The sequence below is a fragment of the Streptomyces sp. NPDC041968 genome (assembly GCF_055589025.1).
In genome coordinates, this window is the sequence record NZ_JBVJCB010000010.1 from 1 (window position 1) to 44,324 (window position 44,324).

Consider the following 44,324-nt stretch of genomic DNA (forward strand, 5'->3'; position numbering starts at 1 on the left):
TCCGCCCCCGGCAGCTCGACCAGCTCCAGCCCCTCGACCGCCTCCAGCAGCCGCCGCGGCCGGTCGCCCAGGCCCAGGCTCCGCAGCCCGTGGCACGAGGGGTGGTAGGTGACGGTGTGCGGGAAGTACGCCCCCACGTCCGTCACCCCGAGCACGTCGACGAGGAACTCCGTCAGCTCGTACGTCTTCGGCACGAGGGAGGCGGCGGCGTCCGAGAGGTCCCGGCCCCGGCCCTCGGCCAGCGCCTTGGCGCCGATCCTGGGGTAGTGGTCGCGGACCATGGCGACGCAGGAGCCGGAGGGGGTGACGACGTGGTCGTAGCCCTCGAAGGCGCGGGCCGTGCGGCGTACCAGGGGTTCGGTGGCGCGCCGGTACCCGGTGTTGTACTGCGGCTGCCCGCAGCAGGTCTGGGCGGCCGGGAAGTCCACCTCGACCCCGAGGCGTTCGAGCACCTTGACGGTCGCGATGGCGGTGGACGGGTGGAGGGCGTCGTTGACGCAGGTGGCGAAGAGGGCTACGCGCATGGCGGTTCCGTTCGGGCGGGGGTGAGCCTGGCGGCTGCCGCGTCCCAGGCGGCGCCGTCGCCCCGCGGGCTGTAGCGCCTGAGGTGCTGGGTGGCGGCCACGAGCCGGCGCAGGGCGGCCAGGTCGGCCACCAGTCCGGCGGCCCGGGCCTGGACGAGGATGTTGCCCAGGGCGGTGGCCTCGGTGGGCCCCGCGATGACGGGCAGTCCGGTGGCGTCGGCCGTGAGCTGGCAGAGCAGGTCGTTGCGCGAGCCACCGCCTACCAGGTGGACGTGGGTGAGGTCGCGGCCGGCGAGTTCGGCCGCCTGCCGCAGGGTGCGGCGATGGGCCAGGGCCAGGCTCTCCAGGATGCAGCGGACGACGGCACCCTGACTGTCGGGGACCTGCTGGCCGGTGCGGCGGCAGTACTCCCGGACGCGTTCCGGCATGTCGCCCGGGGCGAGGAACGCCGGATCGTCCGGGTCGACGAGCGCGGCGAACGCCGTGGACCGGGCGGCCTCGGCGAGGAGCATGGGGATGCGGGTGGGCAGGCCCTGCGCCTCCCAGGTGCGCCGGCACTCCTCCAGCAGCCACATGCCCATGATGTTGCGGAGGTAGCGGACGGTGCCGTCCACGCCCAGTTCGTTGGTGAAGTTCGCGGCCCGGGACGCCTCGGTCAGCACCGGGGCGTCCAGTTCGAGTCCGGCCAGCGACCAGGTGCCGCACGAGATGTAGGCGAAGTGCGGTGCGGTGGCCGGGACCGCGGCGACGGCGGAGGCGGTGTCGTGCGAGGCGACGGTGACCACCGGCGTGCTCGCGTCGAGACCGGTGTGGGCGGCGACGTGGGGCAGGAGGGTGCCGGCCGGGTCGCCGGGGTGGCGCAGGGGCGGGAGCAGCCCGGGGTCGAGGGACAGCCGGTCGACGAGCTCCGCGGACCAGGTGCGGGTGCGGGCGTCGAAGAGGCCGGTGGTGGAGGCGTTGGTCGCTTCCGCGCCGATGGTTCCGGTGAGCCAGTGGACCAGCAGGTCCGGTATGAGCAGCAGGGTGCGGGCGGTGCTCAGCTGACAGGTACCGGCGGCCGAGGCGAGCTGGAAGACGGTGTTGAACGGCAGGTGTTGAAGCCCGGTGGTGCGGTACAGCTCTTCCGGCCCGACGCGGGGCCAGACCCGCCGCGCCGCGTCGTCGGTGCGGCTGTCCCGGTAGTGGTAGGGGGTCCCGAGCAGGACGCCGTCGGCGTCGAGGAGCCCGTAGTCCACGGCCCATGTGTCCACTCCGACAGAGGCGACCGAGCCGGCCCGGGCGGCCTCCCGCAGCCCGTCGAGGGTGCCCTGGAAGAGCGCGAGCACGTTCCAGTGCAGTCCGTCGGGCAGGCGGACCGGCGTGTTCGGGAACCGGTGGACCTCGGTCAGGTCGAGGTTGTCCGGCCCGACCCGGCCGAGGATCACCCGTCCGCTGGTGGCCCCGAGGTCGACCGCGGCGAACGCCGAGGGGAAGGCCGAGGAGGCCGGGGTGGTGGTCACGTGCTGGTACCTCCGCTGTGCGCGGCGAGGAAGGGAGGGGCGCCGGGGGCGGCGACGGGTCGGGGGTGCGCAGGGGTGCCGAAGGGTGACAGGCACCTGCGCCGGGGCGCACGCGCTACAGAGCGCAGCGCGCGCCGACGGCTTGGGGGTTGCCTTCCGGTGAGGCGCCCCGGTGCCGCCGCGTGCGTCGCGCCGGCATCGGGGCGGGCCCTTCGGCTCAGCGCAGGAAGGCCGCGGCGACACCCGCGTCCACCGGGACGTGCAGCCCGGTGGTGTGCGTGAGGTCGCCCCCGGTGAGGGCGAACACCGCGTTCGCCACGTGCTCGGGCAGTACCTCGCGCTTGAGCAGGGTGCGCCGGGCGTAGAACTCGCCCAGCTTCTCCTCCTCCACGCCGTACACGGCGGCCCGCTCGGCGCCCCAGCCGCCGGCGAAGATGCCGGAGCCGCGGACGACCCCGTCGGGGTTGACACCGTTGACGCGGATGCCGTGCTCGCCGAGTTCGGCCGCCAGCAGCCGCACCTGGTGGGCCTGGTCGGCCTTGGTCGCCCCGTAGGCGATGTTGTTGGGGCCCGCGAAGACACCGTTCTTGGAAGCGATGTAGACGATGTCGCCGCCGAGCCGCTGGGCGGTCATCACCCGGGCGGCCTCCCGGGAGACGAGGAAGGAGCCGCGGGCCATGATGGCGTGCTGGAGGTCCCAGTCCGCGGCCGTGGTCTCCAGCAGCGGCTTGGAGATGGAGATGCCGGCGTTGTTGACGACCAGGTCGACGCCGCCGAAGGCGAGCACGGCCTCGGCGAAGGCGGTGGCGATCTGCTCCTCGCTGGTGACGTCCACCGTCACGGCGACGGCTCGGTCCGGCCCGCCGAGTTCCTCGGCGACGGCGGCGGCGCTGGGGCCGTCGAGGTCGGCGACCACGACGCAGGCGCCCTCGGCGACGAGCCGGTGGGCGATGGCCTTGCCGATGCCCGAGCCGGCGCCGGTGACCAGCGCGACCCGGGTGGCGAGCGGCTTGGGCGCCGGCATCCGGCGCAGCTTGGCCTCCTCCAGCTCCCAGTACTCGATGCGGAACTTCTCCGACTCCTCGATGGGGCTGTAGGTGGAGACGGCCTCGGCGCCCCGCATCACGTTGATCGCGTTGACGTAGAACTCCCCGGCGACGCGGGCCGTCTGCTTGTCCTTGCCGAAGGAGAACATGCCCACGCCCGGCACCAGGACGATCGCGGGGTCGGCGCCGCGCATCGCGGGCGAGCCGGGGACGGCGTGCCGCTCGTAGTAGGCCCGGTACTCCGCCCGGTACTCGGTGTGCAGCTCCGCCAGCCGGGCGATCGCCTGCTCCAGCGGAGCGCCCGCGGGCAGGTCCAGGACCAGCGGGCGGACCTTGGTGCGCAGGAAGTGGTCCGGGCAGGACGTGCCCAGTGCCGCGAGGCGCGGGTGCTCGGCGCGGGAGAGGAAGTCCAGCACCGCCTCCGAGTCCGTGAAGTGCCCGACCTGCGGCAGGTCGGCGGAGGCGAGGGCGCGGACGTACGGGGCGAGGGCGGCGGCACGGGCGCGCCGTTCCTCGTCGGGCAGCGGCTCGTAGCCCTCCCGCACCGGCCCGAACGGCTCGGGGCGGCCCTTTTCGGTGAGGAACGCCTCGGCGGTGCGGATGATGTGCAGCGAGTTGGCCTCGCACTCCTCGGAGGTGGCGCCCCAGGCGGTGACGCCGTGACCGCCGAGGACGCAGCCGACGGCCTGCGGGTTGGCTGCCTTGATCGCGGCGATGTCCAGGCCCAGCTGGAAGCCGGGGCGCCGCCACGGGACCCACACGACCTGGTCGCCGAAGCACTCCGCGGTCAGTTTCTCGCCGTCGGCCGCGCAGGCCAGCGCGATCCCGGAGTCGGGGTGCAGGTGGTCGACGTGGGCCGCGTCGACCAGGCCGTGCATGGCGGTGTCGATGGAGGGCGCGGCGCCGCCCTTGCCGTGCAGGCAGTAGTCGAACGCGGCGACCATCTCGTCCTCGCGCTCGACGCCCGGGTAGACGTCCTTCAGGGCGTGCAGCCGGTCGAGCCGCAGCGCGGCCAGTCCTTCCGCCCTGAGCGTGCCCAGATCACCGCCGGAGCCCTTCACCCACAGCAGTTCCAGCTCTCCGCCGGTGACGGGGTCGGTGGCGGTGCCCTTGGCGGAGGTGTTGCCGCCCGCGTAGTTGGTGTTGCGCGGGTCCGCGCCGAGCCGGTGCGAGCGCGCCAGGAGCCCGGCGACTTCGGGATGGATGGCGGAGGCCATGATGATCTTTCCTTCGGGAGGGGTTGACGACGGAGGTGCCCGGGACCGCGCGCGGCGCCCGCGGCGGCGGCTACGCGCCCCAGCCGGCCTGCTCGCCGCCGACGCGGTCGGCGACGATCCGCTCCTGCCAGCCGCTGGCGCGGTAGGCGGCGATCGGGTCGGGGTGCAGGCCCTTCTCCTCGCGGATCTCCGCCAGCAGCGGCCGGACGTCGGTGTCGTACGCGTCCATGAGTACGGCGTTGGAGGCCAGGACGTCACCGTCCGCCTGGGCCGCGGCCAGTGCCTCGGCGTCGATCAGCAGGGCTTTGGCGGTCGCCTCCTGCACGTTCATCACGGAGCGGATGATCGCCGGGATCTTGGCCTCGATGTTGTGGCACTGGTCGAGCATGAAGGCCACGCCGGCGGCGGGGGCCAGGCCGCCGTTCTTGATCACCTCGTGCAGGATGCGGAACAGCTGGAAGGGGTCCGCGGCGCCGACCATCAGGTCGTCGTCGGCGTAGAAGCGGGAGTTGAAGTCGAACCCGCCGAGCTTGCCCTCGCGCAGCAGCACCGCCACGATGAACTCGATGTTGGTGCCGGGCGCGTGATGCCCGGTGTCCACGACGACCTGTGCCTTCTCACCGAGCTTCAGGCAGTGCGCGTAGGCCGTGCCCCAGTCGGGGACGTCGGTCGTGTAGAAGGCGGGCTCGAAGAACTTGTACTCCAGGAGCATCCGCTGGTCCTCGCCGAGCCGCTCGTAGACGGCCTGGAGGGCCTCCGCGAGCCGGTCCTGGCGGGCTGTGATGTCGTCCTGGCCGGGGTAGTTGGTGCCGTCGGCGAACCACAGTTTGAGGTCGCGGGAGCCGGTGGCGTCCATGATGTCGACGCACTCCACGAGGTGGGCGAGCGCCTTGCGCCGCACCGCGGCGTCCGGGTGGCAGACACTGCCGAGCTTGTAGGAGTCGTCCTGGAAGACGTTGGCGTTGATGGCGCCCAGTTCCAGACCACGGTCCTTGGCGTGCGCGGCCAGGGCGGCGTAGTCGTCCACCTTGTCCCAGGGGATGTGGAGGGCCACCCGGGGGGTGATGCCGGTGAACTCGTGCACCTTGGCCGCGTCGTCCAGCTTCTCGCGTGGCGTCCGCGGCACACCGGGCTGCGCGAAGACCTTGAAACGCGTTCCGGAGTTGCCGTAGCCCCAGGAAGGCGTCTCGACCCGCTGATCGGCGAGTGCGGTTCTCACGGCAGTGATGTCAGGCATGTCCACCTCTGGATGCGCAACCTGCCCCGTCGCGGGACTTGGACGGCCCGTCGAATGAATCGATTCAGGCTGACGCCGAAGCTAGCCCGTACCCCACCTCCCGTCAAGGGCTCCCGCACCGCTCAGCCCGTCTGCCGCCTGCCCTCTCCCGCACGCACCGGACGACCGCACGGGCTCCGGACCCTTGACGTCCCGAACGGGCTGAAGCTAGCTTCCCGGCAACCCTGTTGAAACATTTCACAACGGGGCCTCCGCTCGGCACACGTACGGGAGACCACCCATGACCCCATCCGAACCGGAGACCCCTCCGGTGCTCGCACTGGAGGGAGTGAGCAAGTCCTTCGGTGCCGTCCGAGCCCTGCGTGACGTGTCACTGCGCCTGTACGCAGGCGAGGCCCACGCCCTCGCGGGCGAGAACGGCGCCGGCAAGTCCACCCTGATCAAGACTCTCGCGGGCGTGCACCGTCCGGACGCCGGCACGGTCCTCCTCGACGGCCGGCCGGTGGAGTTCCACGGTCCGGCGGACGCCCGCGACGCGGGGATCGCCGTGATCTACCAGGAGCCGACGCTCTTCCCCGACCTGTCCGTCGCGGAGAACATCTTCATCGGACGGCAACCCCGCCGTTCCCTGGGCAGGGTGGACCACCGCGCCGTCAAGGCGGCCGCGGCCGGGCTGTTCGCCCGCCTCGGGGTGGCCCTCGACCCGGACCGGCCGGCCCGCGGCCTGTCCATCGCCGACCAGCAACTGGTGGAGATCGCCAAGGCGTTGTCCTTCGACGCCCGTGTGCTGATCATGGACGAGCCGACGGCGGCGCTCACGGGCAGCGAGGTGGCCCGGCTGTTCGGCGTGGTCGAGGCGCTGCGCGAGCAGGGTTCGGCGGTGCTGTTCATCTCGCACCGCCTGGAGGAGATCTTCGAGCTGTGCGGGCGGGTCACCACCCTGCGGGACGGTGCCCGGATCGCCAGTGAGCCCCTCTCCGACCTCGACGAGGACGCTCTGGTGCGCCGGATGGTCGGCCGCGATCTCGAGGAGCTGTACCCCAAGCAGGAGACCCGGGTCGGCGAGGTCGCCCTCGGCGTGCGCCGGCTGACGCGTGAGGGAGTGTTCACCGACGTCTCCTTCGACGTGCGGCGCGGAGAGATCGTCGGTCTCGCCGGGCTGGTCGGGGCGGGCCGCAGCGAAGTGGCCCGGGCCGTGTTCGGAGTCGACGGGTTCGACGGCGGCGAGGTCGAGGTGCTCGGCCGGAAGCTGCCTCCGGGGGCTCCGAGCCTGGCCATGGCCGCCGGTGTGGCCCTGGTGCCCGAGGACCGCCGCGCCCAGGGCCTGGTGATGGACATGTCCATCGAGCGGAACATCGGGCTCACCGGCTTCGCCGCCACCTCCAGGGCCGGGCTGATGGACCGGCGGGCCGAGCGGAGCCGCGCCGTCGACTGGGCGACGAGGCTCCAGGTGAAGTACGCCCGCCTGGCCGACGTGGTGGGCACCCTGTCGGGCGGCAACCAGCAGAAGGTCGTCCTGGCCAAGTGGCTCGCCACGGCTCCTCAGGTGCTCATCGTGGACGAGCCGACCCGCGGCATCGACGTGGGGACCAAGGCGGAGGTGCACCGTCTGCTGTCCTCGCTCGCCGCCGACGGCGTGGCCGTGCTGATGATCTCGTCCGACCTGCCGGAGATCCTCGGCATGGCCGACCGGGTCCTGGTGATGCACGAGGGCCGCCTGACCGCGGAGATCCCCAGGGCGGAAGCGACCGAGGAGACCGTGATGGCAGCCGCGACCGGTCGCACCGACCGAGGGAGGGATGCGGCATGACCACCACCGTCGAAACGGTGCGGCAGGAGGCCGCGCCGGAGTCCGCCGCCGCACGGCGGCTCGTGGACCGGATGTTCAAGGTCCGTGAACTGGCCGTGATCGCCGTGCTGGTGGTGATGCTCGGCGCCACCCAGCTGTCCAATTCCGCGTTCCTCTCGGAGCAGGGCATCAGGGACCTGCTGCTGAACGCGACCATCCTCGTGCTGGTCGCGATCGGCCAGGCGATGGTCGTCATCACCCGCAACGTCGACCTTTCGGTCGGCTCGGTGCTGGGCATCTCCGCGTTCGCCGCGGGCCTCTGTCTCGAGGACGGCGGACACCCGCTCGTCGCCGTCCTGCTGGCCGTCGCGCTGGGCGCGCTGTTCGGTGTGGTCAACGGGGCGCTGGTGAGCCTCGGCAAGGTGCCCGCCCTGGTGGTGACCCTGGGCACCCTGTACGTCATCCGCGGCATCGACTCCCTCTGGGTCGGCTCCCGGCAGATCACCGCGAGCGCCCTGCCCGACGGGTTCGTGGACTTCGGCAGCGACGGCATCTCCGTGGTGCCCTACCTCGCGCTGCTCACGCTGGCCGTCCTGGTCGTCGTGGCCTACTACCTCCGCAGCTACCGCAGCGGCCGGGACATGTACGCCCTGGGGTCCAACCCGGAGGCGGCCCGCCTCGCCGGCATCCCGATCCGGGCCCGCGTCATGACGGCCTACGTGGTCTGCGGGGCACTCGCCGGACTCGCCGGTGCCCTCTACCTCGCCCGGTTCGGCAACGTGGACTCCAACACCGGCAACGGGTACGAACTCGTCGTGGTGAGCGCCGTGGTCGTCGGCGGCGTCGCCTTCACCGGCGGCTCGGGCACCGTGTACGGCGCCGCGCTCGGCGCGGTACTGCTCACCTCCGTCAACGGTGTGCTCCCCGCCCTCGGGGTGAGTTCGGTCTGGGTCACCGCCATCAACGGCTGCCTGCTGCTGCTCGCCATCGCCGTCGACCGGATCCTGGCGCTCCGGGTCTCCGGAGCCCTGCGCAAGAAGGCCGCACAGTCGAGGAGTGCCCGCCATGCCTGACACCACCGCCACGTCGCCCGCGCTCTCCCGCCTCGGTGGCGCGGTGCGCTGGGACACCTCGGTCGGCGCTCTGCTGGTCGTCCTGCTGATCTGCTCGTTCTCCTTCGTCGAGAACTTCGGCAACGCCCTGAACCTGTCGTTCCTCATCGGCAACACCCTGCCCATCGCCCTCATCGCCCTGCCGATGGCGATGCTCGTGGTCTCCGGCGAGGTGGACCTCTCGGTGGCCTCCACCGCCGGTCTCTCCAGTGCGGTGATGGGCGCGCTGTGGAACGCCGGGATGGCGATCGAGACGATCATCCCGCTCTGCGTTCTGCTGGGCCTGGTCTGCGGCCTCGTCAACGGCCTGCTGGTCACCCGGCTCGGGCTGCCCTCGCTGGCGGTCACGATCGGCACGCTCGGCGCCTACCGGGGCATCGCGCAGATCGTCCTCGGCTCCGACTCCGTGACCGACTTCCCCGCGCAGTACCTGGACTTCGGTGCGGGCCGCTTCGGGGACACGTTCCTCCCGTACGCGGTGGTGCCCTTCGTCGTCCTGCTGGCGATCGCGGTCGTCGTGCTGCACGCCACGCGCTTCGGGCGCTCGCTGTTCGCCATCGGCTCCTCCGAGGAGGCCGCCCGCTTCGCCGGTGTCCGGGTCAAGCGGCTCAAGCTGGCCATGTTCGTCACCACGGGCGTCGTCTCGGCACTCACCGGCGTCTTCTGGACCCTGCACTACGCCAGTGCCCGCTACGACAACGCCACCGGTCTCGAACTGTCCGTGATCGCCGCGGTGCTGCTGGGCGGCATCGACTTCGACGGCGGCAAGGGCACGCTCGGCGGCGCCGTCGCCGGTGTGTTCCTGCTCGGCACGATGCAGAACGTGATGAGCCTTTCGAACGTCACCGCCCAGTCCCAGACCGTGGCGACCGGGGTCCTGCTGGTGGTCTCCGTCCTGGCTCCGCGGATCGGACGCCGGATCTCCGAGGCCCGGGCCCGGGCGAGAGGGACCGCTCCCCCGCCGGTGGCGGCCCCGAGCCCGTAGGGCCCGTGTCCCCGGTTCACCCCGGGACCGGCCGACAGCGCGGCCGGTCCCCCCGCCCCTCCCCCCTTCCGCCCAGGCAAAGGAACGTCACATGTTCGGCACCACCACCGGATCGCGCCGCCTGACCCTCGCCCTGGCCACCGTCACCGCCCTCGCCCTGGGTGCCACCGCCTGCGGCGGCACCACCAAGGACGACGCCGCCGAGGAGAGCGGCAGCGCGGCCGCGGGCAAGGCCGACCCCCAGGCCGAGACCAAGAAGGGCCTCACGGTCGCCTTCCTGCCCAAGCAGGTCAACAACCCCTACTTCACCACCGCAGACAAGGGCGGCGAGAAGGCGCTGCGGGGCCTGGGCTCCGAGTACAAGGAGGTCGGCACCAGCAGCGGCACCGACACCGCCGGCCAGGTCAGCTACGTCAACACGCTGACCCAGCAGCAGGTCGACGCCATGGCCGTCTCCGCGCAGGACCCCGGCGCCCTGTGCACCGCCCTCAAGCAGGCCATGCGCAACGGTGTCAGCGTCGTCACCTACGACTCCGACACCAACAAGGACTGCCGCCAGGTCTTCGTCTCCCCCGCCTCGGCCGAGGACCTCGGGCGCACCCAGGTGGAGCTGCTGGCCGAGCAGATCGGTGGCAAGGGCGAGATCGCGATCCTGTCCGCGGCGCAGACCGCGACGAACCAGAACGCCTGGATCGACGTCATGAAGGAGGAGTTGAAGAAGCCCGCCCACAAGGACATCAAGCTCGTCAAGGTCGCCTACGGGGACGACGACGCGCAGAAGTCCTTCCAGCAGACCCAGGGCCTGCTGCAGGAGTACCCGGACCTGAAGGGCATCATCTCCCCCACCACCGTGGGCATCAAGGCCGCCGCCCAGTACCTGTCCGGGTCCAAGTACAAGGGCAAGGTGAAGCTCACCGGGCTCGGCACCCCCAACGACATGCGCGCCTACGTCAAGAACGGCACCGTCGAGCAGTTCGAGCTGTGGGAGCCGGCCAAGCTCGGTGCTCTCGCCGCCCGCGCCGCCGTCGCGCTCGAGTCCGGCCAGATCACCGGCAAGGAGGGCGAGACCTTCGCCGCCGGCGACCTCGGCACGATGACCATCGGCGCGGACGGAGTGATCTCACCGGGTGAGCCGACCGTCTTCGACGAGGCCAACGTCGACGAGTACGACTTCTGATCCGCAGGACAGCCGTGGGGCCCCGGCAGCCGCCGGGGCCCCACGCCCGGCACCAGGGTGGTCCGATGCAACGCGTCTGTTTTCTTCTGAAGGTCCGCGCCGGAATGGTCGCCGAGTACCGCGAACGCCACCGGGACGTGTGGGCCGACATGCGTGCCGCGCTCTCCGGGGCCGGCTGGCACAACTACTCCCTCTTCCTGCGGGAGGACGGCCTGCTCGTGGGCTACCTGGAGACCGAGGACTTCGAGGCGGCCCGGGCCGCCATGGCCGCGACCGAGGTGAACGCGCGCTGGCAGGCCGAGATGGCGCACTTCTTCGAGGATCTCGACGGGGAGGCCCCCGACGCCGCCATGCGTCCCCTCACCGAGGTCTTCCATCTGGCGTGAAGGAGCGCCGCCTTCGTACGACGCACGCTCCCCCGGCCCCGCCACAGGACGCGGACGGGGTCCGGGGACGGAACAGCAGGGGGCCCACGCATGTCGCACTCCACGCCGGCCGTCGGCATCAAGGACGTGGCCCGGGAGGCGGGCGTCTCGGTGGGCACCGTCTCCAACGTGCTCAACCGGCCCGGCCGCGTCTCGCCGCGGACGCGGCGCCATGTGGAGCAGGTGATCGCGCGCCTCGGCTACGTGCGCAGCGAGTCCGCGCGGCAGCTGCGGGCGGGGCGCAGCCGTGTCGTGGCCGTGCTCGTCCTCGACATGGGCAACCCCTTCTTCGTCGACCTGGCCCAGGGGGCCGAGCGCACGGCCCGGCAGGCGGGCCTCGCCGTCACGCTGTGCAACAGCGCGCAGAGCGCGCGGAAGGAGGCGGAGTACCTCGCACTCTTCGCCGAACAGCGGGTCCGCGGGGTGCTGGTCACCCCCGCCGACCCCAGTGGGCGCAGCCTGGCCGGCTTCCGCCGGCACGGCATCCCCTTCGTTCTCGTGGACCGGGTGGCCGAGGACACGGCGGGCTGTTCCGTCTCGGTGGACGACGTCACCGGCGGCGCCCTGGCCGTCCGCCACCTCACCGATGCGGGCCACCGCTGCCTCGCCTACGTCAGCGGGCCGCCCCACCTCAGGCAGGTGCAGGACCGCCGGACGGGAGCACGGGAAGCCGTCGCCCAGGCCGGCCTGCCCCCCGCGGCCCTGCGGGAGATCCCCACCGAGCGCCTGGACGTGGCCGCGGGACGGGACGCGGGGGCCAGACTGCTGGGTCTGGCGGAACGGCCCACCGCCGTCTTCTGCGCCAACGACCTGCTGGCCCTCGGGGTGCTCCAGTTCATGTACACGGCCGGGGTCAAGGTCCCCGACCACCTGGCCATCGTCGGGTACGACGACATCGAGTTCGCCGCCGCGGCGACCGTACCGCTGACCTCGGTCCGCCAGCCCGCGCGGGCGATGGGGGCCATGGCCGCCGACCTGCTGCTCCAGGAGGCCGGGGACCGGGCGGCCGGACACCGTCACGAGCACGTGGTGCTCCAGCCCGAGCTGGTCGTCCGCGGTTCGAGCCTCCCGGGGCGGTGAGGGCACCGGACGGGCGCCGGTCACGGGCCGGGCGGCATCCCGGACGACGGGGTCTGCTCCGACCAGATGACCTTTCCGGTCTCGGTGTAGCGGGTCCCCCAGCGGTCGGCCATCTGGGCCACGAGGAAGAGGCCGCGCCCTCCCTCGTCGGTCGTGGCCGCGTAGCGCAGGTGCGGGGCGGTGCTGCTGCCGTCGCAGACCTCGCAGACCAGGGTCCGGTCGTACAGCAGGCGCACCCGGACCGGGTCGGTGCCGTGGCGCACCGCGTTGGTCAGCAGCTCGCTGAGGATCAGCTCGGTGACGAAGGCCTCCTCGTCCAGACCCCACTCGGCGAGCCGGTCGGTGACCTCGCGGCGGACGCGGGAGACGACCGCCGGGTCGCGTTCGACGTCCCAGACGGCCACCCGGGACGGGTCGAGGACGCGGGTGCCGGCCACCAGGAGCACCACGTCGTCGGCGCTCCGGTCGGTCGGCAGGCGGGCCAGCACCTCGGCACACGTCTCCTCGGGGGTGCGGCCGGCCCGGGTGAGCCCCCGCCGCAGCAGCTCGACGCCCTCGTCGACGTCCCGGCCGCCGCTCTCCAGCAGTCCGTCGGTGTACAGCACCAGCCGGCTGCCTTCGGGCACGTCGAGGTCGACCGCCTCGAAGGGCAGGCCGCTGCCGACGCCGAGCGGCAGTCCGACGGGGCTGTCGGGGAAGCGGACCGATCCGTCGGGCAGCACCAGTGCAGGGCCGGGATGCCCCGCCCGGCTCAGGGAGCACCGGCCCGCCACCGCGTCGTAGATCGCGTAGAGGCAGGTCGCGCCGGCGATCTCGGCCCGGTCCGGGCCGGCCTCGTGATCGAGCCGGGAGACCAGCTCGTCGAGGCGTGCGAGGAGTTCGTCGGCCGGCAGGTCGAGGGCGGCGAAGTTGTGCACGGCGGTCCGCAACCGCCCCATGGTGGCGGCGGCGTGCAGACCGTGCCCCACCACGTCGCCGACCACCAGGGCGACCCGGGCGCCCGGCAGTGCGATGACGTCGAACCAGTCCCCGCCCACCCCGGCTTCGGCCGGCACGTACCGGTAGGCGACGTCGAGGGCGTTCTGCTCGGGCAGTCCACTCGGCAGGAGGCTGCGCTGGAGGGCCACGGCCGTCTCGTGCTCGCGGGTGTAGCGGCGGGCGTTGTCGATGCACGTCGCCGCTCTGGCGGCCAGTTCCCGGGCGAAGGCCTCGTCGTCCTCGACGAACGGGTCCGGGTTCTCCGAACGCCAGAAGTTGACCATGCCGAGGACCACGCTGCGCGCGTGCAGGGGAACGGTCAGGACACTGTGGAAGCCGTACGCGATGACGCGCTCGGCGTGCTCAGGGTCGCTGCCGTACCAGCCGAGCGCCACGTTCACGTCCGCTTCGGGCAGGGAGTGCCGCGCGGTGCCGCCCAGGGAGCCGGGGCTGGTGGGCACCGTGCCGGTCACCCGGCCCGTCGGGTGCAAGGGGTGGTCCTCGTGCAGGCCGGCGACGGCGGCCCGCCGCATCCGGACGAGCGGCCCCTGCGACTCCCGCGGCTCGTCCCCGCGGAACACCGACTCGACCAGGTCCACGGTGGTGAAGTCCGAGAACCGCGGCGTGGCCACCCGGGTCAGTTCCTCCGCGGTCGTGGTGACGTCCAGGGTGCTGCCGATGCGCGCGCCGGCCTCGTAGAGGAGCAGGAGGCGCTCCCGCACCGCCTCCACCCGGCCGAGGACCGCGCGCAGCTCCGTCGTGTCCCGCAGGGTGGCGACGGCACCGGGCGGCCCGCTGTGGTCGCCGGTGATCCGCACGTTGACGGCGAGGAGCCGGTCCTCCACCGGCACCACCTCGTCGGTGACGGGCCGGCCGGACGCCAGGAGTTCGGCGATCCGCGGGTGCAGTCCCGACTCGGCGAGCGGGCGCTCCTCGGCGTCCGCCTGGAGTCCGAGCAGCCTGCGGGCCTCGTCGTTGGCCAGCACCAGCCGCTGCCCGCCGTCGGCGATCACGACGCCCTCCCGCACGGCGTGCAGCACCGCGTCGTGGTGCTCGTACATCCGGGTCATCTCGCCGGGACCCAGACCGCGGGTCTGCCGGGACAGGCGCCGGTTCACCAGCGCCGAGCCGCCGACGGCCAGGAGGAGGGCGGCGGCGGTGCCGGCGAGGATGACCGGCATCTGGCGTTCGGCGGACTCGTTGACGTCGCTGACGGTGATCTCGACGGCCACGAGCCCGGCGACCGAGCCGTCACCCCGGAAGACGGGCACGACCGAGTCGACGGCCGGACCGACGCTGGCGCTCAGCTCCCTGGTCACGGGAACGCCCTGGGCCGCCTCCTCGTACGGGCCCAGCACGCGCTTGCCGATCAGGCCCGGATCGGGGTGCGTGTACCGGATTCCCCGGGTGTTCGACACGACGACGAAGGCGACGTCGGCCGCCTCGCGGACCGCTTCGGCGCGGGGCTGGAGCACGGCCGTGGGGTCGGGGCCGTCCAGCGCCTCGGCGGTTCCCGGGGCGTTGGCGAAGGTCTGCGCGACCGACAGCGTCCGGTCCCGGGCCGCCTGGGTGCTGTCCCGCCGGACCTGGAGCACCAGGGCCACGACGGCCGCTGCCGCGAGCAGGACGACGAGCACCAGTTGCAGCAGGAACACCTGTCCGGCGACGGTCCGCACCTTCGGCCCGCGTGCTGACACTCGCCGTGCGCGAATAACGGACATATGCCTCATTATGGGCGCGGCTGGACGGCCCGAGTCCGCGACACCGCGGGGGTTCGGCCCGCCGTCCCGGCGAGGGGCACCTGCGGACCGCCGTGGGCGGTCCCGCCTCCCGCGGCACGGGCGGGGCAGCCTACGCCGTCCGCGTTCCCCGAGGAGGGACGCCCCAGCGCCTCGTCACACGGCCCGTTCCGGGATCGCGGGAAGGACCTTCTCCGCGATGTCGAGCAGCGCGCTGTCGTCCGGGAGGGTTCCGGACTCGCTCCACACGGTGATGTCGTAGTAGCCGCCCCGGTCCTTCCCGTCGAAGGCCACGGAGAGCGTCCTGGCCAGGGGGCCCTGTTCGACCGGTCCGCCGGTTCCGCCGCTCCCGAGGTCGAACTCGATCCTCATGGTGTGGTCCGAGGCGAGGACCGCGGGCCGGCCGAGGACCGTGAGCGTCCTGACGTCCGTCTCCTGACCGAACTCCATCAGCTTGACGTACTGGGCGATCGACAGCTCGTTGTACGTGGCCGAGACGTTCACGGTGTAGGTGTCGAATCGGACCTCGGCCTCCGGCTGGGCGACCTTGCCGTCGGTCAGCGGGGCGGTGTCGCTGGTGCCGGACGCCACGGTGGCGGTCTCCGCGGGCGTTCCGAGGAGCTGGGCCAGGTCGGGTCGGTTGAGCGCCTCGCACAGTTCCTCGCCGGTGGCGGCCCCGGGTGTCTTCGCGTAGGCGCTCGGCAGTTCCTCGTCCTCGCCGCTCGCACACGTGGCGGCCCGCGGCGCGCCGGTGTCCTCGGAGGGGAGCAGCTCCCCCAGCCACAGCGCGGCCCCGAGCGCCGCGAACACGGCCACGGCCGCGACGGCCTGGCCCCAGGCGTTGGGCTCCTTCTCCCGGGCGACCGGGGCGGGCCGCGGTGCGGCCGGAACCGGGGCCGGCGCCTGGGACGGGGGCTGCGGCTGCGGGGCGGCGTCGGTCGCCGTCCCGTCTGCGGGGGCCACCGGGGCGGCGTTCCGGCGGGCGCGGAAGGCCCGGACCACCGTGCGGACGCGGACCGCCGTGAAGACCAGGAACACCGTCCCGATCCCGGCCGCCGGCCATGAGCCGTCCTGCACGGCGAGATACATGATGCGCACGCCGAAGACGGACCCGACCAGGATGAGCAGCGGCTCACGGACCCAGAAAGGCAGGAGCCGGAGGAGGAAACCGAGCATCCGGCGATCTCACCAGCACAAGATCGCGTTGGCTGTGGTGGAGGCCACAGTTCCGGCCCGGGACCGAACTGTGATGGAACAGGGCCTCGGGCGCACCCGCCCCTGACCTCAGACCACCGTCACGGGGTGCCGCACCACGGCGTCGAAGAGGTACCCCTGGGTGTTGAAGGCGGTGGTGTCCGGCTGGGTGCGGCCTGCCGCGTCGGTGGCGCGGGCGAGCAGGTGCGTGGGGCCGGGTGCGGTGGGCGTCCAGGGAAGGGACCAGCGGGACCACGTGCCGGATCGCGGCCGGTCGTGCAGGCGGGCCCGCCGCCAGCCCGACCCGCCGTCGGTGCTGACGTCGACCCGTACGACGCCTCCCGCACCCGACCAGGACCGGCCGTGCAGCACCTGCTCCTCCCCCACCGGGAAGCTCGCTCCGCTCGCCAGCTCGAAGGCGCTCTTGATCGTCTGCCGGGTGAGCGGCGCGCTGCCCTCCTCCGGGTGGGCGGGGCCGAACAGCCGGTAGAAGGTGGTGTTCCACGGCGAGTACAGCGGTTGCGCCGACACCTGGATGTCACCGACCCATTTCACCGACGCGATCCCCACCCACGCGGGCACCAGCACCCGCACCGGGTATCCGTGGTCGTACGGCAGCGGCTCGCCGTTCATCTCGTAGGCGAGGAGTACGTCGTCCAGGGCCTTGCCCAGCGGCAGGGGGCGACGCACCCGGCCGAGGTTCTCCCCGCCGCTGACGTACTCGGCGTCCAGGCCCCGGGGTTGGACGTCCACCGCGTGCGCGGACAGTCCGGCCCTGCGCAGCACGTGGGACAGGCGCACCCCGCGCCAGCGGGCCACGCCCACCGCGCCCAGCGTCCAGGCGGTGCCGGTGGGCGTCTCGCCCTGCTGCGTCGCGTAGTGGCTGCGGCCGTTTCCGGCGCACTCGACGAAGGCGGTGCGGGTCGTGGAGGGCAGGGCCAGCAGGTCGTCGTAGCCGAACTCCACCGGCCGCCCCTCGGCCGGCTTGCCGCGCAGCCCGTCGCCCCACAGTCTCAGCCGCCAGTCGGCGGCGTCCAGGACGGGCGTCGCCGTGTGGTTGCGGACGAAGAACAGTTCGTTCGGGGTGTGGTGGCCGGTCCCGCGCAGCGCCTCCCAGCGGGTCTCGGCGTTGGTGCCGCGCCGGACGAACCATGCGGGCGGCAGGGGCTTGACGACGGGCGACTCGGCGGCGCGGGCCGGTTCCGTCGCGGGGAGCCCGCCCACGACGGCGGTCGCGGCGAGCAGGGTGAGCAGCCGACGGCGCGTGACCCCGTCCGCTCGGGCCTCTCCGGCGAGCCACTGGCGCAGTCTGCGCTGGTCGTAGGCGGTCTCGTGGTGGGCGGCGGAACCGGCAGCAGACATGGCAGTCCTCGGCATGTGTGGGGGAGGGGGCCCGGCCATGGCGCGGCCGACGCCGGCGCTCCGGCGCGCACGCGGAGTCAGCGGGCAGGCCTGGGAGCCCGGCGGCGCACGCGTCGCGCGACCGACGGAAGAGGGGGCGAACCCGAGAAGTCGATCAGCCGTGGAGCCGACACAGCGCGGCGGCCACGCGGACGAGGTCCACGGCGCGGCGACGGGTCAGAGGCTCCGAAGGAGGCATGACGGGATGCAATCACCCGGCACGGCGGGTGTCAATGGGCCTCTCGGGCACGGTGGTTGGGGCTGCCCGGGCGGCGGGACGGACTCGGGGGCCCGGTGGCGGGGCGGCGTTCCCCGGCCTTCGCGTGACGCGCGCGAGGCGGTCAGCGCCCTTCGGCCTCTTCCCGCCCGTCGAAGGCTCCGCGTGCGCGCTCGACCGCGGGCATGTTCCGCGAGGCCCAGGCCAGCAGCACGTCGACGGGGTGCCGAAGGGTCTTGCCGAGCGGCGTGATCCGGTACAGGACCGCCACCGGGCGGGTGGAGACGACCTCGCGTTCGATCACGCCGTTGCGTTCCAGTCGCCGGAGCGTCGCGGTCAGCGACTTCTGCGTGACCTGGGGGATGGCCCGGCGCAGTTCGTTGAAGCGACACGGACGTTCGCAGAGTTCGTTGAGGATGCTGAGCGACCACTTGTCGAGGATCTGGTCGAGCAGTTCGCGGTGCGGGGCCTCGATGACGAGTTCCTCGTCGGTATCCATGACGAAACCTGGTCTCGTTGAAGTGTCCTTCTTCCACTAAGTAGCTTACCGATACCTACTCCGTCGCTCGTGAGGAAGAAGCCCATGACTGTTCAGCACTTCACCCCGGACGGCATGCTGCAGCCGACCCCCTACCACCATGTCGCCGTGGGCACCGGGACGAGACACGTCCACGTCAGCGGGCAGATCGCGCGCCGGGCCGACGGAACCCCCGTGGCGCCCGACGATCTGGCCGGGCAGGTCGCCCAGGCGCTGCGCAACACCTCGATCGGCCTGGCGGGCGCGGGAGCGTCCTTCGCCGACGTGCTGCGCCTGACGTTCTACGTGACGCGGTGGAGCCCGGAGAAGATCGGTGCGTTCATGGACGGCGTGGAGGCGGTCGCCGACGAACTCGGACTCCGCTCCCCCATGCCGCCGTCCTCCCTCATCGGCGTCGAGTACCTCTTCGAGCCGGACGTCCTCGTCGAGGTCGAGGCAACGGCACTCCTCGACTGATCCGTGCGGGTCAGAGCCGCCGGGCGACCGCGCTGGGTGCGGATCGCACGGAACGCCCGCCGGAGCACGAGTGGGGCGGGCGTTCCCCTGCGGGCCGCTCAGCGGTCCGTCGGGCGGGACCGGTCAGTGACCGGCCACCGTCCCGGACAGCTCGTTGGTGCCCTTCGGCAGTGTCACGGACGTCAGCTTCTCGCCCGAGTCCAGGTCGAAGGCGTGCAGTTGGCGCTTGCCCGGTTCGGAGACGTAGGCCGTGTGGTCACGGACGAACAGGGTGGGCCTGGGCTGCTGCCAGTCCAGGGGCTCGGTCCAGTCGCCGACGGCGTCGATCTTCTTCTCGACCTTGCCGGTCTCCGGGTCGATGACGTGCAGCACGCCGTTGGTGCCGAGCACGAGGGCTTCACCGTGCGGGCCGCGGGCGAGGGAGCGGAAGGAGTAGCTGGTGCCGAGGTCGACGAGCTTCATCTTCGCGGTGCGGGTGTCGATCAGCGATATGCGGGTCGGCCGCTCCAGCTCCGCCTCGGGGTCGGTCTTGTAGTCGCCCAGGAGGATCGGGGAGGCGTCGCTGCCGGCCTGGTTGCCGGTGCGGGCGTAGTCGTCGGGGGCGTCCACCTTGGTGAACTTGCCGTCCTTGTAGAGCAGGACGCCGTCCTCGCAGCCGAGTCCGACCACGTCGCCCTGGGCGGCGGCCTCACCGTGCACACCGGGGCAGTCCTCGGAGCGCGCGATCTCCTTGTCGTCCTTGTCCAGGACGAGGGCGCCGGTGCGCTTCTCCTCGGTTCCCAGCGTGGTGACGAGTTCGCCGCCCGTCAGTTCGATGGCGACACCGTGGTGGGGCTCGGCGGAGGTGTAGGTGCGGCCCTCCGGCTGCTTCCCGCCGGCCAGGTCGGCGGGGTCGAAGACGTTCACCTCGCCCGTGCCGTCGGTGAAGAGCACCGTCCTGCCGCCGTGCCGCACGACGTGGCCCGGCTTGGCGCCCTTGAACTCGGCGTCGGTGAACTCCTGCCGGGCGGCGTCGAACACGCGGAAGCCGGTGTCGGTGGAGACGATGACGTGGTCCTCGTCGCCCGCCGGGTTGACCCGGTTGAAACCGGGCAGCTCGACGCTCTTCGCCAGCTTCAAGGTCTCGCCGTCGAGGACGTAGAGACCCCCGTCGTACGAGGCGACGACCGGGTTCTTGACGGCAGCGGCCTCGCTGCTCTTCGTCTGCTTCTTCGGCTCGGCGTCGGAGGAGGCGTCGCCGCCGCCGCAGGCGGTCAGCGCCATGGCCGCCGCCAGGGCGAGTGCCGTGCCGGTGAGCGTTCTGGCGCGAGTCGACCTGTTCATCGTGTGTCTTTTCCTTTCCGGCCCACGGGGGCGCGGGTTCATGTGGTGGAACGGCCGGCGTGTTCGGTTCGCCGGGCCGCGGGGAAGCGCGTTCAGTCGCCGGTGAGGCCGCCGGCCACGGCCGAGGTGTTGGCGCGCATCATCTCCAGGTAGGTGCCGGCGCCCTTGCCCTTCTCGGTCAGCGACTCGGAGTACAGCGGGACGACGTCGACGTCGCCGCCCATCTCCTGGCGCAGCACCTCGGCGAGCCGGGTGGGCTGGGAGGAGTCGGCGAAGACGGTGCGCACGCCGGCCTCCTCCATGGCCTTGGTGAGGGAGCGCAGGTCGGAGGAGCTGGGGGAGGCGAGGGTGGTGCCGCTGGGGATGACGGCGCCGATCACGCGGAAGCCGAAGCGGTCGGCGAGGTAACCGAAGACGTGGTGGTTGGTCACCAGGGCGCGCCGGTCCTCGGGGACGGCGTCGAAGGACTTCTCCATCCAGGTGGTGAGGTCGGCGAGTTGTCCGTCGTAGCGTGCCGCGTTGGCCCGGACGGCCTTCTCGTCCACGCCGTCCACGTGTTCGGCGACCTGGTCGGCGATCAGGCCGGCGGCCTTGCGCACCCGGTCGGGATCGGTCCAGAAGTGCGGGTCGGGTTCGCCGGCCTCCTCCTCGGGGCCGCCCTCCTGCCCGGTGTGGAAGGTGAGCGGGTCGGCCGCCTCGCCTGCCGCGAAGGTGGCCACGCCGGAGTCGCGGGCCGCTTCGACGTGCCGCAGTACGTTCTCCTCGAGACCGAGCCCGTTGTAGACGACCAGGTCCGCGTTCTCCAGCTCCGCGGCCTGCACGGCCGACAGCCCGAAGGAGTGCGGGTCGGCGTTGGGCTTCATCAGGACACTGACGTCCGCCTCGTCCCCGACGATCTCCCGGGTGATGTCGCCGAGGATGTTGGTGGTCACCACGACCCGGGGCCGTTCGCCGCCACCGCCCGCGCAGCCGGTCGCCGTACCGGCGAGGACGGAGAAGCTGACCAGGGCCACCAGCAGGGCACGGACCCGTGCCGCACCCACACGCACGCTCATCGGCCCGTCTCCACCATCAGGGACGGCCTGACGTCCAGGTCGAAGGTGCGGGCCACGCGGAGGCTGTCGTTGTAGTCGATCTCGTACACGCGCCTGCCCTCGGGGTCGTTGAGGTAGGCGCGGCTGCGGTCCACCTCGATCGCCGGAGTGGTGGTGCTCCCGGCCCCGGCTTCGGGGAGGTCCTTCAGCAGGGGGTCGGTGACCGTGGTCTCCGCGCCGTCGGATATGTCGTAGCCGTGCAGGGCTCCGTCGGTCTCCAGGACCAGCAGCGGCGCGCCTTCACCGGCGGTGTTCGCGGCGACCACGGGGCCGGTCTCCACCCGGGTCCAGGCACCCTTGGTGACGTCCAGGACCCAGACGGCGCCCTTGCCCGCAGGTGCCGTGAGGGTGCTGCTGCCGGGGCGGTGCCGGAACTCGGTGGCGCGCTCGTGCCGCGGCACGTCCTGGCCGTAGGGGATCTTCTCGGCGGTGAAGGTGCCGTCGTCCTCGTGGACGAGCAGGGCTCCGTCGGCGCAGCCGAGGACGATCCCGCGCCGGGTGACCGCGTCGCCCCGCGGGTCCTCGCACTCCTCCCCCTCCGGGGTGGCGACCCGCTTGCCGGACCGGTCGAGCACGGCGACCCTCGCGGGGCTCTCGCCGGTGAGGGTGATCAGGTGTTCCGCGTACGGCACGACGGCGCCGGCGTAGGTGTCCGGGAGCCGGGTGGGGGTGCCGAGGGCGCCCTGTTCCAGCTCGGCGCGGGGGTACACGCTCGCTTTCCCGTCCGCCGCCGTGACCGCGGTGACACCCGCGTCACCGCGGACGCGCGTACCGGTGCCTCCCGGGAACTCGCCGACCTCCCGGATCCTCGCGCGGTAGTAGTGCACGTGGTCGCCGTGGTCGACCATCCACGCGCCGCTGTCGAGGACTTGGGTGCCGTCCGCACCGTGGAAGTAGCCGAAGCGGCCGTCCGTGGTGAGTGCGGTGACACCGGGTCTGCGGGCGGTGTCGTGCACCTTGCCGGTGATCAGGTCCAGCACCCGGGTGTCGCCGCTGCCGGTGTCTGCGAGCAGGAGCCGGGACTGCTGCTCGGCCGCCTCGGTGGCACCCTCGACGTAGCCGTGCGGGGTGGTGGAGGAAGCGGGCTTCTCGGAGTCGGACTTGACGTCGTCCTGGCCTCCGCACCCGGCGGTCAGGAGGACCACGGCCGCCAGAGCCGGGGCCAGCGATGTGACGTTTCTTCGGACGAACAAGGAGATCGCCTCAGGTTTCGTTCGGTCGGGACATGGGAGCGCTCGGAGCCGAGGCGACCGCCGGAGCCGGGAGGCCGGCCCGGCGCGCACTGCGGCGGTGCCGGAGTCCGGACGCCAGGTGGGACAGGAAGAACAGGCCGACCGCGAGGGCCGAGACGGTCGCACCGGCCGCGGTGCTCACGTGCCAGGACAGGAGCAGGCCGCCGAAGGTGGCGGCGGCGCCGAGGACCGCGGCCAGGACCATGACCCCGCGCACGCTGCGCGCCCAGGGCAGCGCCGCCGCGGGCGGCGCGATGAGCAGGCCGAGGACGAGGAGCGTGCCCACGATGTGGAACGAGGCGACGATGGCCAGCGCCAGCAGTCCCAGCAGCACGGCGTGGGCGAGCCGGGGGCGCAGCCCGAGCGTGCGGGCCTTGCGCTCGTCGAACGCCAGGGCCAGGAAGGCACGGTGGCCGAGCACCGAGACGGCCAGCGCCAGCAGCAGGGCCGCCCCGAGGAGCGTCAGGTCGCTCTCCCGCACGGCGAGGACGTCACCGAAGAGGAAGCCGGTGAGGTCCACCGCGAAGGACTGCGAGCGGGACACGATGATGACGCCGAGCGACAGCATGCCGACGAACAGCAGGCCGATGCCGGTGTCCTGGGACAGTCTCGGAGTGCGTCCGAGCGCCGTGACGCCCGCCGTCATGACGGCCGCGCTCACCACCGCCCCCACCAGCAGGTTGCCGCCGAGCAGCGAGGCGACCGCGACACCGGGCAGCAGCCCGTGGGACATGGCGTCACCGAGGAAGGCCATCCCCCTCAGCACCACCCACGTACCCGCGAGGGCGCATATCGCCGACACCAGGATCCCGGCCCACAGGGCCCGCTGCACAAAGGCCACCTCGAAAGGGGCCGTCAACCACTCCATACGAGGACCCTACAATGACAACCATGTTCAAAAACAACCCGCTGTCACCGCCGGACGACGAAGCCAGGAGCGAGCGCGTCCGGTTCCACGAGCTGAACGCCGGCTACCCCGGCCGCTCCGTTCTCCGTCAACTCAGCGCGGGAATAACGGCTTTGACCATGACCGCACTCGTCGGACCGAACGGCAGCGGCAAGTCCACGCTGCTGGGCGTCCTCGCCGGCGTGATCACTGCCACATCCGGGCAGCTCAGGTACGCGGAGGGCTCGCCCCCGGCGTTCGTCCCGCAGCGCGGCGCCGTCGGCGACACGCTTCCCCTCACGGCGCGGCAGGCCGTGGAGATGGGCCGCTGGGGCGAGCGTGGACTGTGGCGGCGGCCGACCCGGCAGGACCGGGCCGTGGTCGACTCCGCCATGGAACGGCTGGGCGTCGCCGACCTCGGCGCCCGCCAGCTCGGCGAGTTGTCGGGTGGCCAGCGCCAGCGCGTCCTGATCGCCCAGGGCCTTGCCCAGCAGTCCGACCTCCTGCTGCTGGACGAGCCGACCACCGGCCTCGACCCCGAAGCCCGGGAGCGCATCACGGCCCTGCTGACCGACCTGGTGGCCGACGGCACGACCGTCGTCCAGGCCACGCACGATCTCGAGGCCGCCCGCTCGGCCGACGCCTGTCTGCTCCTCAGCGACGGACGGCTGGTCGGACACGGCCCGCCCGAGCGGGTACTCACCCCTCAGACACTGACCCGGATCTGGCAGCCGGCGTGAGGCCCGGGCCGCACAGGCCCGCTCCCTCGGCACCTGCGGCGGATGCCACCGGGGGTGGTGCTGCCCGGCGCGACGGCGCGTCCGTGCCGGTGGCCGCGGTCTCGTACGGCGCGAGGCGGCGCGGCACCGGCGTGCGGCCGCAGCCGCGCGGTTCCCGACGGACCGGGGCGCGCCCATGCGGCTCTCGCGCGTGACCTTCGCTCCCGCAAGGTCGATACTGCCGACAGCGGCATCCCGACCCATCCGCGTCCGACCGTCCGACGACCTGACGACCCGTCACCGAAGCCGGCATCCAGTCGGCACCGGTACCGCCGAAACCGCTCCGAGCCGTCATGGATGCCGCGATCGAGAAAAGGCTCCCACCCACACCGACCAGCCAGGACGCAGGTCCCCGACCGGCCTGCCGGGCTCCCCAGGAGGTACCCGTGAAGATGCTCATCAACGTCTCCGAGACCGTCGTCGCGGACGCGCTGCGCGGGATGGCGGCGGCCCATCCCGAGTTGACGGTCGATGTCGAGAACAGGGTGATCGTGCGGCGGGACGCCCCCGTGGCCGGGAAGGTCGCCCTGGTGTCGGGGGGCGGCTCGGGGCACGAGCCCCTGCACGGCGGGTTCGTGGGTCCCGGGATGCTGTCCGCGGCATGTCCCGGTGAGGTGTTCACCTCGCCGGTGCCGGACCAGATGGTGCGGGCTGCGGCGGCCGTGGACAGCGGCGCGGGCGTGCTGTTCGTCGTCAAGAACTACACCGGCGACGTGCTCAACTTCGACATGGCCGCAGAGCTGGCCGAGGACGAGGGCATCCAGGTGGCGAAGGTGCTGGTGAACGACGATGTGGCGGTGACGGACAGCCTCTACACCGCCGGGCGGCGCGGCACGGGGGCGACGCTGTTCGTGGAGAAGATCGCCGGCGCCGCGGCCGAGGAGGGGCGGTCGCTGGAGCGGGTGGAGGCGATCGCCCGTCAGGTCAACGACCGCTCCCGCAGTTTCGGCGTCGCGCTCAGCGCGTGCACCACACCGGCCAAGGGCAGTCCCACCTTCGACCTGCCGGCCGGTGAACTGGAACTGGGCATCGGCATCCACGGGGAACCCGGCCGGGAGCGGCGTCCGATGATGACCTCCGGTGAGATCGCCGAGGCCGCCGTGGACGCGGTACTGACGGACCTCGCTCCGCGCAGTCCCGTACTCGTGCTGGTCAACGGCATGGGTGCGACGCCGTTGCTGGAGCTGTACGGCTTCAACGCCGAGGTGCAGCGGGTGCTCGGCGAGCGCGGTGTCGCCGTCGCCCGCACCCTCGTCGGCAACTACGTCACCTCGCTGGACATGGCGGGCGCCTCGGTCACCCTGTGCGAGATCGACGAGGAGCTGCTCGCCCTGTGGGACGCGCCGGTGCGGACAGCGGGTCTGAGGTGGGGCATGTGACGGTGGACGGGGAAGGGATCACACCGTACCTACCAGGCAAGGAGAACCAGTGCTCGACGCCGACTTCTTCCGCCGTTGGATGACGGCGACCGCCGCGATGGTCGACCGCGAGGCGGAACGGCTCACCGCCCTCGACTCGCCGATCGGCGACGCCGACCACGGCAGCAACCTCCAGCGCGGCTTCCACGCAGTGACGGCCACGCTGGAGAAGGAGGCACCCGACACCCCCGGCGCGGTGCTGACCCTCGCCGGACGGCAGCTCATCTCGACGGTCGGCGGCGCGTCGGGGCCGCTGTACGGGACGCTGCTGCGCCGTACCGGAAAGGCCCTCGGGGACGCCGCCGAGGTGAGCGCCGGGCAGCTGGCCGACGCGCTGCGCACCGGGGTGGACGCCGTGCGGACCCTCGGGGGCGCCGCGCCGGGCGACAAGACCATGATCGACGCCCTGGTACCGGCCGTGGACGCCCTCAACGAGTCGTTCGCGGCGGCCCGTGCCGCGGCCGAGGAGGGGGCCGGGGCGACCGTGCCGTTGCGGGCCCGCAAGGGCAGGGCGAGCTATCTCGGCGAGCGCAGCGTCGGCCACCAGGACCCCGGGGCCACCTCGGCGGCGCTGCTGGTGGCCGCGCTGGAGGAGGCCTCCGGTGAGTGAGAAGAAGCTGGTCGGGATCGTACTGGTGTCGCACAGCGCGGAGGTCGCCGCGTCGGTGGCCGAGCTGGCGAAGGCCCTGTCGGGCGGTGGCCCGGCGGTGCCGGTCGCGGCGGCGGGCGGTACCGCGTCCGGCGGGTTCGGCACCAGCTCCGAGCTGGTGTCCGCCGCGGCCGCGTCCGTGGACCGGGGCGCGGGGGTCGCGGTCCTCACCGACCTCGGCAGCGCCGTACTCACGGTCAAGGCGCTGCTCGCCGAGGGTGACGAACTGCCCGAGGACACCCGTCTGGTGGACGCCCCGTTCGTCGAGGGTGCGGTGGCCGCGGTCGTCACGGCAGCGACGGGCGCCGACCTCTCGGCTGTAGAGGCGGCGGCCGCGGAGGCGTATTCCTACCGGAAGGAGTGACCGGGAGCCGGGGTCGGCTGCTCCCACCCAGCCGACCCCGGCCCCACCCCTCTCTCCCCCGGCCTGCGTAGGGCCCGGCAGATCGGCTGAAGTCGGCCGCCGCGGTTCTCAGGGCGGTGCGCAGCGTCGTCGTCAGACCCGCGGGTCACCCGCCGTCCACGAACTCCCGCGCCAGCCGCTTCCCCGCCTTCTCGGCGGCGGCCTCGTCGTCGATGGGCTCGACCTCGCTGCCCTTGAAGACGATGTACGTCACGCCGGAGTCGGTACCGCCCCCGTGCGGGTCGGCCGGGATGCCGAGGGTCTTCGCGGCGGCGTAGGAGGCCTCGCCGATGATGTCGCGCGGACCCACGTCGCCGACGACCGCGTACCGCACCCGGTCCCCGTGGACGAGGGCCGCCACCGACCCGCCGCGGACGTCGTCCTCCCGGTGATCCCAGATGTCGCTCGGCTGGGGGACGACGACGTAGGGCAGGCGTTCGGCGTCCAGGGGCGTGCCGTCCGGCCGGGTGTACGCGGTTGCGGGGGTGAAGTGCGGGTCGGTGCGGGCGTTGCAGCGGTCCCCGGGCCGGCCGTCGCAGTCGACGTCCAGGTCCGCCTTCCAGTACACGGCGTCCCGCGTGCCGCAGACCGGGATGTCCGCCGGCGCTCCGGCGTCGCTGCGGTAGCGGCCCTCCGAGACGGGTTCGCAGTCCCGCATCCGGGCCAGCAGGTCGGCCGCGCGGACGGGCCCCTCGCCGGCCACCTCCCGCGCCCCTCTCCCGGCCTCGGACCGCGGCCGGTCCCGGTACGGTCCCATGAGTCCGCGCCGCACGGGCGCGAGAGGTCCGATCCGGGGGCCGGACCGGTCCGCGCGGACGGGCCCGGCCTGGAGCTGGTGACCGGAGCCGAGGTGGGCCCGGGGACCCGGCCGGTGGGCGGCCGGCGCGTCGGGGAGCGTGGTGGGGGCGAGCAGGGCGGCGCTGGCCGCGACCAGTGTCAGCGACTGGACACGCACGATGGGCCTCTCCTCGGGACTGGGACGATCACTCGGCCACATCTGTCCCCGAATCGGCCGCGCGGCCACCTTTTGTGGGCCAGACGGGCCAGACGGTGCATCCCCGGCGGCGGAACCGGGCGGTGGGCTCCCGTGCGCCCGGGGCGCCGCGGTGGGAGCGCGCGAGCGGGTCGGGCGGGCCGGGCCCGTGCCGGCTCCGGTCCGCCCGGCCGCTCGCGCCGGCGCGGGATCAGCGACGACAGCGGCCCGCACCGTGGCCCGAACGTCCCGGACATGAAAGGGACTTCGGCCGTGAGACCTCAGCATACGTAACCCTTCCGGGCGGCCACCGCCACCACCCTCTTGATGTGATCGCGTCACCCCGTCATATTGGTCCGGACCATTGCCGTCACGTCGAGGCCGTCCCGGACCCCGGGCCGTCGTCGAGCCGGAACCGCCCTGGAGGCCGAGCCGTGCGAGAGGTTCCCGTTCCCACCGTTCCCGCCGCCTCCCTGCTGCGCCGTTGCGCCCTGTTCTGCGGGACGCTCGCCCTGGTCACGTCCTGCGCCTGGGGCACGGGCGGTGACGGCGACGAGGGCGGCGCACTGCCCGGCGCGCCGACGGGCGTCACCGCCGAGGCGGGCAGCGCGACGACCGTGCACGTGATGTGGAACGCGGTCGACGACGTCGAGGCCTACGAGGTGTACCGCGGCGGCACGCTGGTGAAGGAGGTGCCGGCGTCCGAGCGCATGGTGGACGTCACCCGGTTGCGCCCCTCGACGGCCTACGCCTTCACCGTGCGGGCGCGCGCCGACGGACGGCTCGGGCCGCGCAGCCAGGAGGTGCGGGCGACCACCCCCGCCACCGTGGCCGACGACTCCGCCCCGACCCGCCCCGGCGGGGTCCGGGGCCGGGTGGTGGGCAGCCGTGCGGTCCAGCTCAGCTGGACCGCGGCCACCGACGACCGCGGAGTGGTGTCGTACGACGTCCACCAGGGCGGCACCAAGGTCCACAGCGTCGGGGGTGGTCAGACGGCGGCCGTGGTCACGGGGCTGCGCCCGGGAACCCGCTACGCCTTCACCGTCAGGGCGCGGGACGCCGCCGACAACGTCTCCGCCGCCGGCGACGCCGTCCGGCTCACCACCCCGGGGACCGACGACGGCCGGGCCACCGCGCCCACCGCGCTGCGGGCCGTCTCCCGTCACGCCGACGGGGGTTACCACATCGACCTGACCTGGGTGCCGCCACGCACGGACGGCGTGGTCACCGAGTACCAGATCCACCTGGACGGCCGCCCGGCCACCTCCCTCGTGTTCGGCGGCGACGCACCGCGCGACCGGGCCGAGTACAGCTTCTACGCCGGACGCGAGGCCGGGGTCACGCACCGGGTGCGCGTCCGGGCGAGGCTGTCGGACGGCACCTGGGGAGGCCTCTCGGCGGAGCGGAAGGTGACCACGGGCGAGAGCGGCTGACGTCCCGCCGCCGTGCGCCGGGCGGGGGCGCGTCACCTGGGCGGTCGCGCTCGGCATGCGGGGGCCGCCGCCGCGCTGTTGGCTGCCCCTGAGGCAGCACGGGCGTTTCCGTTTCGGCGGCGCAAGGGACGTACCGTCGACCGTGCCGCCGGAGGGCAGTCCACATGCGCATCTCATCGCCATTCCTCCGCTCCGGCCTGACCGTGGCAGCCGCCGCGCTGCCCGTCACCCTGGCCGCCGGGCCGGCCTCGGCCGGCCCGGGGATCTCCGTGAGCACCACGGGGACCACGGTGTCCGTCACCACCACCGCCTGCGCCCAGCTCAACGGCAGTTGGGGCACCGCCTCGCTGCTCACCGGCAGTCAGGGGGACTTCGCCCAGGGGCGGCAGGTGGCCCTGTCCGGGACGAGTTCCGGTCAGTCCGCCGGCTGGACGGGGATCAGCCCGGGCACCTACACCGTCATCGTCCTGTGCTCCAACAACAGCACCGCGGGCAGCCAGACCGTCATCGTCTCCGCGGCGCCCACCCCCTCGCCCAGCCGCCCGGCCTCCCCCTCGCCGTCCGCGTCGCCGCGCGGCGTCATGGGCGGTCTCGGCGGTGCCGTCGAGGACTACGGCACGGCCACCCTCGTGGCGGGCGGCGCGCTGGTCGGCGCCGGCGTCATCGCCGCCACCTGGTTCCTGCGCCGCCGCGCGAAGCCGTACCGGTTCTGAGCCGCTCCGGCGGCACCCGCACGGTGGTCAGGCGGACTCCTCGCCGGGCAGCTCGGCGAACTCCGCCAGCGCGTGCCTCAGCCACCGGGTCCAGAACGTCTCCAGGTCGATGCCGGCGCGCAGCACCAGGTGCCGCAGCCGGTCCTCGGTACCGTCCTTCCCCGGCGGGAAGTCCCGCTCCTCGATCTCCTCGTACTCGGCCAACTGCCGTTCGTGCAGCTCCAGGTGGCGCCGCAGGTCGGCCTCGACCCCCGTGGTGCCGACCACGGCCGCGGCCCGCAGCCGCAGCAGCATCGTGTCGCGCAGGGGCTTGGGGTCCTGCGCGGCGGCCGTCCAGCGGGCCAGTTCGGCGCGGCCCTCCGGCAACACCTCGTAGGACTTCTTCTGTCCGCGCGCCGGCTGCTGTCCGGGCAGCGCGCGGATCAGACCGTCCGTCTCCAGCCTCCCCAGCTCGCGGTAGATCTGCTGGTGCGTCGCCGACCAGAAGTAGCCGATCGACCGGTCGAACCGGCGGGTCAGCTCCAGCCCCGACGACGGCTTTTCGACCAGGGCGGTGAGGATCGCGTGCGGGAGTGACATGGGCTCATCCTAGGGACGGCCGGTACCTCCCCGAGGCCCCCTAGAGCGCCGCCGCCAGCTCGGTGCCCTGCTTGATGGCGCGCTTGGCGTCCAGTTCGGCGGCCACGTCGGCGCCGCCGATGAGGTGGGCGCCGCGCCCGGCGGCGACCAGTTCCTCGTAGAGGCCGCGGTTCGGTTCCTGGCCCGTGCACAGGACCACCGTGTCGACCTCCAGCACCGTGGACTCGCCGCCGACGGTGACATGGAGCCCGGCGTCGTCGATCCGGTCGTAGCGGACGCCCGGGACCATGGTGACGCCGCGGTGCTTCAGCTCGGTGCGGTGGATCCAGCCGGTGGTCTTGCCGAGCCCGGCGCCGACCTTCGAGGTCCTGCGCTGGAGCAGGTGGACGGTGCGCGGCGGCGCGGGGCGCTCGGGTGCGGCGAGACCGCCGGGCGAGCGGTAGTCCATGTCGACGCCCCAGAGGCGGAAGTACGTGCCGGGGTCCTCGTGCGCCTTGTCGCCGCCGTCGGTGAGGTACTCGGCGACGTCGAAGCCGATGCCCCCGGCGCCGAGGATCGCGACCCGGTCGCCCACGTGCGCTCCGTCGCGGAGCACGTCGAGGTAGCCGACGACGCTCGGGTGGTCGACGCCGGGGATGTCCGGGGTGCGCGGGGTGACTCCGGTGGCGACGACGACCTCGTCGTGGCCGGCGAGGTCGCCGGCCACGACCCGGGTGTTCAGCCGTACGTCGACGCCGTGCGTCTCCAGCTGAATGCGGAAGTAGCGCAGCGTCTCGTCGAACTCCTGCTTGCCGGGGACCTTGCGGGCCACGTTGAGCTGCCCGCCGATCTCGCCGGCGGCGTCGAACAGGGTGACCTCGTGGCCGCGTTCGGCGGCACTGACCGCGCAGGCCAGCCCGGCGGGGCCCGCGCCGACGACCGCGACGCGCTTGCGGCGCCGGGTCGGGGCGAGGACCAGCTCGGTCTCGTGGCAGGCGCGCGGGTTGACCAGGCACGAGGTGATCCGGCCGCTGAAGGTGTGGTCGAGGCAGGCCTGGTTGCAGCCGATGCAGGTGTTGATCGCCTCGGGGCGGCCGGCCGCGGCCTTGGCGACGAAGTCGGGGTCGGCGAGCATCGGACGGGCCATCGACACCATGTCGGCCGCGCCCTCGGCGAGCAGCCGCTCGGCCACCTCGGGGGTGTTGATGCGGTTGGTGGTGACCAGCGGCACCGACACCTCGCCCATGAGGCGCTCGGTCACCCACGTGTAGGCGCCGCGCGGCACGGAGGTGGCGATGGTGGGGATGCGGGCCTCGTGCCAGCCGATGCCGGTGTTGATGAGGGTCGCTCCGGCGGCCTCGACCGCCTTGGCAAGGGTGATCACCTCGTCCAGCGTGGAGCCGCCCGGCACCAGGTCGAGCATGGACAGGCGGTAGACGACGATGAAGTCCTCGCCGACCGCCTCGCGCACCCGGCGCACGATCTCGACGGGGAAGCGCATGCGGTTCTCGTACGAGCCGCCCCAGCGGTCGGTGCGGTGGTTGGTCCGCGCGGCGATGAACTCGTTGATCAGGTAGCCCTCGGAGCCCATGATCTCGACGCCGTCGTACCCGGCCTCGCGGGCGAGGCGGGCGGTGCGGACGTAGTCGTCGACGGTGCGCTCGACGTCCGCGTCGGTCAGCTCCCGGGGCACGTGCGGGCTGATCGGCGCCTGGAGGGGGCTCGGTGCGACCAGGTCGGCGTGGTAGGCGTACCGGCCGAAGTGCAGGATCTGGAGGGCGATCCGGCCGCCCTCGCGGTGCACGGCGTCGGTGACGGTCCGGTGCTGCGCGGCCTCCGCGTCGGTGGTGAGCCTGGCGCCGCCCTCGTAGGGCCGGCCCTCGTCGTTGGGGGCGATGCCGCCGGTGACGATCAGGCCCACTCCCCCGCGGGCGCGGGCGGCGTAGAAGGCGGCCATGCGCTCGAAGCCGTGCTCGGCCTCCTCCAGGCCTACGTGCATGGAACCCATCAGGACCCTGTTGGGCAGCGTGGTGAAGCCCAGGTCCAGGGGGCTCAGCAGGTGGGGGTACGGGCTCATCGGGGCCTCCGTGCGCGGTGTCGTGCCTCTGTTGTAGAGGACGGCCGCCCCTTTGTGCAACTAGTTGCACAAAGGGGCGGCGCACACCACACCGGCCGTCGGCACGGAAACTGTGCCCCCGGTCAGTGACTCTCCAGCCGGACGTGCAGTTCCCGCTCCTGGTCGCCGGAGGCCCCGCTCAGGTCGTGCACGGTGAACAGGGAGTCCAGCGTGGTGCGGAAGCGCTCGATCGCCCAGTAGCCGCCCTGCACGTCCGCCTCGACGGAGGCCGCGAGCCGGGCGGGGTCGCACCCGCCGTGGGCGTCGGCCACGTCGAAGGTGCCCAGCCACACCGTGGGCCGCACCTCGTGGTGGTCCCGGGGCACCTCGTCCGCGCGCCGGTCGGACGAGAAGCACGCGCCCAGGGCGTCGAACACGGTCCGGGCGTCCTCCTTGCTGCACCCGCTCAGCTCCACGGAGACGGACTCCGGGTGCAGTCGCTCACCGTCCATCGCGATCGCTCCTCTCATCGCCCACCCCGCTTCACCCCTACCACCAGAAAAGCACCACCTGGGGTGCGGCGCGAAGGGGGCGGCTCAGCCCTGTGTGAAGCGGTACGTCTTGCTGTCCGTCAGCACGCAGAAGCCCGGCGAGACGACGATCACGCGCAGGGTGCCGGTACGCCGGTCGTAGTCGACGCCCTCCGTCTCGAAGCCGCCCGAGCAGGCGCTGCGCAGGGGCAGCTGACGCAGGGCCGTGACGTGGCCGGTGACGTCGGCGGTGCCGTTCGGCGCGGCGGACAGGTCGACGCGCAGCAGTGGCTTGGTGATGCCGAAGAGGGTGCCCTCCGGGTCGTCGGAGGAGCACAGGAGGGTGGTGGCGTCGAGGAAGTCACAGCCCTGGACGTCACGCACCGCGCGGTCCAGGCGGACGGTGGCCGCCTGCGGGAGGTTCGCCGAGGGCGAGGTGGCCGGGTTGACGCCGGGCGTCGGGAAGACCAGCAGCCGGGTCATGGTGCCCCACTCGCCGGCCAGCATCCACTGGCCGTCCGGTGAGACGGCGGACCAGGAGTTGTTCCGGGCCTCACCCGGGCTCAGCGTGTGCACGTACTCCGACCAGCGGCCGTCCGGCGACTGGACGCGGAACATCTTCGTGTTCCCGTCGTCGCGCTGGTACGGCTCGATGTAGTGGCCGTCGTAGGAGGCGTCGGGGTCGCCGACGTGGTTCCAGCCGCGGATGCCGAGCCCCAGGGGGATGGTGCCGATGCCGGTGTAGCGGTTGGGGCTCCCGGCCGGGACCTCGACCGACGCCAGGCCCTGGCTCTCGGTCAGCGGGTCGGCACGGTCGGAGCCCACCTCGGTCCAGGTACCGGCGGCCGGGGAGGCCGCGGTCACCCCGCTCGGCGTACCGGCGGGCGGGGAGGCCGCGGCGGCCGGGCCGGCGAGGCCCGGGCCGAACGCCAGGACGGCGAGTCCGATGAGGGCGGAGCGACGACGCTGCCGGGTGTGCGGGGACATGGGCGGGCTCCTCGGCGGGGGGGTGGTCGGGCCACGAGGGTGCGCGTTCGGCGCACAGTCTGACGCGGGCCTTGCAGTCATGTACAGACCAACCTCGGCCGTGCTCCGTCGTGCTCCGTGCGGCGGTCGCCGTCGTGCCGGGTGATGCTGGAAGGGCACCACTCAGGCCGCGGAGAAGCGGCCCTGTACGCGGTGGAACGCGGTAGAACAAAGGAGTCGGCAGCAAAAGGGCGTGCCGCGGCGAACGGCGAAGGCGGGGCTTGGGATGAGTGCAGCCGGGTCTGCCGGGTTCGAGGGCGACGCGTCGCCCCACGGGCCCGTGGGGCCGAGCGGGCTGCTCGACGTGCTGAACGTGGCCTCGGTGGTACTGGACACCGAAGGCCGGATCGTGCTGTGGAGCCCGCAGGCCGAGGAGCTGTTCGGATACTCCGCCGCGGAGGCGCTGGGACACTACGCGGCGCGCATCATGGTGGACGAACGCCACCTGGACCTGGCCGTGCAGCTGTTCGCCGACGTCATGAAGACCGGCCGGAGCTGGGCCGGCGCGTTCCCCGTCCGCCGCAAGGACGGCGGCACCCGACTGGTGGAGTTCCGCAACATGCGGCTCCTGGACGACCGGGGGGACGTCTACGCACTGGGACTCGCGGTCGACCGGTCGACGGTGCGTGAGCTGGAGCGCGAGGTGGCGCTGTCCAGCCGGGTGATCCGGCAGTCCCCGATCGGGCTGGCCGTCCTGGACACCGGGCTGCGGTACGTGTCGGTCAACCCCGCCCTGGAGCGGATGAACGGCCTGTCCGCCGAGGACCACTTCGGGCGGACGGTCCGCGAGGTGCTGCCGCAGGTGGAGGCGGGCCCGCTGGAGGCGACGGCGCGCCGGGTGCTGGAGACCGGGCGCCCGGTCGTCGACCTGTCCGCGACCGGACGGACACCCGCCGACCCGGACGAGGAACACGCCTGGTCGTTCTCGCTGTACCGGCTGGAGGACGCCGCCGGAGCCGTGCTGGGCGTGGCCGTCTCCGTCGTGGACGTCACGGAGCAGTACCGCGCGGGGGTCGAGGCGGAGGCCGCGCGACACCGGCTGGCCGCCGTCGCGGATGCCTCGGCCCGGATCGGCACCACGCTGGAGCTGGACCGCACCGCGCACGAACTGGCCGAGGTGGCCGTGCCCGGCCTCGCCGACATCGCGGCCGTGGACCTGCTGGAGGCCGTGGTGAAGGGCCGGCGCAGCAGCCTGGGTCCGGCCGAGCCCGCCGTGATCCGCGCGCTGGCCGTGGAGGCCGACGGCGCCCCGCTGGCCCTGCGCGCGGCCGACCCGCCCGGACAGGTCGCCCGGTACGGGCCCGAGCGCCTGGTCACCGAGTGCGTGCGCACCGGCCGGCCGGTGATGGTGGCGCAGGTGACGGGCGAGGACCTGCCGCGCATCGCCCGCTCCCCTGAAGCCGCCGAGCTGCTGCGCCGGGCGGGCGTGCACTCCTACCTGGCCGTACCGCTGATCGCGCGGGGCGAGGTGCTGGGCGCCCTGGACCTCAAACGGACCCGCAACCCGCAGTCGTTCGACGAGGACGACCTGCTGCTGGCCCGGGAACTCGCCGCCCGCGCCGCGGTGCAGATCGACAACGCGCGCTGGTACCAGAACGCCCGCGACGCGGCCCTCACCCTCCAGCGCAGCCTGCTGCCGCGCCATCCGCCGGTGACGGGCGGCCTGGAGGTCGCCTCCCGCTACCAGCCCGCCGAGGCCACCAGCGAGGTCGGCGGCGACTGGTTCGACGTGATCGAACTGGAGGGCTGCAAGACCGCGCTCGTGGTGGGCGACGTGATGGGCAGCGGCATCGCGGCGGCGGCCTCCATGGGACGCCTGCGCACCGCGACCAACACCCTGGCCGCGCTCGACCTCGACCCGGCGTTCCTGCTCGAACACCTCGACCGGACCACCGCCGGCCTGGACCAGGCCATCGCGACCTGCGTCTACGCCGTCCACGACCCGCACCGGCGGGAGTGCCGGATCGCCAACGCAGGGCACCTGCCGCCCGTCCGCCTGCGCGCCGGTCGTCCGCCGGAGCTGCTGGACCTGCCGACCGGGGTGCCGCTCGGGGTGGGCGGCGTCGCCTTCGCCACCACGACGGTCGACCTGGAGCCGGGCGACCGGCTGGTGTTCTACACCGACGGCCTCGTGGAGACGCGCCGGCAGCCGCTGGACGAGCGGCTGGACGCCCTCCTCGCCCTCCTGGAGGGCCCGGACCGCCCCCTGGAGGAGGTCTGCGAGCTGCTGCTGCGCACCCTCCACGAGCCGGAGAACTCCGACGACGTGGCCCTGCTGATCGCCCGGGCCACGCATCCCGCGTAGTGGCCGGCGGCCCCGCTCCGTGGACGCGGGGAGCCCCCGCAGCCCCGCGCGCGGCGGCCCCCGTCAACGCCGTGCGGCGCAGCTACCGTGCGGCGCCGCTACCGTGCGACGCCGGTCACCACGTGGGCGTACAGCTCCTCGCTGACCGCCAGTCGGGTCCTCAGGCCGGCCCGGGCGAAGGCCTCGACGGCCGCCTGCGCCTGGCGTTCACTCGTCTCGACCAGCAGGCAACCGCCGGGCGCGAGCCAGCGGGGCGCCTCGGCGGCGACCCTGCGCAGGACGTCGAGGCCGTCGGCGCCACCGTCGAGGGCGGCCAGCGGTTCGTGGTCGCGGGCCTCGGCCGGCAGCAGGGCGACCTCGCCGGTGGGGACGTACGGCACGTTGGCCGCGAGGATGTCCACCCGGCCCCGCAGGGCGTCGGGCAGCGCGTCGAAGAGGTCACCGGTGTACACCCGGCCGCCGACGCCGGCGAGGTTGCCGAGGGCGCAGCGTACGGCGGCCGGGTCGACGTCGGCGGCGTGCACCTCGGGCCGGTCGAGCGCGGCGGCCAGGGCCGCGCCGACGGCGCCCGAGCCGCAGCACAGGTCCACGACGACGGCCGCGTCCGGCGCCTGGGCGACGGCCTCGGCCACGAGGAACTCGGTTCGGCGCCGGGGGACGAAGACACCGGGGGCGACGGCGATGCGCAGGCCGTGGAACTCGGCCCACCCCAGGACGAGTTCGAGCGGCAGCCCGCTGACGCGGCGATCCACCAGGGAGGTCAGTTCCCCGGCGGTGCGGGCCGCCGCCGAGATCAGCTCCGCCTCGTCCTCGGCGAAGACGCAGCCGGCGGCGCGCAGTGCGGCCACGACCCAATCCCGCGAGGGCGCGGAGAGGGGGGAGGCGGAGGAGGAGGGAGAAGCGGGGGACGAGGGAGGCATGAAGGGCGAGAGCCTTTCGAGAACCGAAGGGCGCTCCCACGGTCACCCGTTGCCGGTGACCGCGCCGTCGTGGGGGAAGAGCACCCGGGCCGACACAGCGGTAATGGGTCCCACCTCCCAGGCGTCCGGTGGCCGGGGCGGTCCGCGGCCGTCGGTCACCCTACCCCAGCGCCGCCGTCGCCACAGGGGGCCGGCCGACGGCCGGGCGTCCGGTGCCGGGAGGTCACGGCCCGGTCCGTCACCGCCGGGACGCACGTGGTTGACTTATGCAACCACTTCCCGAGTGGCACTCCGTGACCAGCGACGAGGAGGACCCGTGCCGGCAACCGACCCGCCCGACGAGAGGACCGTCCCCACCGGCGGCAGCCCTGCGGACGCGGCCGTGGAGACCATCCAGCGGGAGATGACGGCCTTCGCCCGCCGCGCCCGCGCCTCCGCCGGCCGCATGCACCCGGAGCTGTCCCTGGTCTCCTACACCCTGCTCGGCCACCTGGAGGAGCGGGACGGCTGCCGGGCCACCGACCTGGCCGCCCACTACGCCCTGGACAAGTCCACCGTCAGCCGTCAGGTCTCCGCCCTGGAACGCGCCGGGCTCGTCGAGCGGCGGGGCGATCCGGTCGACCACCGCGTCCAGGTCGTGCACCTGACCGACGCCGGACGGCGCATCCTGGCCCAGGTCACCCAGAGCCGCCGGAAGGCCTTCCGAGGGCGGCTCGCGGACTGGCCGGAGGAGGACCTGGTCCGCTTCGCCGCGTATCTGGAGCGGTACAACGCGTGGCCGGGACCGCGGCAGGACGGCGCCTGAGCCACCGGGCCGGTCCCGGCCGGCGTGCGGCGGCACGTACGGTGGGGGTACGCACTGATCACGCCGGCCGCGGGCCCTGCTCGCGGCGGCCCGAAAGGCCCCACCGCATGAACACCACCCGAGGCTTCACCGGACGCCCGCGCGCCACCGGACCGCAGCTGCCGCCCGGCCAGTACGACGCCGGCGACGACTGGCCCGTGCTGTCCGCGGAGGTCACGCCCGACCTGTCGCCCGCCGACTGGACCTTCCGCGTGGGCGGACTGGTCGCCGAGCCCCGCACGTGGGACTGGGCCGGGGCCCATCGGCTGCCGGCGTCGGCGTACGCGGGCGACATCCATTGCGTGACCGGCTGGTCGAAGTTCGGCGTGCGCTTCGGGGGTGTGTCCCTGGACACCTTCCTGGAGGAGGCGGGCCCGCTGCCGTCCGCCACCCACGCGGTCGCCTACGCGCACACCGGTTACTCGGCCAACCTGCCCCTCGCCGACCTGACCGGCGGCCGGGCCTGGATCGTGTGGGAGTACGACGGGCGGCCGCTGGCCCCGGAGCACGGCGGTCCGGCACGCCTGGTGGTGCCGCACCTGTACTTCTGGAAGAGCGTGAAGTGGATCGCGGGCCTGGAACTCCTCGACCGCGACGAGCCGGGCTTCTGGGAGCGGAACGGCTACCACGCGCGCGGCAACCCCTGGGAGGAGCAGAGGTACTCCGGTGACTGAGACGGCGACACGCACCGCTGCGGGCTTCACTCCTCCGACGCGCTTCGCGGTGCCCGGGCGCATCGAGGTGAACGGCCGGGTGGCCGGAACGTGGCAGACGGCCACCCTCACCGAGATCCGCCGCGAGACGCCGCGCGTGTCCACCTTCCGGTTCGCGGTGCCCGCCTGGGCGGGCCATGTGCCCGGCCAGCACCTGATGCTGCGGCTGACCGCCGAGGACGGGTACGTGGCCCAGCGCCACTACTCGCTGGCGTCCGCACCCGACGACTCGGGCCACATCGAGCTGACCCTCGACCACGTCGAGGAGGGCGAGGTGTCCGGCTGGTTCCACACGGTCGCCCGGCCCGGCGACCGGATCGAGGTGCGCGGTCCGCTGAGCGGCTTCTTCGCCTGGCCGGGCGACCGGCCCGCCCTGCTGCTGGGCGCGGGCTCCGGCGTAGTCCCGCTGATGTCCATGGTGCGGCACCACCGGGCTCGGGGCCTGACGGTCCCGCTGCGGCTGCTGGTGTCCGCGCGCACTCCCGGGGACCTGATCTACGCCGACGAGTACGGCGCGGAGACGACGCCCGTGTTCACCCGCAGCGCGCCCGCCGGGACGCCCGTGGGCCGGTTGGCCGCCGCGCACCTGGCACCGCTCCTGTCCAGGCCGCCCGCCGGGGGCTGGGAGGCGTACGTGTGCGGCTCCAACTCCTTCGCGGAACACGCCTCGCGGCTGCTGGTGGCGGCCGGGCAGCCGGTGGACCGGATCAGGATCGAACGCTTCGGCTGACCCGGACGCCCGAGCGGGCTGCGCGGCCCTCACTCGGGAAGGGCCCCGGTGGCGCCCACGCCGGGCACCTGGCCTGCGGCGCGGATCGCCGGCGTTCCGGACCTCTCGGGGTGGGCGACGTGTGAGCGGGAGCCGTCGGACGGGGTACCAGACCTGTGCGGGCACTCGTACGCGCGGCGCGACACGGAGACACCTGCCCACGGAGACGCGACGGCCCGGCCTTCGCACGGCCGTCCGCCCGGCCCTCCGGCCCCGGGTCCTCCGGTCCTCCGCCCGTGATGATCCGCGAGGAGGTCGTGATGCGAACCATGATCCGGGGCCGCCGCCTGCGGCGCAATCCGCTGCACCGCCGGTCGGACGTCGTCGAGGCGTGGACCGTGCTGGCCGTCGCCGTCCTGCTCTTCCTGGGGGCCCCGCTGCTCGGCGCCGCCACCGCCTGGTGGAGCCACGGCGAGGCCCGGGCGACCGCGGTGGAACAGCGGGCGGAGCGGCACCGCGTGCGCGCCACGGTGGTCGGCACGACCCCCGACGCGCTGCCGTCGGTGCAGGTCGGCGGGGACCACTCGTACCGCGCGGCCGTCCGCTGGAGCACGCCGGACGGTGGCGAACGCAGCACCACGGCACGGGTCCCGGCGGGCACCCGGCACGGTGACACGGTCGACGTGTGGCTGGACTCCCGCGGCCGGGGCGTGCCCCCGCCGGTGGGCGACGCCGCGGTGTGGCAGCACAGCGTCACCATCGGCGCGTGCACCACGCTCGGCGCGGCGCTCACGGTGCTCCTCGCGCACTGTGCCGTACGCAGGGTGGCCCTCCGGCACCGGATGGCCGAGTGGGAGCGCGACTGGGCCCTCACCGAGCCACGGTGGACGCATCGCCGGGCCTGACACGGCGCCGGTGACCCGACCATCTCGGCGGTGCTCCCCCGCGGGCCGCCGACGCACCCGCTCCCTCAACGAGCCCATCGCACCACCCTGACCTGGCGTTCGACGGACCGAACGGTGCGGAAATCGACATCCGCGCCGGTGGTCGGATCTGGCGAGACCTCCGATCACTCCCGTACGGTGTGATCATCCGTACGGTCCGGCACCGACTCCCCGCAAAGGCGGTTCTCGATGGCCCTGTTCGACCTCCCGCTCGACGAACTCCGCCACTGTCGAAGCGAGTCGGCCGAGCCCGAGGACTTCGACGCGTTCTGGGGCAGGACGCTGGAAGAAGCCCGCGAGCACGACCTGGACGCCTGCTTCGAGCCGGTGGACACGGGGCTGTCCACGGTGCGGGTGCACGACGTGACGTTCGCCGGGTTCGGCGGTCACCCGGTGAAGGGCTGGCTGATCCTGCCGGCCGCCGCCACCGAACCGCTGCCGCTGATCGTGGAGTTCGTCGGCTACGGCGGCGGGCGCGGGCTGCCGCACGAGCACCTGCTGTGGGCGTCCACCGGCCGGGCGCACTTCGTGATGGACACCCGCGGTCAGGGCAGCGCCTGGGGCGGCGGTGGCGGCACCGCGGACCCGGTCGGCGGCACGCCCGCCTACCCGGGCTTCATGACCCGCGGCCTGGACGCTCCCGAGCACTACTACTACCGCCGCGTCTTCACCGACGCCGTGCGGGCGGTCGAGGCGGCCCGCTCGCACCCGCTGACCGACCCGGCGCGCACGGTCGCCCTCGGCGGGAGTCAGGGCGGCGGCATCACGATCGCCGTCGGCGGGCTCGTGCCGGACCTGACGGCCGTCGCGCCGGACGTGCCGTTCCTGTGCGACTTCCCGCGCGCCACCCGGCTCACCGACCGGCACCCCTACCGGGAGATCGGCCTGTACCTCAAGACGCACCGGGGCCGCACCGAGGACGCGCTGCGCACGCTGTCCTACTTCGACGGTGTGCACTTCGCGGCGCGCGGCCGGGTCCCCGCCCTGTTCTCGGCGGCCCTGGAGGACCAGACCTGCCCTCCGTCGACGGTGTTCGCGGCGTTCAACGCCTGGGCGCACGAGGACAAGGCGATCGAGGTGTACGACTTCAACGACCACGAGGGCGGCGGTCCCTTCCAGGAGGCCGCCAAGCTGCGCTGGCTGCGCTCGTACGTCTGAGCCGGGCGGGTGCGGGGTCCGGCCCCGGCCCCGGTCCGCGCGCTTTCGGACGCTTTCGGACACGACGGTCGCGGCGGCGCACGGGGCCCGGCGGGCTCCGGCGCGGGGCCTGCCGGGCCCCGCCCTGAACCGCCCGGGGCCGCACATCGCCGACGGCCCAAGCGGAACGGCACCGGTCGGAGGCCTGTACCGGGACTTGTTCCGAGGTGACGTGCGGTCGACGTCCGGGTGAGGTTTCGGCCGAACCGGCGGACCGCACTTCCCAGCTGGTTTAGACCAATGGTACTCCTGGTGGCGCACCGAGCCCGCACGGCTACCGCACGTCACCAACAGGAGGGCGCGGCATGGCCCGCACCACCCCGCACGACCACCCCCTCACCGACGCACAGCCCCTGTACCTCCGGGTCGCCACCCGGCTGCTGGGTGAGCTGCGCGACGGGACCGTCCCACCGGGCGAACGACTGCCCGGCGAACGCCGACTGGCCGAGCACTTCGGAGTCAGCCGGGAGACCGTCCGGCAGGCCCTGGAGGTGCTGCGCCGGGACGGGCTGCTCGCCACCGACCGGCGGGGCAGCCACGCCGCCCTACCGACCCGGCCCGCCCGGAGCCCGGCGGCCCTCACCTTCCCGGTCGGCGCCCGGGCCGCGGAACCGTGCCCCGGCGACCGGGCCACCGTCACCTGGGAGGCACCACCGCGGGAGCACGCCGCGGCCCTGGGGCTGGCGCCGGGCCGGCCGACCCTGGTCCACCGCTACACGTCCGCGACCGCCGACGGCGGCGGCCGGCGCACGGCCGTGACCTCGTTCTCCGCCGTGGCGCTCGCCGAGGTCGAGGAACTCGCCCGGTACCGCGACCGCGCCGACGGCGCCGCCTCGGCGCAACTGCGGCGGGCCTACGACTGGATGCGCAGGGCCGGTCTGACCCTGCACCACCGGGACACCATCACCCCACTCACGGAGTCGTCGTCGGTCCGGGTGGTCCGGCGGGTGCACGACCAGTACGCACGGCCCCTGGAGATCACGGACCTCCTCGTGGACGCCCCTCAGGACGCGCTGGTCTACGAGTTCACGCTGCCGGCGGCCGGCTGAGCGCCACCGCCCACCGTCACGACAACCGCCGGGCCACCACCAGCCGGGCACGCGGGGCGCCGTCGGGCCGGCGCCCGAACTCGGGCAGGGCACGCAACTCCGCGCGGAAACCCGCGCGAACCAGCTCCCGGCCCACGTCCGCGAGCCGGAACGTCCGGTAGTACATGACGAACGGCGGCCGCCACAGCGCGTTGCGCACCCGCATCGCGGTGTCGAAGCCGAGCAGGGTCCAGTACGCCCGCGAGCCGGGTCGGGGCGGTGCGGCGACGGGGAAGGCGAAGCAGCCGCCCGGCCGCAGTACGGAGCGCACCTGGGAGAACAGGCCCGGCAGTTCGCCGGGCAGGAAGTGCCCGAACGCCCCGAAGCTGACCACGAGGTCGAAGGCGGGGCCGAACGGCAGGGCGCGGGCGTCCGCGCGCACGAAGGAGACCGCGGGCCCCGCGGGCACGGCGCGCTTGCGGGCGACGTCCAGCATGCCCGCGCTGAAGTCGACCCCGGTGACGCTCCCGCCGCACACCCGGGCCAGCACCTCCATACCCGCACCGGTGCCGCAGCACAGGTCGAGGCCGGTACCGAAGGGGCCCACCGGTGCCAGCGCCGAGGCCACGGCGTCGAGCACCCGCTCCGGCGTCCGGTACGGGGTGTGGTCGAACTTCGGGGCGAGCAGGTCGTAGCCGTGCTCGACCGACGACAGTGCCTGGACGGCGAGTTCGCGCAGGGTGGGACCTTCGGGGCTGAACATCCGGTCAGCCTAGGGCCTGCCCGGCGGGTCCCGCGGGGGCGCGCCGCTCCCGCAGGACCGTGAGCACGCGCTCGCACCAACGGGCGTTCTCCTGCTCGAAGGTGATGCCGGCGAGCAGTGTGAGATAGGGGCCGACACGGTCGGACTCCCGCAGGTACCGCTCCTCGGTACGGCCGTCCAGCAACCGCTCACGGACCCGTTCGTAGCGGGCGAGCTTGCCCAGGGCCCAGGCCCTGCGCTCCTCCACCAGCGCGCGGACCTCCGCGGGGTCGACGCCGTCCATGGCCTGCATCTTGATCAGGAACTCGTCGCGAACGGCGGTGGGGCGCCGGGTCGGTTCGGCGGCGAAGGCGCTCAGCCGTTCCCGGCCGGCCGCGGTGAGCCGGAAGAGGCGCTTGGTGGGCCGTCGTTCCTGCGGCACCGTGCGGGCCTCGATGAATCCGTCGCCCGCGAGGCGCTCCAACTCCCGGTAGAGCTGCTGAGGCGTGGCGGGCCAGAAGTTGGCGAGCGAGACGTCGAACACCTTGGACAGCTCGTAGCCCGAGGCCTCGCCCTCCAGCAGAGCCGCCAGGACGGCGTACTTGAGAGACATGTCGACACGCTAGCAAGAAGTGAATACCCTACTCGGCACCTACTCAAATAGTTTAGTACTCATACCCGGGGAGCTGCGATGCAGGCATTCCGCACGGCGGTCGAGACGCACGACCTTGACGCCCTCGAAACGCTGCTGGCCGAGGACGTGGTCTTCACCAGTCCCGTCGTGTTCAAGCCCTACCGGGGCAAGGCGCTCACGGCGGCGATCCTGCGCGGGGCGGCCCGCGTGTTCGAGGACTTCCGCTACGAGCGCGTCATCGGCGCGGCGGACGGCCGCGACCACGCGCTGCTCTTCACGGCCCGCGTGGGCGAGCGGGAGATCAGCGGCTGCGACTTCCTGCACCTCGACGAGTCCGGCCGGATCGACGAGTTCACGGTGATGGTGCGCCCGCTCTCGGGCGCACAGGCGCTGCAGGCGGCGATGGCGGCACAGTTCGAGCGGATCGCCCAGGAGGCGCAGGAGGCCGCCGCCCGTTCGGGCGCCTGAGCGCGGGAGGTTCGTGCGGAAGACCCACCACGCGGCAGGACGCGGGGGGGGGGGGGGGGGGGGGGGGGGGGGGGGGGGGGGGGGGGGGGGGGGGGGGGGGGGGGGGGGGGGGGGGGGGGGGGGGGCAGGAGTG

The 44,324-nt window shown here is 73.4% G+C and carries 42 protein-coding genes; 21 read left to right on the plus strand and 21 right to left on the minus strand.

Annotated features, from left to right (window positions below; genetic code table 11):
- The 4 genes from ACZ6EG_RS23760 to rhaI all read right to left on the minus strand — a co-directional run.
- Nucleotides 1-524, minus strand: a 524-nt coding sequence (locus tag ACZ6EG_RS23760; protein WP_469607345.1) for a (Fe-S)-binding protein, incomplete at its 3' end; no start/stop codon positions are given.
- Nucleotides 515-2,023 carry a rhamnulokinase gene (locus ACZ6EG_RS23765; protein ID WP_469607348.1) on the minus strand — a complete coding sequence of 503 codons (1,509 nt, stop codon included), beginning with the start codon at nt 2,021-2,023 and terminating at the stop codon, nt 515-517. The genes ACZ6EG_RS23760 and ACZ6EG_RS23765, both read right to left, overlap by 10 nt.
- Before the next feature lie 217 nt (nt 2,024-2,240).
- Nucleotides 2,241-4,286: a bifunctional aldolase/short-chain dehydrogenase gene (locus ACZ6EG_RS23770; RefSeq protein WP_391969122.1), complete on the minus strand. Its 2,046-nt coding sequence runs from the start codon at nt 4,284-4,286 to the stop codon at nt 2,241-2,243.
- Between the two features lie 70 nt (nt 4,287-4,356).
- Nucleotides 4,357-5,523, minus strand: a complete 1,167-nt coding sequence (gene rhaI / locus ACZ6EG_RS23775) for an L-rhamnose isomerase (protein ID WP_391969123.1) — start codon at nt 5,521-5,523, stop codon at nt 4,357-4,359.
- Nucleotides 5,524-5,803: 280 nt separating this feature from the next.
- On the opposite strand from rhaI, the gene ACZ6EG_RS23780 reads away from it, so the two are divergent.
- The 6 genes from ACZ6EG_RS23780 (at nt 5,804) to ACZ6EG_RS23805 (ending at nt 12,091) form a co-directional block, all read left to right on the plus strand.
- Complete coding sequence (locus ACZ6EG_RS23780; RefSeq protein ID WP_469607352.1) at nt 5,804-7,333, plus strand: sugar ABC transporter ATP-binding protein; 1,530 nt, start codon at nt 5,804-5,806, stop codon at nt 7,331-7,333.
- Nucleotides 7,330-8,385, plus strand: a complete 1,056-nt coding sequence (locus ACZ6EG_RS23785; RefSeq protein ID WP_391969125.1) for an ABC transporter permease — start codon at nt 7,330-7,332, stop codon at nt 8,383-8,385. The genes ACZ6EG_RS23780 and ACZ6EG_RS23785 overlap by 4 nt, the downstream gene beginning before the upstream one ends.
- Entirely contained in the window at nt 8,378-9,409 is a 1,032-nt protein-coding gene (locus tag ACZ6EG_RS23790) for an ABC transporter permease (protein WP_391969126.1), read from the plus strand. Before ACZ6EG_RS23785 ends, ACZ6EG_RS23790 begins: the two co-directional genes overlap by 8 nt.
- A 91-nt stretch (nt 9,410-9,500) precedes the next feature.
- Complete coding sequence (gene rhaS / locus ACZ6EG_RS23795) at nt 9,501-10,586, plus strand: rhamnose ABC transporter substrate-binding protein (RefSeq protein WP_469607357.1); 1,086 nt, start codon at nt 9,501-9,503, stop codon at nt 10,584-10,586.
- A gap of 65 nt (nt 10,587-10,651) precedes the next feature.
- Nucleotides 10,652-10,972 carry an L-rhamnose mutarotase gene (locus ACZ6EG_RS23800; RefSeq protein WP_391969128.1) on the plus strand — a complete coding sequence of 107 codons (321 nt, stop codon included), beginning with the start codon at nt 10,652-10,654 and terminating at the stop codon, nt 10,970-10,972.
- A 90-nt stretch (nt 10,973-11,062) separates the two neighbouring features.
- Nucleotides 11,063-12,091 carry a LacI family DNA-binding transcriptional regulator gene (locus ACZ6EG_RS23805; protein WP_469607362.1) on the plus strand — a complete coding sequence of 343 codons (1,029 nt, stop codon included), beginning with the start codon at nt 11,063-11,065 and terminating at the stop codon, nt 12,089-12,091.
- Between the two features lie 20 nt (nt 12,092-12,111).
- On the opposite strand, the gene ACZ6EG_RS23810 is transcribed toward ACZ6EG_RS23805, so the two are convergent.
- From ACZ6EG_RS23810 to ACZ6EG_RS23830, 5 genes are all read right to left on the minus strand, one after another.
- Nucleotides 12,112-14,790: a SpoIIE family protein phosphatase gene (locus tag ACZ6EG_RS23810; protein ID WP_469607365.1), complete on the minus strand. Its 2,679-nt coding sequence runs from the start codon at nt 14,788-14,790 to the stop codon at nt 12,112-12,114.
- Nucleotides 14,791-14,964: 174 nt separating this feature from the next.
- The gene (locus tag ACZ6EG_RS23815; RefSeq protein WP_469607368.1) at nt 14,965-15,984 is read right to left on the minus strand and encodes a DUF6215 domain-containing protein; all 1,020 of its coding nucleotides are present in this window, start codon (nt 15,982-15,984) and stop codon (nt 14,965-14,967) included.
- Between the two features lie 108 nt (nt 15,985-16,092).
- A complete protein-coding gene (locus ACZ6EG_RS23820) occupies nt 16,093-17,364 on the minus strand; it encodes a sulfite oxidase (RefSeq protein ID WP_469607371.1) in 1,272 nt (423 codons plus the stop codon).
- Between the two features lie 154 nt (nt 17,365-17,518).
- On the minus strand, nt 17,519-17,602 hold the full coding sequence (locus ACZ6EG_RS23825) for a putative leader peptide (RefSeq protein WP_356610175.1): 84 nt from the start codon (nt 17,600-17,602) through the stop codon (nt 17,519-17,521).
- Between the two features lie 142 nt (nt 17,603-17,744).
- Nucleotides 17,745-18,119, minus strand: coding sequence for a winged helix-turn-helix transcriptional regulator (locus ACZ6EG_RS23830; RefSeq protein WP_391969133.1), 375 nt, complete (start codon nt 18,117-18,119; stop codon nt 17,745-17,747).
- Between the two features lie 84 nt (nt 18,120-18,203).
- Here ACZ6EG_RS23830 and ACZ6EG_RS23835 point away from each other — a divergent pair, with 84 nt between their 5' ends.
- Nucleotides 18,204-18,614 carry a RidA family protein gene (locus tag ACZ6EG_RS23835; protein ID WP_391969134.1) on the plus strand — a complete coding sequence of 137 codons (411 nt, stop codon included), beginning with the start codon at nt 18,204-18,206 and terminating at the stop codon, nt 18,612-18,614.
- A gap of 123 nt (nt 18,615-18,737) precedes the next feature.
- Here the strand turns inward: ACZ6EG_RS23835 and aztD are convergent, their stop codons facing one another.
- From aztD to aztB, 4 genes are all read right to left on the minus strand, one after another.
- On the minus strand, nt 18,738-19,937 hold the full coding sequence (gene aztD, locus ACZ6EG_RS23840; RefSeq protein WP_391969135.1) for a zinc metallochaperone AztD: 1,200 nt from the start codon (nt 19,935-19,937) through the stop codon (nt 18,738-18,740).
- Between the two features lie 92 nt (nt 19,938-20,029).
- Complete coding sequence (gene aztC / locus ACZ6EG_RS23845) at nt 20,030-20,992, minus strand: zinc ABC transporter substrate-binding protein AztC (protein ID WP_391969136.1); 963 nt, start codon at nt 20,990-20,992, stop codon at nt 20,030-20,032.
- A complete protein-coding gene (locus tag ACZ6EG_RS23850) occupies nt 20,989-22,224 on the minus strand; it encodes a hypothetical protein (RefSeq protein ID WP_469607377.1) in 1,236 nt (411 codons plus the stop codon). Before ACZ6EG_RS23850 ends, aztC begins: the two co-directional genes overlap by 4 nt.
- Before the next feature lie 10 nt (nt 22,225-22,234).
- Nucleotides 22,235-23,131, minus strand: a complete 897-nt coding sequence (gene aztB, locus ACZ6EG_RS23855; protein ID WP_391969138.1) for a zinc ABC transporter permease AztB — start codon at nt 23,129-23,131, stop codon at nt 22,235-22,237.
- 14 nt (nt 23,132-23,145) lie between these two features.
- On the opposite strand from aztB, the gene aztA reads away from it, so the two are divergent.
- The 4 genes from aztA (at nt 23,146) to ACZ6EG_RS23875 (ending at nt 26,359) form a co-directional block, all read left to right on the plus strand.
- On the plus strand, nt 23,146-23,889 hold the full coding sequence (aztA, locus tag ACZ6EG_RS23860; protein ID WP_391969139.1) for a zinc ABC transporter ATP-binding protein AztA: 744 nt from the start codon (nt 23,146-23,148) through the stop codon (nt 23,887-23,889).
- Nucleotides 23,890-24,314: 425 nt separating this feature from the next.
- Nucleotides 24,315-25,307: a dihydroxyacetone kinase subunit DhaK gene (gene dhaK / locus ACZ6EG_RS23865; protein ID WP_391969140.1), complete on the plus strand. Its 993-nt coding sequence runs from the start codon at nt 24,315-24,317 to the stop codon at nt 25,305-25,307.
- Nucleotides 25,308-25,356: 49 nt separating this feature from the next.
- Nucleotides 25,357-25,956: a dihydroxyacetone kinase subunit DhaL gene (dhaL, locus tag ACZ6EG_RS23870; RefSeq protein ID WP_469607382.1), complete on the plus strand. Its 600-nt coding sequence runs from the start codon at nt 25,357-25,359 to the stop codon at nt 25,954-25,956.
- Nucleotides 25,949-26,359 (plus strand): PTS-dependent dihydroxyacetone kinase phosphotransferase subunit DhaM, encoded by a 411-nt coding sequence (locus ACZ6EG_RS23875; protein ID WP_391969142.1) that lies wholly within the window; start codon nt 25,949-25,951, stop codon nt 26,357-26,359. Before dhaL ends, ACZ6EG_RS23875 begins: the two co-directional genes overlap by 8 nt.
- 145 nt (nt 26,360-26,504) lie before the next feature.
- Here the strand turns inward: ACZ6EG_RS23875 and ACZ6EG_RS23880 are convergent, their stop codons facing one another.
- The gene (locus ACZ6EG_RS23880; protein ID WP_469607385.1) at nt 26,505-27,353 is read right to left on the minus strand and encodes a glycoside hydrolase family 75 protein; all 849 of its coding nucleotides are present in this window, start codon (nt 27,351-27,353) and stop codon (nt 26,505-26,507) included.
- Nucleotides 27,354-27,805: 452 nt separating this feature from the next.
- On the opposite strand from ACZ6EG_RS23880, the gene ACZ6EG_RS23885 reads away from it, so the two are divergent.
- Both ACZ6EG_RS23885 and ACZ6EG_RS23890 read left to right on the plus strand, forming a co-directional pair.
- Nucleotides 27,806-28,804, plus strand: coding sequence for a fibronectin type III domain-containing protein (locus ACZ6EG_RS23885; RefSeq protein WP_391969144.1), 999 nt, complete (start codon nt 27,806-27,808; stop codon nt 28,802-28,804).
- A gap of 164 nt (nt 28,805-28,968) precedes the next feature.
- The gene (locus ACZ6EG_RS23890) at nt 28,969-29,517 is read left to right on the plus strand and encodes a hypothetical protein (RefSeq protein WP_361010669.1); all 549 of its coding nucleotides are present in this window, start codon (nt 28,969-28,971) and stop codon (nt 29,515-29,517) included.
- A gap of 27 nt (nt 29,518-29,544) precedes the next feature.
- On the opposite strand, the gene ACZ6EG_RS23895 is transcribed toward ACZ6EG_RS23890, so the two are convergent.
- The 4 genes from ACZ6EG_RS23895 to ACZ6EG_RS23910 form a co-directional block, all read right to left on the minus strand.
- The gene (locus tag ACZ6EG_RS23895) at nt 29,545-30,096 is read right to left on the minus strand and encodes a PadR family transcriptional regulator (RefSeq protein WP_391969145.1); all 552 of its coding nucleotides are present in this window, start codon (nt 30,094-30,096) and stop codon (nt 29,545-29,547) included.
- Between the two features lie 40 nt (nt 30,097-30,136).
- On the minus strand, nt 30,137-32,152 hold the full coding sequence (locus ACZ6EG_RS23900; RefSeq protein ID WP_469607391.1) for an oxidoreductase: 2,016 nt from the start codon (nt 32,150-32,152) through the stop codon (nt 30,137-30,139).
- A gap of 122 nt (nt 32,153-32,274) precedes the next feature.
- Nucleotides 32,275-32,643: a hypothetical protein gene (locus ACZ6EG_RS23905; protein WP_391969147.1), complete on the minus strand. Its 369-nt coding sequence runs from the start codon at nt 32,641-32,643 to the stop codon at nt 32,275-32,277.
- 84 nt (nt 32,644-32,727) lie between these two features.
- Entirely contained in the window at nt 32,728-33,648 is a 921-nt protein-coding gene (locus ACZ6EG_RS23910) for a hypothetical protein (RefSeq protein ID WP_391969148.1), read from the minus strand.
- Nucleotides 33,649-33,913: 265 nt separating this feature from the next.
- On the opposite strand from ACZ6EG_RS23910, the gene ACZ6EG_RS23915 reads away from it, so the two are divergent.
- Nucleotides 33,914-35,992 (plus strand): SpoIIE family protein phosphatase, encoded by a 2,079-nt coding sequence (locus ACZ6EG_RS23915; RefSeq protein WP_391969149.1) that lies wholly within the window; start codon nt 33,914-33,916, stop codon nt 35,990-35,992.
- Between the two features lie 98 nt (nt 35,993-36,090).
- Here the strand turns inward: ACZ6EG_RS23915 and ACZ6EG_RS23920 are convergent, their stop codons facing one another.
- Nucleotides 36,091-36,912: a putative protein N(5)-glutamine methyltransferase gene (locus tag ACZ6EG_RS23920; protein ID WP_469607396.1), complete on the minus strand. Its 822-nt coding sequence runs from the start codon at nt 36,910-36,912 to the stop codon at nt 36,091-36,093.
- A 403-nt stretch (nt 36,913-37,315) separates the two neighbouring features.
- Here ACZ6EG_RS23920 and ACZ6EG_RS23925 point away from each other — a divergent pair, with 403 nt between their 5' ends.
- The 6 genes from ACZ6EG_RS23925 to ACZ6EG_RS23950 all read left to right on the plus strand — a co-directional run bounded on the left by ACZ6EG_RS23925 (nt 37,316) and on the right by ACZ6EG_RS23950 (nt 42,368).
- Entirely contained in the window at nt 37,316-37,717 is a 402-nt protein-coding gene (locus tag ACZ6EG_RS23925; RefSeq protein WP_469607842.1) for a MarR family winged helix-turn-helix transcriptional regulator, read from the plus strand.
- A gap of 107 nt (nt 37,718-37,824) precedes the next feature.
- Nucleotides 37,825-38,430 (plus strand): sulfite oxidase-like oxidoreductase, encoded by a 606-nt coding sequence (locus tag ACZ6EG_RS23930; RefSeq protein WP_469607399.1) that lies wholly within the window; start codon nt 37,825-37,827, stop codon nt 38,428-38,430.
- Between the two features lie 49 nt (nt 38,431-38,479).
- A complete protein-coding gene (locus ACZ6EG_RS23935; RefSeq protein ID WP_391969482.1) occupies nt 38,480-39,199 on the plus strand; it encodes a ferredoxin reductase in 720 nt (239 codons plus the stop codon).
- A 299-nt stretch (nt 39,200-39,498) separates the two neighbouring features.
- Nucleotides 39,499-40,083: an Rv1733c family protein gene (locus tag ACZ6EG_RS23940; RefSeq protein ID WP_391969153.1), complete on the plus strand. Its 585-nt coding sequence runs from the start codon at nt 39,499-39,501 to the stop codon at nt 40,081-40,083.
- A 228-nt stretch (nt 40,084-40,311) separates the two neighbouring features.
- Nucleotides 40,312-41,280 (plus strand): acetylxylan esterase, encoded by a 969-nt coding sequence (locus ACZ6EG_RS23945; RefSeq protein ID WP_469607402.1) that lies wholly within the window; start codon nt 40,312-40,314, stop codon nt 41,278-41,280.
- A gap of 344 nt (nt 41,281-41,624) precedes the next feature.
- Nucleotides 41,625-42,368 (plus strand): GntR family transcriptional regulator, encoded by a 744-nt coding sequence (locus tag ACZ6EG_RS23950; RefSeq protein WP_391969155.1) that lies wholly within the window; start codon nt 41,625-41,627, stop codon nt 42,366-42,368.
- A gap of 16 nt (nt 42,369-42,384) precedes the next feature.
- Here the strand turns inward: ACZ6EG_RS23950 and ACZ6EG_RS23955 are convergent, their stop codons facing one another.
- Entirely contained in the window at nt 42,385-43,110 is a 726-nt protein-coding gene (locus ACZ6EG_RS23955; protein WP_391969156.1) for a class I SAM-dependent methyltransferase, read from the minus strand.
- Nucleotides 43,111-43,114: 4 nt separating this feature from the next.
- Nucleotides 43,115-43,702 carry a PadR family transcriptional regulator gene (locus ACZ6EG_RS23960; RefSeq protein ID WP_469607406.1) on the minus strand — a complete coding sequence of 196 codons (588 nt, stop codon included), beginning with the start codon at nt 43,700-43,702 and terminating at the stop codon, nt 43,115-43,117.
- A 78-nt stretch (nt 43,703-43,780) separates the two neighbouring features.
- On the opposite strand from ACZ6EG_RS23960, the gene ACZ6EG_RS23965 reads away from it, so the two are divergent.
- Entirely contained in the window at nt 43,781-44,191 is a 411-nt protein-coding gene (locus ACZ6EG_RS23965) for a nuclear transport factor 2 family protein (protein WP_384691553.1), read from the plus strand.
- Nucleotides 44,192-44,324 lie beyond the last annotated feature (133 nt).

Bases quoted from the DNA above. Each gene is read 5' to 3' on its own strand.
- rhaI (WP_391969123.1), bottom strand. From the start codon at position 5,523: ATGCCTGACATCACTGCCGTGAGAACCGCACTCGCCGATCAGCGGGTC.
- ACZ6EG_RS23800 (WP_391969128.1), top strand. From the start codon at position 10,652: ATGCAACGCGTCTGTTTTCTTCTGAAGGTCCGCGCCGGAATGGTCGCC.
- aztD (WP_391969135.1), bottom strand. From the start codon at position 19,937: ATGAACAGGTCGACTCGCGCCAGAACGCTCACCGGCACGGCACTCGCC.
- aztA (WP_391969139.1), top strand. From the start codon at position 23,146: ATGACAACCATGTTCAAAAACAACCCGCTGTCACCGCCGGACGACGAA.
- ACZ6EG_RS23780 (WP_469607352.1), top strand. From the start codon at position 5,804: ATGACCCCATCCGAACCGGAGACCCCTCCGGTGCTCGCACTGGAGGGA.
- ACZ6EG_RS23895 (WP_391969145.1), bottom strand. From the start codon at position 30,096: ATGTCACTCCCGCACGCGATCCTCACCGCCCTGGTCGAAAAGCCGTCG.
- ACZ6EG_RS23770 (WP_391969122.1), bottom strand. From the start codon at position 4,286: ATGGCCTCCGCCATCCATCCCGAAGTCGCCGGGCTCCTGGCGCGCTCG.
- ACZ6EG_RS23830 (WP_391969133.1), bottom strand. From the start codon at position 18,119: ATGGATACCGACGAGGAACTCGTCATCGAGGCCCCGCACCGCGAACTG.
- ACZ6EG_RS23785 (WP_391969125.1), top strand. From the start codon at position 7,330: ATGACCACCACCGTCGAAACGGTGCGGCAGGAGGCCGCGCCGGAGTCC.
- aztC (WP_391969136.1), bottom strand. From the start codon at position 20,992: ATGAGCGTGCGTGTGGGTGCGGCACGGGTCCGTGCCCTGCTGGTGGCC.
- ACZ6EG_RS23790 (WP_391969126.1), top strand. From the start codon at position 8,378: ATGCCTGACACCACCGCCACGTCGCCCGCGCTCTCCCGCCTCGGTGGC.
- ACZ6EG_RS23810 (WP_469607365.1), bottom strand. From the start codon at position 14,790: ATGTCCGTTATTCGCGCACGGCGAGTGTCAGCACGCGGGCCGAAGGTG.
- ACZ6EG_RS23920 (WP_469607396.1), bottom strand. From the start codon at position 36,912: ATGCCTCCCTCGTCCCCCGCTTCTCCCTCCTCCTCCGCCTCCCCCCTC.
- ACZ6EG_RS23900 (WP_469607391.1), bottom strand. From the start codon at position 32,152: ATGAGCCCGTACCCCCACCTGCTGAGCCCCCTGGACCTGGGCTTCACC.
- ACZ6EG_RS23820 (WP_469607371.1), bottom strand. From the start codon at position 17,364: ATGTCTGCTGCCGGTTCCGCCGCCCACCACGAGACCGCCTACGACCAG.
- ACZ6EG_RS23910 (WP_391969148.1), bottom strand. From the start codon at position 33,648: ATGTCCCCGCACACCCGGCAGCGTCGTCGCTCCGCCCTCATCGGACTC.
- ACZ6EG_RS23815 (WP_469607368.1), bottom strand. From the start codon at position 15,984: ATGCTCGGTTTCCTCCTCCGGCTCCTGCCTTTCTGGGTCCGTGAGCCG.
- ACZ6EG_RS23915 (WP_391969149.1), top strand. From the start codon at position 33,914: ATGAGTGCAGCCGGGTCTGCCGGGTTCGAGGGCGACGCGTCGCCCCAC.
- ACZ6EG_RS23965 (WP_384691553.1), top strand. From the start codon at position 43,781: ATGCAGGCATTCCGCACGGCGGTCGAGACGCACGACCTTGACGCCCTC.
- ACZ6EG_RS23945 (WP_469607402.1), top strand. From the start codon at position 40,312: ATGGCCCTGTTCGACCTCCCGCTCGACGAACTCCGCCACTGTCGAAGC.
- ACZ6EG_RS23950 (WP_391969155.1), top strand. From the start codon at position 41,625: ATGGCCCGCACCACCCCGCACGACCACCCCCTCACCGACGCACAGCCC.
- ACZ6EG_RS23930 (WP_469607399.1), top strand. From the start codon at position 37,825: ATGAACACCACCCGAGGCTTCACCGGACGCCCGCGCGCCACCGGACCG.
- ACZ6EG_RS23940 (WP_391969153.1), top strand. From the start codon at position 39,499: ATGCGAACCATGATCCGGGGCCGCCGCCTGCGGCGCAATCCGCTGCAC.
- ACZ6EG_RS23955 (WP_391969156.1), bottom strand. From the start codon at position 43,110: ATGTTCAGCCCCGAAGGTCCCACCCTGCGCGAACTCGCCGTCCAGGCA.
- ACZ6EG_RS23960 (WP_469607406.1), bottom strand. From the start codon at position 43,702: ATGTCTCTCAAGTACGCCGTCCTGGCGGCTCTGCTGGAGGGCGAGGCC.
- ACZ6EG_RS23805 (WP_469607362.1), top strand. From the start codon at position 11,063: ATGTCGCACTCCACGCCGGCCGTCGGCATCAAGGACGTGGCCCGGGAG.
- ACZ6EG_RS23825 (WP_356610175.1), bottom strand. From the start codon at position 17,602: ATGCCTCCTTCGGAGCCTCTGACCCGTCGCCGCGCCGTGGACCTCGTC.
- ACZ6EG_RS23925 (WP_469607842.1), top strand. From the start codon at position 37,316: ATGACGGCCTTCGCCCGCCGCGCCCGCGCCTCCGCCGGCCGCATGCAC.
- ACZ6EG_RS23905 (WP_391969147.1), bottom strand. From the start codon at position 32,643: ATGGACGGTGAGCGACTGCACCCGGAGTCCGTCTCCGTGGAGCTGAGC.
- ACZ6EG_RS23890 (WP_361010669.1), top strand. From the start codon at position 28,969: ATGCGCATCTCATCGCCATTCCTCCGCTCCGGCCTGACCGTGGCAGCC.
- aztB (WP_391969138.1), bottom strand. From the start codon at position 23,131: ATGGAGTGGTTGACGGCCCCTTTCGAGGTGGCCTTTGTGCAGCGGGCC.
- rhaS (WP_469607357.1), top strand. From the start codon at position 9,501: ATGTTCGGCACCACCACCGGATCGCGCCGCCTGACCCTCGCCCTGGCC.
- ACZ6EG_RS23835 (WP_391969134.1), top strand. From the start codon at position 18,204: ATGACTGTTCAGCACTTCACCCCGGACGGCATGCTGCAGCCGACCCCC.